Below are 57,671 nucleotides of genomic sequence, written 5' to 3'. Positions count from 1 at the left end.
ATTGTTGCCGTCCGATTTGACGGCAATTCAAGTATCTGCTCACCAGTAACCAGTTTGATTTCTGTTCCTACAGACTCAACAAGGTTGCGCGCTTCTAAAATTGCCTGTGCTTTAACAGACGATCTATTTTGAACGTTCGCAGATACCTGAGAAAACCTAATCAAAGCCACCACGGCCAGTGAACAAATTGCCAGTGCAATCAACGCCTCAATTAACAAGAAGCCATCATCGCCAGCAATCAGGTCGTCACCACAATCTCTGTTCTGAGAGCGATCAGAAAACATGTTATCGATACCAAATATCTTGGTCATCACCTGACCCTTCCAACTGGTTATCGGCGCCCAAGCTCAAAAGGTCGAATTCACCTGTTTCGCCCGGCACTCGGTATTGATAGGAGTTGCCCCAAGGGTCCAGCAATGCCGAAGGTCTTTCTAAATAAGGTCCGTTCCAACGCCTGCGGTTGGCAGGCCGAACCAACAAAGCCTGTAAGCCTGCTTCTGTTGAGGGCAAAGACCCAACCTCCAACCGGTATAGCTCCAGAGCCTGCGCGATTGAAGCCATCTGCGCAGAAGCAGTACTGGACTTGGCACCGGATAAATATTTGGTAACCTTTGGTGCCACCAATGTGGCCAAAAGACCCACGATGGTTAAAACAACAAGAATTTCCAGTAATGTAAAACCAGCATCTGTTTCGCCAGACTGTGAATTTACGTTTCTCTTTTTCATTGACTCAGTCCTAAATTGCCAGGTCATTTATATCCAAAATGGCACCAAAGATTGACGACACGAGAAGACCAATAATCCCACCCAATAGGCATATTAAGACGGCTGGTAAATAAGCGGTTAGTCGTTCAATTTTTTCTTCTAGGTCACTACGTAAAATGTCCGCGGATCGGTGCAGCATTGGCGACAAGTTACCTTTTGCTTCTCCAATACGTACCATTTGAACAAAGACAGCTGGTATATTGTCTATTTTAAGAACGGCAACGGAGAGGTTTCGTCCATTTTCAACCTCTTTTGAAACTTGCTCCAGGCTTTTCCCAATGATTTTATTGGTGACACCATCACGAGCTAATCTCAGTGCAGTCACAATCTCCACACCGCCCTTCAACAGGTTGGCTAGAAGGAAAGAGAAGTTCGCAATTTCGTTATACATTATCGCGCTGGAAATCATGGGAATCTTCAAAAGAAGACCGCTAAACCAATCTTTCAATTTAAGTACCAGAGAACTTTGAATGTGCCCGGCCAAGACTGCTGCCAATAAAGCGGCCAGAAACAATGGCACAAGATCAACAAAGGAAATGAGAAGACTAAGCGTTCCTGGCAATTCTTTACCGAGATCCTGAAACAAATCCCGAAAGGCTGGAGCGATGACGGCACCCATAAAAATAAGCGTGAAAAAGGCAACAAATAATACCACCAAAGGATAAGATAAAGCAGATTGCAATTTCTTATTGGCATCCATGCTGTTCTGAAGCAGCGTCGTTGCCTGCGTTAGGTTGTTTGCTAGTTGACCGCTTTTCTCTCCGGCTTTGATTAAAGATATCAACGGCCCAGTACTGCGGTCTGGCAACATTTTTGAGCTTACAAAAGCCGACGAAAGGCTCTTGCCGCCCCTCACTTCAGTGATTATATGCTGCACAAGTCGCAATTGGTTTTTTGAGCCCTCGGTTTCCTTAGATAAAATTGTCAGAGCCTCATCAACAGAGACACCACTTTCCAAAAGATCGGAAAGTCCAGAAACTACAGACAAAGTTTCTTTGGGATTCAGAGCCGCGTTTTTGGTACGAACGAAATTCCACCGGGATTGCGACTTGGACTTTATGGTGACAGGTAAATGTCCTTTCGCACGCAGAACGCTAACAACTTCTTCTTGGTTGGGCTTTTCCATCTCCCCAGTGATTACCTGCCCTGAATCAGAAATAGATTTATAGTAAAATCTGGTCACAGCGAAATTTCATCACGCAGCGCACTGGCATCAGGGTTTGGCACCGTAGGATCACTCATTGTTAGCCGGAGCACCTCTTCACTGCTGGTTATACCAGCATGAACCTTTTCCATACCATCTGTCATGAAGTCCTGCATCCCTTCGGCCTTCGCGACTTGTTCAATCGATGAAGTATCAGCGCCCGACAATATAAGTTTCTGAACGCTGGAACTAAGAGAGAGCACTTCAGCCACCGCACACCTACCTTGATACTGCAGTACGCCATTCTGGGGTACATCAGACAGCTTTCTAACCAACCGCTGGGCAACAGCACCGCGAACGGCCGCCGTGATCAGATAATCATCAACCCCCATATCGAGGAGCCGGTGTACAGCGCCTGCCGCAGTATTCGTGTGCAAGGTTGCCAAAACCAAGTGACCCGTAAGCGAAGCCTGAATAGCAATTTCGGCAGTCTCACGATCGCGAATTTCACCAATTAAAATAATGTCAGGATCATGTCTCAATACGGATCGCAAAACAGATGGAAATGTAAGACCGATGGCTGGGTTGATAGAGACCTGGGTTACGCCATTCAACTCGTACTCTACAGGGTCCTCGATGGACATAATCTTTGTTGTTCCATCAATTTTTTCCTGAAGGGCTGCATATAATGTTGTTGTCTTTCCACTGCCTGTAGGGCCGGTCACAAGAATAAGACCATTGGGATTGTCCAAAAGCCGCCTAACCCTGATCAAATTGCCTTCCGAATACCCAAGGTTTTCAAGGTTAAGTGGTATATTACTACGGTTTAATAGCCGAACCGTAAGACTTTCGCCTTCCAAAACTGGCATGCTAGCCACCCGTAAATCAACCTCACGTCCGTTACTTATAATACGTGCGCGCCCATCCTGTGGCAGCCGCTTTTCGGCAATATCCATACCTGCGAGAATTTTAATACGAGACATCAGCGCACTCGGACTAGCAACAGGACCAACAGCCTGCTGTTTCAAGATACCGTCAGTTCTAAACCGAACTTCGAATATTCCTTTTTGACGATGCAAATGTATATCCGACGCATTTAAAAGCACTGCCTGATCAAAGATCTTCTCGACCGCACGAACTGTCGGTTCATCCTCAAAACGTGATCGCAAAGCCGCCATATTTTGATTTACATTATCAGCCTCTTCTTCACTATCAGATGGTGACGTGTACGGCTCTGGTATGACTAAGTCCATTAGGGCATTTAACTGGGACTGTGCAATGGCACAGGGAATCACTTGCATCTGCATGAAGTCTTGTAACGTTTTCGCTGTTTTTCTATCCATCGGATCGAGCATGGCAACCTTAACGCCAATATCCGTGATTTCAATTGGTAAAACATGCTGGTGTCGCAGATACCGGGCACTGATTTTTTCGTTGAAAAGAAGTTCGCTCAGCTGAAATTCAGGCCGAACTTTCTCAATATCAAGATAGGACGACAGTTGATCAGCCAACGTCTGATCGTTAATTAAGCCAAGCCCCAGAACGGTCTGTGAAAGGTTGATTTTCTCGAGCACCATTGTGTCCAAGACCAACAGGACATCTTTCATAACAATTTGTTTTTGGGATTCCAGAAATGCCAAAAAACCCTCGTAACTTTTATCTGTAAACATACTACCATCTCTTTGCCATGAGGCTTCAATGACCTCAATTCGCACTGACCAAGACTACGAGGTGAGTAGTGACTGAGGTGCACCTACTTCACATGAATGTGATTGTATCCCTGGGTTTGCACCCCCCTTTCAAGTTTTACCGTAACCCTCACTAACCGTCGGGATATCCCGTTGGTACACTAAAACTTGTTCAACATGATCAATTGGTTCGGTCATTCCATCCAGCTGATTTTTTTATGAAAACGAAAGCAAATAATATGAGATTCCCCGCCTTGAAAATGGCCCTCGCTACCGGGCTGATGGCAACCAGTGCAATGGGCCTTGTTGTTCACGCATCAAGCCACAATGAAGCGCCTGCGATTTCTCAGTTGCGTCAAGTAGATGGCACAGACTTCTACATGTTCCGCAGCTATGAGCCTGGCCGTGAAGATTACATGACCATTATGGGCAACTACTACCCATTACAGCAGCCATATGGCGCCGTCGTGTTTTTCGCAATGGACGAAGATGCTGTGTACGAATTGCACCTCGACAACGATGGTGACAATGTTGAAGATCTGACATTCCAGTTTGATTTCAACATTGAGCTTGGCGGCATTACGGTTGACGCAGGTGGTCAGCAAACAGAAGTAGCTCTCTACAGTGCCGGCGTCATCGGTCCAAACAGGGAAGACAACGCAGCCCTCAACCTTCGTGAAACATATACATTGACACTAATTGAAGGTGATCGTCGTAGAGGCAAGAAAACTGTTCTCCGTGATCGCGAAACTGGTTCACACATCTTCCAAAAACCAGCAGATTACGTTGGCACCGATACGTTTGGCGGGCCTGGCAACTATGAAACATATGCACGTGATCACGTGTATGAATTCGACATGCCTGATTGCGACATGCCTGGTAAGGTTTTTGTTGGCCAGCGTAAAGACCCATTCAATGTAAACCTTGGCCAAGCTTTTGATTTGCTAAATTTCCAAACACTGAACGAAGATGGAAGCGTTACTCCTTTCTTGCCAGTTGGCGAAGCAAACTCTGACATCGGCCCTGATGTAACAGATGATGACAATGTAACAACTTTGTCTGTTGAGCTGCCGATCGCTTGTACAACAGCTGACGGCGACCCGGTTGTAGGTGGCTGGACTACAGCTAGCCTGCCTAAAGCACGCCTGCTTCGTAACCTTAGCGAAAAACGAAAAGACCCTGATTTCGAAGCTGGACGTTTGGTTCAGGTTTCTCGTCTTGGTTCACCTCTCGTGAACGAGCTGGTTATCGGTCTTTCTGACAAAGATCGCTTCAACAATAGCGAACCGAAAGACGACGGGCAGTTTGCAAACTATGTCACTAACCCTGCATTCCCAGAAATCATTGAAAGCGTATTCGGTGGCGCTGGTGTTGTAGTTCCTGCGCCGAACTTGTTTCCGCGAACGGACCTTATCGCAACATTCCTGACTGGCCTGACCGTTCCAAATACATTCAACACTGCTCCACAAAGTGGTACTGCATTGAGTGAAATGATGCGTCTGGACACGTCTGTTGCTGCCACGCCGTTTGGCATGCAGAACCCACTGGGTGTTCTTGACTTTGAAGACCTTGGTGAAGGCGTTGAGCGCCCATACCTTGCTGCAGATCCTGCTGGTTACCCTAATGGTCGCCGCCCAGGTGATGACGTAATCGACATCACGCTTCGCGCTGCAATGGGTACTCTGATCTCTGTTGGTTTCTTCGGTGAAGCTGAAGATGCACCTGCAGGTTTGGTACCTTTCGTAGATGGTGCACGACGCACGTCGCTCGAATTCTTAAATGAATTCCCTTACTTTGAGACGCCACTTCCTGGCGACCGCGACGATTAATATGCGCATACCTTGCGACACAGAAACTCAGAAGTGGGGAGGGAGGTTTCTCTCCCCACTCTTCATATTGGTGTTATTGAGTTCGTTCGTTTCATTGCCAATGAAAGCGATGCAATCAGAAAACACGGACGATCAAGTCATTGCGCGCCTACCGGATAGTAACGATCCAGAGACAGTTTTATTGACGCGCATGCGACGCTACACGCAAGAGCACCCAGACGACTTGGGAACTGCGGTTAACCTAGCGCATCGTTATATTGCAAAAGGCAAAAATGAAAGTGACACACGGTATTTGGGGTATGCTGCAGCAGTGTTGAAAAGATGGTTAGATATGGAACAAACTCCGACACAGATAACGCTACTTGATGCCGAGATTAAACAATATAATCATGATTTCAGCGGTGCGCTCAATTCTCTAGGCGATATACCTCAGTCAACCCAACAATATCCAACAGCTGCGCTCATGAGCGCAAATATACATCAGATTCAAGGTCGGTTCGTCGAGGCCCACACCAACTGCAATACGCTAGGTACAAGGATGTCCCATATATCTGAAATTTGTACCCTTTCGCTTGCTTCATTGACCGGCGATTTGGATGTTGCACGCCAGAAGCTGCAGGAATTATTGACCACAAATTCATATCAGCCAGAAATTACAACATGGGCGCTGGGAAAGCTTATGGACATGTCGGTAAGAAGTAATAGAGTCCAGGAGGCCTTATATTATGCCGGTTTCATGGATAAAACGTTGGCGAGAGCTGCTTTTCACAGAGCACAACTCGCAGATGTGCTGTTTATGCTAAATCGACCTTCGGATGTATTGTCTCTTATCTCAGAAGACGAACAGTCAGATGCACTTATTGTTCGAAGGTTGAGGGCTCAGAAAATTTTAGGCCAAAACTGGCGATCAACGGCATCCAAGAGGCTAGAACGTTTATTTCTAGCTTTAAGCAAACGCGGTAAAAATCCGCACGCACGCGAAGCTGCCTATTACTATCTTTATCTGAGTGAAGAGCCGCAAAAAGCTCTGTCGGCTGCGCTTGAAAACTGGAACGATCAAAAAGAGCCAATTGACATACGACTGCTGATGGAAACAGCAAAGCAATCCGGGAATATGAATACCGTTGACTATGTCGTGGATTGGATCATCAAAAATAGATATCAAGACGCAACTATAGCAAAGTTCCTGATGCCAGTATCTGATACAGGTGCAACAGAATGATGAAAAGACTTGCGGCATTACTGTTGACAACACTAGTCGCTACAAATACTGCGTTTGCGCATCAAGCAAGTGATAGCTACCTTGTTTTGACTACTGAAGGCCAAAGGGTTTTCGCACAATGGGATATTGCATTTCGAGACCTCAATGTTTTGCTAGAAATGGATACCAATGGGGATGGGTCGATCACCCGAGGAGAGTTGAAGTCTCATCGTAGTCAAATTCTGGATGTCGCTTCACGCAACCTGATTTTAACACAGGGTGATAGTAAGTGTGGGTTCGAAAACACCACTCAAAACCCAACTTTTTTGAATAATGACCCTTATCTATCCCTCAATTTTTCGGTAGCCTGCCCTAATCCCGGCGAACCAGTTCGGCTGCAATATAAATTTTTATTTGAGACTGATCTATCTCATCAAAGTTTATTTAAACTTGTTAATAACGGCAAAGAAACAGCCGGCATAATTAATGCTGATAACCGGACATTGACATTAAACCAACTATCAACATCGGTTTCTTTCACAGATTTTTTTGTTTCAGGCTTTGTCCATATTATGGATGGCCCTGATCATATTCTATTTCTGCTCGTATTAGTCATTGCCGTAACTCTTTCCGCCGAGCGAAAACATATTGCCAAGAAGCAAATCTGTTTCAACACTGTAAAATTATTAACTGCTTTCACCGTAGCACATGCAATCACTCTCGGCTTGGCACAAACAGGTATTTTGTTCTTACCCGCATGGCTGGTTGAAAGCGCGATAGGATTGAGTGTAGCAATTGCTGCAGCAGATCTTTTTTATCCGTTTTTAGGGGCAAAAAAGTGGCCTGCGGCCTTTACTTTTGGCTTGATTCACGGTCTGGGTTTTGCAAGCGCACTTGGACCGCTTCATATTATGGGTACAGATTTAGTCATTGCCCTAACTGCATTCAACTTAGGAATTGAATTCGGGCAATTGGTTTTAGCAACTACAGCATTGATCATATTACTATCTCTAAAACCCCAAAACAAAATACACTTTTTTGTCACTAGAGTTTTCGCCACTATCGCCTTCATAACCGGACTGTGTTGGTTCATGCAGAGAGCATTCGGTTTTTAATTTTATTGTTGGACATACTCAAAATGAGCTGAAAAAATATTTTTAAAGCAGTGCATCTAAACGCAATCCCCCCGTCGTAATTGGCCGTAACCACACCAATATTAGGGGATGAATCTTGCCGTTAGGCTCTGTACAGAAGGTAGAGACCGTTGGAAATAAACCGTTCAATACGGTAAAACCAGTGGACTCACTGTCGATTCCAGCGCGCACACGTGACGTTCGGGAGGCGACAGTAAATTACCTGACCTTAATCGGTAAAGAACAGAGCAAGCCTGCATTCGCGGCCCTATTTGCTTATTACGCGCCCAAAATAAATCAATATATGCTCAAAATGGGTGCTTCCAGTGCATGTGCCGATGAATTGACACAAGAGGCATTCCTCGCGGTATGGAACAAAGCCCGACTTTATTGTCCTCAAAAAGCTTCCCCAAGTACGTGGCTTTATACCATTGCACGCAATAAATTTTTCGACCTTATGCGTAGAGAAAGGCGAGTACAGCTCACCTCAATTCTATATCCTCCTGAAAATAGAGAGAATGAAAACGCAGACGAACAACTATCACAAATTCAAGTTCAAAAAGAAGTGCGAGACGCCCTAAATGAACTACCGCAGAATCAATATGAAATAGTCTTCAAAATGTATATGGAGGGCAAAACCCAAGACCGCATCGCGATAGAACTGGATGTACCTGTCGGAACTGTCAAATCGAGAGCACGGCTAGCTTATGCGAAGTTAAAGCGAGAATTAGATGTCGACGCTTGAGCAGTTTTCAAGGTAAACTGTAGCATGACATTTCAAACTAAAGGCACAAGTTGCAGGCAATTTAATGGCATATGAACAATTGTTAGCATCCGTTTCTCAAGGCGACGAGAAAGCATTTTCAGAGCTTTATGGTGAAGTTAGTGGGAAATTATATGCGATTGCCTTGCTTATTCTAAAACGAGCAGATCAAGCAGAGGACATAACCCAAGAAGCATTTTTGAGAATTTGGCAACAGGCTCCGACTTATGCATCTGAAAAGGGCACACCAATGGCATGGATGGCAACAATATTGAGACGGCTTGCAATAGATCGCATTCGCTCCATTCAACGGCAATTACGCACAGGCAAAGCTTATGAGGAAGAGATATTAATTGATACCGCCAATATCATTACACCCCAAAGCGAAGATAACGATCAGATTTGGGAATGCCTGCAACAATTGGACAAAGAGCGTGCCAATCTGATTTCATTATCCTTTGTTGGTGGTTACACGCACGAGGAACTCGCTGAAAATTGCCAGAAACCTCTTGGTACCGTTAAAAGTTCAATCAGACGCGGCCTGCAATCCTTAAAAAAATGTTTGGAAGCAAGAGGTGAATGAGAAACTCAATAATTGGGCTTCCGATCTCGTTCCAAAATACTTATGGGGCGTGATAGATCGCAAAATTGCAAAGAATAATAAGGTGTTTCCAAATGGCATTGAAGCGGTATATCGGGAAAAGGGCGATTGGTGGCCGCTAACTGCTGGCGTTATGGTCAAATCGCTCTATATCGACAATGATACGCAAACGGAATCCTTTTTGATGAAATTTACACCAGGAAGTAGTGTGGAAACACACTCTCATGATGGCTTTACGGAAGAATGTATGGTAATGGAGGGGGATATCATTCTGGGAGATATTCGGTTTGCTCCAGGTGATTTTCATGTCGCCAAACCTGATTCTACTCATCCATCACTTTGGTCTGAAAAAGGTGGAGTTTTATTTGTCAGGTCCAAACGTGTTACTGGAATGACTGAACCATACTCTTGTGAAGGTAAGACTTAAAACAGTGACTAACGAAAAAGACATTTTAGCCTCTGAATATGCACTTGGCACGCTAGACGCAGATCAGCGTTTAGAAGCAGAACAACTTATGAACAATGACCCCGACTTTGCCTCATTGGTAACCGCATGGGACAGTCGGCTGGCACCACTGGCTGACGCCATCGAGGATGTACAGCCGCCAAAGTCTTTATGGGAAAATATTCATAAGCGTATGGGGCGCAACAATACAGCACTGCCCCCAGGGGTTCTGGCGGTTAATAAAGACCAAGGGCGTTGGTACAAGCATTCCAATAATGTTGAGGTTAAATCTCTATATATCGATGAAGAATTAGGGAGCGAATCTTACTTGCTAAAGTTTGGCCCAGACAGTGTCGTGGAAGAACACGAGCATGGTGACTGGAACGATGAATGCATTGTTATGGAAGGCACCATATTTGTTGGTGGCGTTAAATTTGGCCCGGGCGATTTTCACGTTGCGACAAGAGGGGCCGTACATCCGAAACTGTGCTCAGATAGCGGTGGTGTTTTGTTCGTAAGGTCACGCCGTATCACCGGCGTTGCTGCTTAAAAAATTATTTCAGTTTATTGTCACCCTCGCGTTGATTCTACACGTATCCAATAATATTGGACCGATACACATCGGATAGGTTTCGTTTTTGGGATACGAAAAATTGTTTTCAATCAAGAATTATATTGATGAGACCTCATTAGCAGCATACGCAGCAGGCCAACTTTCAACTGGTCAGTCTTTAATGACTGCAGCACATATCGATATGTGTCCTGAGCTCCAATCAGAAGTTACAAGGCTTGAGGCTTTGGGTGGTCAAATGCTGGAAGACTTGCAGCCAAGCAAAGATATTGGCTATGCGATGCTAGGTAACATTTTAAACCGGATCGAGGAGCAGGAAGAGAACTTTCCCAGACACGCTCATCCGGAAGTATCTATTGTTCTTGACGAAGCTAAAGGCTTGTTTCCCAAAACCATCAAGCGGTTTTTAGGGTTTGATTATTCGCAAGCTCGCTGGCGATTTGCCGGTCCTGGATCCATGATCAGTCATCTTTGGCAAGATGGCATGGGCGGTCGGATGTGGATGTTTAAAAGTCGTGCTGGTGCCATTACACCTATTCATACACACAGCGGTATCGAATGGACTCTGATTTTAAAAGGAGGCTATTCCACGAAAGAAGGACATTTTCTGCGAGGTGATTTGCATCAAGTCGATGAAAACGACGAACATCAGCCTATCATGGACAAAAAAGAAGACTGCGTCTGTCTTGTTTTCACGGAAGGCCCAACCATCTACTCAAGTTTTTTGCCAAAGGTCATGCAAAAGTTCACCAAAATCTAGCGTAATGAAAAACAAATTTTTAGGCATTTAAGCGGGACGGTAATAAACAAACTTTATTGCCAGGAACTGCCTACATTATTACGAAAAACTCGTAGGAAGCCTAAAGTGTTTTTATTAAGAGGGTATCGTGAAAAACAATAAAATAGGTGTCGTAGTTTGGCCTCTCTATGCTTCGGCTTTATTTATCGCGCAATCATGCCTGGCAGATGATTCCGCATACGAAAATGAAACGGGCGCGGATATTGAAACTATCGTGGTCTATGGTCGAGAATTAAACTTACTTGGCATTGCTAAGGCGGCGTCCGAAGGAACGGTTGGGTACGATGACTTTAAGGATCGTCCAATCTCCCGGGTTGGTGAACTGGTTGAGGTAATCCCGGGTGCAATTGCAACGCAGCACTCAGGTGAAGGTAAGGCAAACCAGTATTTTTTGAGAGGCTTCAACCTTGACCATGGCACTGATTTTTCAGCCCATGTAGACGGCGTGCCCGTAAACCTGCGAACTCACGGACATGGTCAAGGATATCTGGACCTGAATTTTGTTATCCCAGAAGTTGTGGAGCGTGTTGATTATACTAAAGGCCCCTATTCCGTTAATAACGGCGACTTTTCTTCTGCTGGTGCAGCGCGATACAAGTTCTACGAAACCCTAGAAAATCCATTTGTTCAATTCACGGCCGGTGAATTCGACTATTACCGCTCGGTAATGGCTGGAAGCTTTGAACTTGGGCCAGATACAAACATCTTATTAGCAGTAGAAGGGGCTCTTCAAGATGGCCCGTGGATCCTTGAACAAGACCTTGAAAAAATCAACAGTCTGGCCAAAATCACGCATCGATCAACAGAATGGGAAACCAGTCTAAATCTGGGTGCATATAGCAGCAGCTATATTGCCACAGACCAAATTCCACAACGCGTAGTAGATAGCGGCTTAATTGATCGGTTTGGCTTCATAGATGATGACTTGGGTGGTTCAACCAATCGTTTCAGTGCCAGTATCACCTCACAGCATGAAGCTGCAGATTTCACAACCACGAATTTATCTGCATACATTGTTAATTATGATTTTTCCCTTTTTTCAAATTTCACCTATTTTCTGGACGACCCAGTCAATGGGGATGAATTTGAACAACTGGACGAACGTACATATTTTGGCGGGGCAATTACTCAGGAACGCTTTCTCAGTGAGCGCGCTACTTTAGCTTACGGGATCGAAGGGCGTTATGATAATATCTCAGATCTCGGCCTGTTTAGAACGCAGGGGAGACAGCGCCTGGCAACGCTTCGCCGCGATCAGGTTAAACAGTCCAGTGTTGGCCTTTGGGCTTCTGGTGAGTATTCCATCACTCCAGACATCCGATTATCACTCGGGCTTCGAGGCGACTATTATCATGGGTCTGTTGATGCGATAAGTCTGCCAGCCAATAGTGGCAAAGCCGATGATACCCTTATTTCACCAACTTTGGGCCTCGCTTGGCGAGCTACGGATGAACTAGAGTTGTATGCAAACTACGGACATGGTTTTCATTCAAACGACGTGCGCGGTGCAACAATCAGCATTGACCCCGCCAGCAATGAACAGGCAACGCAAATACCAATTCTTGTTCAATCCAAAGGAGCAGAAGTAGGTGCCCGATACAGCGATGATAATTTCGTCGCAACGGTTTCTCTGTTTTCTTTATCTCTGGATTCAGAACTTGTGTTTGTCGGTGATGCCGGCACAACAGAAGCAAACGATGGCTCCGATAGATACGGCGTAGAGGCAAGTGTTTTCTGGCGGCCCGTTGACTGGCTTGCACTGGATATGAGCGGGGCATTAACAGACGTACGCTTTGACATCAATGGTGTAGACGATGAAATACCGGGTGCGGTAAGTCGCGTTTTTGGTGGTGGGGTTGTTGTGCGTTTTGACACGTTAACAGTCAGTGCTCGCATCCGTCACTTCGGAGGTGCCCCCCTTACAGAGGATGGCACGATAAAAGCACCATCAACGACCCTTTTAAACGGTAGTGTGAATCATAAGTGGCATGGCCTCACTCTTGGGTTTGAACTACTAAACCTGCTTGATACAAAAGATAATGACATCAGTTATTTTTTTGCGTCTCAACTGCAGGGAGAAAGCTCACCTGTAGAAGATATCCACTTCCACCCCGTTGAACCTCGTCAAATTCGTTTCTCTGTACGATATGATTTTTAGGCAATTACAGGCGCCTTGATAAAATTCATTTCATGAGATGAGTATCCAGCTAAAACACAATCCATGAAACATGCGCTGTAGTGCTTTTTGACAGAACACCCATAATGCATCATTGATGGATTAACATGCTCTATAAACATTGAATATTGACCGTCCATTAACTGTTGCGGACCTGAAACTTCAATTAGGTACATAGTGACATATCAATCTACAGCCCTTAATGCGCTTGGACAACCAAAACCAAGTGCAACAAGCATTTATATTGAGTTTTATTGCATCAATATTGAAAGGCGGCTCGTATATATTGGGTAGAATAAAAAAGAACGACGACAAGGATATAAAGTTATGAGCATTAAGACCTTCATCGTTGGGACTCTATTGGTTCTGAGCTCCTCCATTTCTTTCAATGCTATGGCCTTTGTAGAATATTCTACAGAGGAATTTTCGTTTAAGTCCGCTGGTTCCAATCTAAATGGCATTATCAGCCGCCCTAAAAACGGCGAAGCTACATCCATAGTTATAGTTGTTCATAGTTATGGTAGAACAAATGTGGTTGAAGGAAATGCATTTCGCGAGATTCGCTCTAAATTTACCGCCAAAGGAATTTCGGTTCTAGTATGGGACAAACCCGGCTGTGGTAAAAGTGAGGGTGAGTTCGATATAAATCAACCAATTGAAAGCAGCGCTGACGAGGTTTTGGCCGCAATTAACGCACTGAAAGCAATAAAGGAACCTGGATCCGACCGTATTGGGTTATGGGGCGGCAGTCGTGCTGGTTGGATTTCTCCACTTGCAATAAGTCGCGACCCGAGCATCAAATTCTGGGTTTCCATTAGCGGCACAGATGCTTTTGAGAATTGGGGTTATTTGCTTCGATCAAACCTGGAGTTAGCTGGCTATTCCACTTCAGAAATAGACTTAGTTTACAACGGGTGGCTTGAGGGAAATCTAGTCTTCAATTCGGGTGGAACTTATGAACAATACTTGAGTGTTAGCCGCAAGTTTTCGAAGAACGAGTTTGTACAGATGTTAACCGGACAGCAATATATCGAGCATAAACCGGGTTCTAGCGAGTATGAAGCTGACCAAAAATTATATTTGAAAAACCAAAAAAAATTCATGTCTGAAGAACATGTCTTTGATAGCGAGAACGGGTTAGAAATTATTGTTCCCAGCTTTGATCAAATTCTTAAATCTATATCCATCCCAGTACTTGCTATTTTCGGCGATAATGACCGGAACATCGACTGGCGAAAAACCAAAAAGCTTTATGAGAGTACAATAGGCTCGAACGACGCTTCAAATTTGTCGGTGAAGATATTTAAAAACGCAGATCATGCTTTAAGAATGAGCAAAACCGGCGGTTACCTTGAAACGCAAAAGGAAGATTATTGGAAGACGCCGCGCGCCAGCGGATATTATGAAGTGATGATTGAGTGGTTGTGCTCAAATGATTTCTGTTCAAAATCTCTGAGGTAAGATTTCTACCCCCACTTAAATAAGCTTCATTTACCATTAACCAGATTGCTACACTGATTAGGCTTGAATTCTCAAACTATAACATTAAAAGCTTGGTAACAACAGCAAGCTCGATAGCTTCTGTAGAGTATCTACACAATCATAGTCTTTAATCTTTTCGACACAGAAAACTCGCTCCGCAGTGCATGAAATAGGCATGACACTCTCAGAGCCAATGTCTATTTCCTCATGACAAAAATCTTATAACGCATTGATATATAATGAATTAATTTCGAATACTTTTTGAGAGAAAAGCTCGCAAAAAGTAAGTGGCGGTGGAGGTAGTCTGGCGAGAACTAATCTCTGCCTATTTCGCTGTTAAACAGGGAAACTACTGGGAAATTTTAGGTATTTAAAGCTGCATAAAACCTTCAATCCCTGCCAAGCCCTTAAAATACGCCTATTCAGCCTCAGGAATTACAATATCAGAACAGGGAATTTATTTCTCTGAACTGGGAACTATAGTCATGTATCACCGCACCAAGTGACGATAGAGCGCCTAGATTTATTATTACTTGCGTGCTTATTAAGTATGGATAATGATCAGTCTTCCTGATCTTGGTATTACAAAGCTAAACCGTAACTATGAAATTCTTGATATACTCATTGCTAGCATTATCACCCTTGCCACTTGCAAGTGTGCGCCCTTCTTGGCAATGGTTATGGGTTTTGACCGTCGGCGTAATAACGATCGCTTTTTTAATTAAATCGATACGCGGTCACGAGATCCAATGGCCTAAAGCCATCACATTACCAGCGGCATTGGTATTTTTGTGTGTAATTTGGGGTTTTATTCAGGCCTATGTTCCCATCGATCAAAGTATAATTGTCTCTAGCCTGCCAGCGTTCGAAACCATATCAGTCAACCCAGCACTTACGATCAACAACGTGCTCTATTTTCTGACGCATTTACTCCTTTTTTTCGGTGTTTATGCGTTTTGCTCTCGCAGGGACAAAGCTGTTAACCTGGTTAAGGTTATAGGCGTTACTGTTGGTTTCTAAGCGGCTTATGGTTTCACTGTTTATGTCTCTGGCAACGATACACTCCTATGGTTTGAAAAGTGGACCAACCAAAATTCCCTTACAAGCACATTTGTTAATCGCAACAACTTCGCAGCCTACGTAGGTATTGGCCTGCAATGCCTAATCGCTTACGCTTTTTTCTGGGCACAGGACGAGCTTGCAGAAGGACGTAGCGGCCGCGAACTATACCGTCATACCCTTGAAACGATGATTTCAAAGGCATGGTGGCTGCCTCTCGCTATCTTTTTAACAATTAGTGCGCTTTTGTTAACCAACTCAAGAGCTGGGTTTGGGTCGGTAGCAATCAGCGTGTTTCTGTTACTAGTCCTCAGCGCAAACAGGTATCGAAGCAATAGAGGCTCTACCATAAAATCTATTATGATGGTTTCTGCTGTTATTGCTGTCGCGGCCGGCTTGTTTGCGCTTAGCGGCGACGCACTAGATCAACGCCTGCAAGGAGGTGCAACGCTTGATGCACGCTTCACGGCATATCCTCATATGGTGCAGGCAATCATGGATCAACCACTGACAGGTTTCGGTCTCGGTACCTTCGATGAAGTTTTCCGGGTATACCGCGGACCGGACGTTACGATTTATTTCGACCGGGCTCACAGTGACTACCTTGAGATTGCAATGAACGCAGGCATCCCAGCCGCAACTATCCTTGTCATTGCATGCGGATTACCGCTGATAACACTATTTAGTGCCCTCAAGCACGGGGCGCAGTACCGCAGCTTTATTGCGCTTGGCATAACTGTAACAATGCAACTAGGCTTGCATTCGTTAGTAGACTTCTCCCTACAAATGCCTGCCGTATCTTATACATGGGTCGCCGTTGTTGCAGCAAGTATGGCAATTGCTATCCATTGCAAGAAGGAAACAATATCCACTCGTACATTTTAATCACCTCATTAAGAGCTAAAAAGCATACACACTCACTTCAGGCGTACAATTGGTCGAGTACTGCAAAACAAATAAACTGACGAAAAAAAAGAAACTACTCTCCTCACTGCCCGTAGCTCTTCAGAAGGTTTGCGAAAACCACGTAAACTGTCATATAAGAATTATGCAGACCAAACTAAATTAATAAGTTGATCAGCAACTTTGGAGACAAGTAAATGAGTTTAATTATTGCCTATCTTGGTATTATGTCGGTGCTCGTTATTGCGCTCAATGCCCGTTTTTTGGGCGAAATGTTAGGTGTTATGGATGACCCTTCCAAGGAAGCTCACAAGAAGCACATTATATCGACGCCTCTTGTTGGTGCCTTAATGGTAAGCTCCCTCGCGATCTTTATTCTCCTCAACCATTATTTTTTTCAAGCCAGCACACGCATGGTTGGAATTTCAGTTTGCACAATCCTAGTTGGAATTTTAGGTCTGTTTGACGACCGATTGCGGCTTAGTTGGCAAGTACGGTTAATACTAATTGGGGCTATTTCGTCTCTGTTAGTTTTTTGGGTCCCCGAACTTCGCCTTGATAATCTGATGTGGTCGTTTGGTTACACAACAGAGCTCGGGCGATGGCCTGGCGCGGCCTTCACCGTTTTATGCCTTATGACGCTTGTAATTTCCTTCAATATGATGGACGGATTCAATGGAGGCGTAATAGGCATTAGCCTTGTTTTGATGGTACTCATGGCTCTAGTAGCCACTAATCCACACCGTCAAGCGATCTGCCTATTCCTCACTTTCGCACTCGGCGTAATGTTTGTTTACAACATAAAAGGCGAATTTTTCTTAGGCGACGGCGGGGCCTACGCTCTGGGCCTTCTGGTTGGGTCTATTGCGCTTCTTACCTACAACGTGGGTGCCAATATTACTATCTATGCGGATACGATCTTTCTATGGCTCGCCATTCCCACGCTTGATTGCCTAAGAGTTGTAATTAAACGACGCCTTGGCAAAGAAAATCCATTCTATGCAGGGCGTGATCATTTACACCATTTGTTGATGGCAATATCCGGTCCCAAACGCACACTGCTTTTCTACCTAAGTAACGCTGCTCTTTTTGGATCAATGTCGCTCATTAGCGATACAGCAACATATATTCTGTTCCTAACTGAAGTAGCTGTTCTATTAGGCTCAGCAAAATACGCTGATCAACGCCTAGCTATAAAGCCTGCAGAATAAACAGATTTCAAGCTTTGCTAAAATGACCAAGTGGACGGAGTCGTCAAATCTAGTTAAGCTGGCTTGGCAGACGTTAAAGCACGAACCTAGATAGTGAACTCATTAGACACCACTTTGTTTAATTGAATCAGAATTTCTGCCTCATGATCCGTCAAGAACTGCTTGACTGTTTCGTTATGCAATAACTTCTTAATGTAGCCTCGCGCCGCGGTAAGTTGGAGTAAATCACTACCGTAGCTTTCTTCTGCAGATTGATATTGTGCTTGCACCTTGTCCATCTCCTTCTCTAACTTAACAATTCGCTCTAGCGGCACTTGTTCCTTTTTAGGCTTCTTAGCCATATAGTCTGACCTTTGCTCTGGCTTTGTGGCTTTTAAGAGAGCACTAGCGTGCGCCTCCGTAAAACTATTACCTGCAATCATCAACTCAACCGCTTCAACTTGCCGGGCCGCCTTCATCTTCCTCAAAAATCTGGAAAGCCCGGGTGTGAACTGTCGATCTTTCAGGAGTTCAACTGCTTTCGGACATATCCCCTCCAAAAGGCTTACACATCGGTTGATAGAGCTCAGGTTAACGTCGAATGCTTTGGCAAGTCGCTCTTTACTCACACCGCGATCAATTGCCCTTCGGATCATATAGTGCTCCTGCACAGTTGAGAGCCTGTTGATACGGTGGTTATATGTATAAGTCTCATCATCTTTTGATATCAAGCAAGGCGCCACATCACGCTCAAGCTGTTTCAGGGCAAGGCTCATGATCAATGCATCCTCTTCATTCACATCAATCACAAGTGCAGGAATTTCAGCTTCCCCCAAAGCCCTGAAAGCGTTTAGTCGGCCCTCCCCGCATACTAATATGTATGGTGAGGTCGCGTCACTATCACGCCCCTTTGACACAGTAATAGGCTTCTTCAATCCAATCGTCTTGATGTTCTCCACGATCTCCTCAAAAACTGTCAGGTTTCTGTCTCTAGAGTTTAATATCTCTATTTGGTCCACAGCGATCATCTCAGCCGCCTCAGGCATGTCATCCAACATATCTTTTCTCCTGTTGTTGGGATAGTTCATTGAACACCTGCTTTCAGATCGCCTAGTGGCAGCGTTTTTCGTCCCGCAAGGGGGCGCAAAAAACCCAAGTCGGCATAACGCCAACACGCATAAGATCGCTCATTCGCGGGTGTAATAGTTGTGCTAATTTGACGGTTAATTTCAAATGGCAGCGCTATGAAATCCATAATTTCCAGGTTCATGGAATCCATTCGTGTAAGGATAGTGATATCTGCCGTAGAGATTTTGGTTAGAGGAGTCCAAGTTAGCCCGTAAGGACTATATGCACTTTCCATCAATATCAGCGAAATGCGCAGCTCATCATTCAATGATAAAAGAAAAGGGACAGAGTGCTTCTCCACTCTGCCCCCACATTCGATCAGGGTCTGTTCTATGCGCTCAATAAGACTGAGCGCAACGTCGAGTAGTCGCTTTCTTACTCGCCAACGTTCATGCCCTAGTCTTCCCGTATATCCAACTTTCTCGTACGCGCCGAACAAACCTCCAAATCTATTCGCAAACGTAATTGCTGACGGCACATCTGGATCAGCATTAATCAACTGAGCGGTCAAACGCCCTTTGCGCTTCAGTAGTTGAGCAAGACCAACCAGCATTTCTTCTTTGGAAAAGTGTTTGCCGCGCTGCTTAAGTTTACTTTGAGCTCTACAGAATAAGTCTTTAGAAACAATTGCTTCAAACGCACCATCTTTTCTGATCCACATATCAGGTGAGTTAACAACATGAAGTCGTTTCAACTTAAAAGATCGGCGATTAAAAACGTTGTTGCCGATATACTTTTCATTACTGAGAATTTGGCGCACAATTGGTAGTGTCCACTTTCTACCTTCTTCTGCCCTGACGCCTTGCGTCGTCAAACGACTAACAATCTCACCTAATGAGCAATCCTGATCCACATACCAACGGTAAATAGCATTAACCCAGTCAACCTCTTCTGACGGTCCTGGGACAAGAATAACACGGTCTGTCTGCAAACTCTTCTGTTCACCAGACTTCAAGATTCCCTTTTTACTACCATTCTGGTCAATCAATATTCGCCGCAAACCGTACCCCGCAGGTCCACCTTGACGGAATCCCATCTCAATTAATCTACATTGACCGGCAAAAACCTTAGCTGAAAGCTCGCGACTATACTCTCCAGCCATAGCGCGCTTGACACCTTTAACAATTGTCGAAACTGGAGAGCCATCATTTTCAAATTGCTCTGCACAATAGACAATCTTTAAACCTGCCTGCTTACAAAGGTACTCATAGTAAGCTGACTCATCAGCATCTTGAAACCTACCCCAACGACTTACATCATAAACTAAAACGTATTTAAATACCGCCGCTCCAGATTTTGCATCAGATATAAGCTGTTTCAAAGCTGGCCTGCCATCAAGTGACAGGCCGTTTTTTCCTTTATCTTCATACGATTGTATGATTTCCAGATTATGCCTGTCCGCGTATTCCCTAATTTTAGCGGCCTGGTTTTGAGTAGAGTATTTTTGATGTTCAGTAGACATCCTCACATATTCTGCAGCGAATACCTTTTGTTTTGTGTCTATAGGCATACATATCCTTACCTGTTTTCGAATCTGTCTGGACACTTGCTCTGCGCCTGCAAGCAGTCAAGCCTCTATTTTGACTGGCTTTTCAATAATTCTATTAAGCACATCTATGAATATTGAATTGTTAATGTAGGCTTCGAAGCCTATTGCAGAAGCCCGCAAGGTACTGTGTTAAAACACCACAAGAATTGAGTTCAATTGCTAGGCAATTCTTCTCAACAGATACTGCTCATAATGGGAATTATGCGCAAAACTCTCTCATTGAAGATAAAAGCGGGAGAAAATTCGATGAAAATAGTTTGAAAGCATCAATACTTTTACATTCAAAGCGTTGCTTACCTCTCAAGGGTTGCTATATGTGTAAACTCATAATAGGAAAGCGCACACATGAAAGTTCTTCAGGTTTTTGGTGCGCGCCCAGAAGCTATTAAAATGGCACCGGTTGTTCATGCTTTCGAGGCGACTGAAGGTATCGACAACCGCGTCTGCATAACCGCGCAGCACCGTGATATGCTTGATCAGGTTCTCGGCTTTTTTGATGTACGCGTTGATCATGACCTGCACATCATGCAAAATGCGCAAGGTTTAGCAGAGGTGACGGCACGCATCCTCACGGGTTTGACTGCCGTTTTTGAGGAGGAAAAACCCGACCTTGTATTAGTTCACGGAGATACGAACACGACGATGTCAGCGTCACTTGCTGCCTATTACCAACAAATCCCTATTGGGCATGTGGAAGCCGGCCTGCGTACGCACAATATTTATTCACCGGTGGCCTGAAGAAGCTAACCGGTTAATTACTGACAATTTGTCAGCATATTGCTTTGCTCCCACCGCTGGTTCACGCGATAATTTACTCAAAGAAAGCATATCTGCAAGCAAAGTACATATTACAGGCAATACAGTTATTGATGCGCTGTTTATGGCAAAAAGCCGAATACTGAATGACAAGAAATTAGTAAACACTTACGATACGCAATTTTCTTTCCTTGATGATGACAAGAAACTTGTTCTTGTAACAGGCCATCGCCGCGAAAGCTTTGGCGGCGGATTTGAAAATATATGCACCGCACTGACAAAAATTGCTGAACGCAGTGACGTCGAAATTTTATACCCAGTTCACCTCAACCCTAATGTTAAGGGGCCTGTGTATCAGCATTTATCTGGAAACGAGAATATTCATTTGATTGCGCCGCAGGATTACCCTGCCTTTATTTACTTGATGAACCGTAGCCATCTTATTTTAACCGATTCCGGAGGCGTTCAAGAAGAAGCGCCCTCGCTTGGCAAGCCTGTTCTTGTCATGCGTGACACAACAGAACGCCCAGAAGCAGTTGATGCCGGAACGGCAAAGCTTGTTGGTACAAACGCAGACATTATAGTGTACGAAACAACAAAGCTTCTGGATGATCAAGGTCACTATAAGAATGTGGCAGAAGCTCACAATCCATAGGGTGACGGCACAGCCGCACAACAAATTCTGAAAGTTATATGTGATGCATACCTTTAATAGTGTCTGTGTAATTGGCCTCGGTTATATCGGCCTACCAACTGCAGCTGTATTTGCAAAATCCGGATTACAAGTAACAGGCGTCGACGTTAATGAACATGCCGTTAAAACTAGTAATGAAGGCAAGGCGCATATTGTTGAAGTTGATCTTGACGGCCTTCTTCAAGGGGTCGTTTCCGCTGGCACACTAAAGGCGCAGACAACACCGACAGAGGCTGATGCTTTTATCATTGCAGTACCAACTCCCTTCAAAGAAAATCATGCCGCAGACTTAAGTTTTGTAGAGGCAGCAACCAAGTCAATCGCGCCATATGTTAAAGAAGATGATTTGATTGTACTCGAATCTACCGTTCCTCCTGGTGCAACAGATAAAATAACAGCATGGCTTGAGGAAGCCCGCCCTGACCTGAAAGAGGTTGGCGGCGCGGGCAGCGTCTATTATGCTGCACATTGCCCTGAGCGTGTTTTGCCTGGTCGCGTTTTAATCGAACTCGTGCAGAACGATCGGATCATTGGCGGCGTTACCGATGAATGTGCTGAGCGGGCGCAAGCATTGTATGAAACATTCCTGAACGGCGAATGCTTTCTCACAAATGCACGCACAGCCGAAATGGCCAAATTGAGCGAAAATGCATTTCGCGATGTTAATATCGCGTTTGCCAATGAACTATCTCTCATATCGGATAATCTTGATATTGATGTTTGGGAGCTTATTAAGCTTGCTAACAAGCACCCACGCGTGAACATTCTGCAACCTGGACCTGGTGTCGGCGGACACTGTATCGCAGTTGACCCTTGGTTCATTGTTGATGCTGCGCCAAACACAAGTAAGCTTATCCGCACGGCACGGGATGTGAACGATAGCAAACCCTCGGCAGTAGTGGATAAAGTGAAGCGTGCGGTAGAGCGCTTTAAGAACCCGACAGTTGCCTGTCTTGGCCTTGCCTTCAAAGCAGACATCGACGACTTACGATCGAGCCCTGCGCTTGAAATCACTAAAAGACTTACCAATGAGCTAGATTGCATTTTACTTGTTGTGGAACCCAACATTGATGCCCTGCCAGAAGACCTTGCTGCAAGTGGCCTCAAACTTACTGGCTTGACGGATGCGGTTGAGGCGGCTGATATATTAGTGCTACTTGTTGATCATCGTGAATTTAAGCGCTTACCTGCCAGCAAACGCGCTGAGAAAATTATCGTCGACACACGAGGGATCTGGAGTTAACAAAATGATTTTCCTCCTCATTTTTTATTTTGGGCAACACATTTAGTTACATGTAAATTGACTACAATTTCGATCATTCTATTTGCCAAGGCTTTTCTATCAAACGCTTTAGCTAGATTCTGGCCGCCTTTTCTTAGCTGCTCATCAAGTTGTTCATCACTTTGCAAGCGATATATCGCCTTAATAAACGATTCCTCATTCTCTGGTTCAAAGTAAATACCTGCGTTATAAGTTTCCACCATTTCACGCGCCTGCCCATCAACACCAAGCACAATAGGCTTTTGCATAGCAGCTGCCTCAAAAATCTTTGAAGGAATAACCGTTTTAAACGTGTCTGATTTCCTTAAGGGAACGAGCACCGCATCCATAATACTCAAATAACGCTGTACTGAGGCTTTAGGAATAGAGTCTAAAAAAGTAACATTGGTAATTGCCAACTCTGCAGCCAATGCAACAACAGTATTCTTTTGGGCGCCATCGCCAATAAAAAGGAAATGAATATCTGTATCATCAATTTTACTAGCTGTACGAACCACAAAATCAAGACTGTGGGCCATACCGTGGGTGCCCACATAACCAATCACAGTTTTACCAGTCAACTTATGCTTTTCAAACAATTCGAAGTCTTTTGGGATAGGATAAAATTGTTTCGAGTTTACACCGTTGGGAATTACATGAATTTTGCTTTCATCCTGTCCGTACTCAATAAGCCGTTTTTTAAAAGCATCCGTGACTGGAATAATAAGATCAGCTTTTCGATACATAGATTGTTCAAGTTTCTCCAACGTGCTTATGGCAAAGCCTTTTTCCATGGCGCCTACGGTAACGATTGATTCTGGCCAAAGATCCCGCAATTCAAAAATCCACGGTTTCCGTTTCAATATCGATAGAAAAAAACCAGTGAAAGTCGTGAAAAACTGCGGAGATGTAGCAATAATCACATCAGTTTTTTGGAACAACCCTGCCCAAAAGGCCATAAAAGCGAAACTGACATAGTCTAATATTCGCTTCAAAAAACCGGCGTTGGCAACAATATAACTCCAAACCCTGATAATTTTAATGCCGTCTTTAACTTCAGAACTATAGAAGCGGTTCCTATAGCCTTCATATACCTTCCCTCGCGGGAAATTGGGCGCGCATGTAATAACCGTTACCTCTATGCCCTGCGCCACCCACTCCAAGCAGTGCTCATAGGTACGCGAGGCTGGCGCATTCACTTCCGGTGGAAAATTATCAGTGACAAATAGTATTTTCATATGGAGATAATAGTTTCCAATGTGCGTTCAAAATGAACTTCAATGCAGGTAGCCGGCACAAGCTTATTAAATTCCGGCGCATAATTAAATGGCACCAGTTGTATTTTTACTGCGTCAGTAAAACTCAAGGAACACAAACCGACGGTAACTTCAGAGCCGACTATTTTAACATCAATATCTGGGTGTACATGAAACCTCGCTATGGCACCGTCTTGCTCATTTCTACTAACAATTTCGTCCCGTAAGGTAATTCTGTTTTGCTCCGATACAAATTTTCGTGCGTGCTGATAACTTCGATCAAAATTCTCATAAGTTGTAGAAACGCTGCTTTCATCCACCTCCCGGTTGGTTATTCGGGCGCGGCGGGCAACGCGAAAGGCGCTCCACATTTCACTTTGCTCACGGTTGCCCACCTGAACAACGTTATGTGCCGCTGTTGAACGCTCATACATTCGCCGGTCCGATACTTCATATGTAGATGTACCTACATCAACGAAAATGGGTTTACCGTGCGCGAAAAGCTCGAAGTTTAGCATGTCGCAGTGGGCATGGCCGGGAATATAATCAGGGCCAATCTTTCCGGCATCACCCAACAAACTATAGTGTTCGCCGTTCATGCGAAAATAACCAGAATCAGGAAGGTCGACAACGCTCACAGTCTCACTTTTCAAACTCTTTCGCTCAAGACCCAGCCGAGCAGCATAAGCCTCTATTTCATCTAACGACGGAGAATTACCATATGCAGCATCATTGAATAGCGGAGGCAACCCATCAGGTCTCGTCATAACCCGTTGCCATTCAAGCGCTCTTTCCGATGCGCACTCCCACGCAGCGGGAATGCCATGGCCATAAGTGCGAGTGATGTTAATTATATCCAAAAGGTCCTCTGTGAGCGTCGCGTGATATGTTGTGCTAAGCTCGAAATGACCGCCATCCGCGAGGAACTGCTCCGGAACTTCCAACTTTAGTATCGAAAGCCCTTTTCCCAACCACTTTTGAGCCTCTGGCCCTTCAAAAAAGCAGCCTGCAAAAACCAAGGCCTTTGCATTGGCAAAAAGATGATTGCCGAGCAAATGATATTCGAGTTGGCCTCGCAAGCTAGATACCTGCTGGGCCAAGCTTTCTATCATGCCCGCTACCGGTTCGTTTGACGCACAAAGCCACTTGATCCAGTTTACGATACGAAGTGAAAGAGTGTACGGCTCCCAGCCGTTGCCTTCCCCGACAGGGTTTTCCTCGATCCAGCGCTGAATGAGGTCTCTTTTTTCATCACCTGGCGTTTCTGAGCAAACCAGGCCATCATGGTAATGAAGGTTATATAGCCATAGCTTTTGTGTGTTAGGGTTGTTCCAATCGGAAGGAGAGGCAACAACGCGTTCTACGTTCAAAAAAACAAACTTGCCGTGTCCTAAAATAGAACGATTTCGAGCAGTGAATTTAGAACAAAGGCTAAAATTCTCCCGAGGAACTGGGAAAGTACCTGATGCTATATTAGTTAACTGAAACCGTCGTATCGCGCGGCAAACAATCTGCGTAAGCCTCAAATTGCGAACGGTACGCCAATATAAAACACTCTTTGCAATCCTCGACATTTAGTTGACCTTAGGCTTTTCCAGATCAACAATGAGTAAGATAGAAAACCTTTTCAAAAACCCAAAACGGTTGATAAGGCGCTCGTAAACAATTCCAAACAAGTAAAGCGGGGCAAAAATTCGCATATATTCTGGTCGACCTTCAACCAACTCCACCCCTAAAACATCAAGCCCCGCCAAAGCCGTCAACTTATATACATCCTTTACAGAATTAACTTTATACTGCGTCGGAAATGTGTCTTCCGCCTCACGGCCTCTCATGCGATTGTAAAAACGATGAAACCAATGCGGCGTTAATCGTGCGATCAAAGGCATATAGTGATACTTATTTGGTGTCTTACCCAAGAAGCGCCCCCCTGGCTTCAAAAGCCTGGTCACTTCCTTAAAAAAAGCCCCCGCTTCTGTAATATGCTCCAAAACATTGTCACATATGATGAAATCAAATTGATTGTCGGGCAGCGGTGTAGTCGCCACATCACACACGATGCCTTCGTTCAGAAAAGGGTTCTCAACTACTCGTGGGTCTAAATCAATTCCAGTAACATGCTTAGCAACGCCCTTAAAGTTCATGTGCGAAACAATACCCGCACCTGCCCCCATATCAAGCAAGTCATGATCTGCCTGAAGCAAATTCAATATTTTAGCGCGAAATAATTGATCATCCCAGTTCGATGAAAAACTTGGGTAAAACCTCTTATCAAGATATGTAATTAGATCGCTAGCCACTATTTTAAGCTTCTCTGATCATGGTGTGGACATCGATGCTGGCTTTGGCCACTTCAAATATTTCACCGACTGCAATAGGAGGCAAATCACCTGAGCGTAAAGAATTGCAAAATGCTTTGCAGCAGCCTACTTGTCCCTTGTCTTGTCCTAGCGTACGCGAAGAGAAAGAGGGGCCGTACCCTTTTAAGGAGCGGTAATTATCGAGAAAAAATGTCTTCCCGTTTTGAAACACTGTTAGTTGCTCTTTCGGGAAATTATTGTGTCCATTTGCGAAGTAATTAATGGCCGCGATCGAGCCGCTCTCAAATTCAATGGTTATAGTGGCAGTATCAAAACAGTGGTCTGAGGCAAGCAACATTCTGACCGCTTGTATTTTCGCAATTGGCGAGCCTGCTAGAAACCTTGCTAGGTCAATGAAATGACATGCCTCTCCAATAATACGCCCTCCACCGCGCTCCAGATCCTGCACCCAACTATCAGTGGGAATGGAGCCCGCGTTGCATGTATAAATCATACTCATGGGTTCTTGAGATTTGACCAAGGTAGCCTTTAACTTTTGAACCATCGGAGCAAACCGGCGGTTAAAACCCACCATCAAGATAGGCGAGGCCCCAGCTTCACTGGCGGCTTCATAAGCCTTCTCAATTTTATCAAGTTCCTCAATGGTAAGCCCGAGCGGTTTTTCAACAAAAACACTTTTTCCATTTTCCAATGCCTTCACCGCAAAGCCGGCATGGCTATTATGCTGCGTACCAATAATGACACCATCAACCTCTGGGTCGCTAAAAATAACGTCGGTGTCCGTAGTGGTTTGTTGAAAGCCGAGCTTTTTCCCATAATGAGAGCCTGAAACGCCACCAGACGATGCAATCACCTTAAGTTCAGCGTCACATTTACTGAAACAAGGCAAAAGCCTTCGACCAGCGTAGTTGCCCGCTCCAATGGCCGCGAGAATTGGCCATTCCTTTCCTTTCCGAGGAGTAGGGTCATTTAATCGAATGGTGCGCGACGAAATAGTGTCGTCAGCATTTTCTACTTCTGGGTAGGTAAGCAGAACGCCCAACGCGCCTTTATCTTCTAGCAATAGATCATAGGCTTTCGGTGCAGCCTCAATTTCAAACTTTTTGGTTTTCAACGCATCAAGCGATAAACCGCCGGCGGCCATTACATCCAGCACCGCCTCAAAGTTGCGCTGCTCAGTCCAACGAACAAAGCCGAACGGATAATCCGCACCGCCTTCCTCGTAAGCATGGTCATACCGACCGGGGCCATAAGAGCATGACACCTGAAAACTGAGCTCTTTCTCATAAAAATCTGCACGATTCAGCTCAAGACCAGTCACGCCAACAAGTACAATGCGACCCCGTTGGCGGCACATGGTCGCACCCTGGTGAACAGGGTCACTGCTTTTGGTGGAAGCCGTCAAAATCACGCCATCAACACCGCGGCCGCGGGAAAAGCACTCAGCTGCAGAGATAGGATCTTCGCCTGCTGACAAGTCCACTACATCTGCGCCATATTGTTGCGCTAGCGCGAGTTTATTCTCATCAAAATCAACACCTAAAACTCGGCACCCTTGCGCTCGGAGCAGTTGCACTGTCATCAGACCAATCAGGCCGAGGCCTGTTACAACAAAGTTTTCCCCCATAGTCGGCGCGGCAATACGAATGCCCTGAAGAGCGATGGCACCAACAACACCAAACACTGCATCGGAGGTTGAGATACCTTCAGGCACTTTTGCACACAGGTTTTGAGGTACGCTCACATATTCGGCATGACTGCCGTTGGAAAGCACCAAGTTCCCGACTTTAAAGCCTGAAACACCGCTGCCGACTTCAACAACTCTGCCAACGTTCGAGTAACCCATAGGAATTGGCTGGTCTAGTTTTGAGCGTACTGCATTAATTGTTGGCACCAAACCATCGGTTTTTACCTTATTCAACACCATCTTCACTTTTTCAGGCTGTTGCCGCGCTTTTTCCAGATATCCAGAACGACCAAAGTCCACCAACATCCGCTCTGTTCCAGCAGATATTAAGGATGTGATAGACTGAACAAGCAAGTGTCCCCCTTTGCATTGAGGAATCGGTACTTCAGCTATCTCAGTTCGACCGGAAGCAAGGTTTTGCAGAACTTGTTTCAATGATTGATACCCAAACTAATTAACATCGGTTAACCTATTTCTCGAACTGATAATATATTGAATTTATTACCAATATCCACATCAGCTAGCATATTGACACTGCTTAAAGTAAAGAATGCAAGTTGAGAAAATCTCTAATATCTCTTTATTCAAGTTTCTATTTTATAACCATATGCCGTTACTGTTTCCCCTCTTTCAATAGCATCTTTTGTCCGCAGCATAAGGTTTGCTGATTCCCAAACATTCCGAACATTAGATTCGCGCGCTTTACTATCTAGGCTCTGCGCTCGCATTTCATAAGATCGTGTGATAGCCCCCTCATGCCCATGGTCTCTATAAAAATTGGAATACCGTCGAGAATGATGATCAATTTTTATCGTTAATGTCTCAAAGTCAGACATGGACAGAAGTACATTTCCTCTGTGTAGATTAAGTTTTTCCGCAACCCCCTCAAATGTATGTCCTTTGGATGACATCGTAATTACGGCTAGGGAACCATCGGCAAACTCGTATGAAACAACGAAATCGCTTTGAAATTTTCTTGAACTTGCTGGTGTAATTTTTATTGGAAATCTTGATTTTTCTGGTATCAAGTTCAGAGTGTAATCAATCCAATGGCAGAGATTTCCCAGTACACGGCCACCTTCAGTGGGGCTGAAATACCAATGGTCATCTTCTAGAGCATGCGCCGCGATAAACCAGTTAATCATCATAGGCCCGATCTCGCGATCGACAGCAGCTTTCACTTTCATACCAAGGGGGCTTTGAGGGCGATTGTAACCAAGCCCCACATTGCCTTTGGAATTTTGCATTGCGAAACAAAGGCGCCCCAATTGATCATCATTTACCACTGGAGGTTTCTCTATATGGACACTTTTTCCCGCATTAAGCGCTTGAATCGCATATTCCGCATGGGTGGCATGATTTGATGCAATATATATGAGATCAATGTTCTCATCATCAATTAACTCATTGATATTATCGGTAAAATAATTGGCACTGTAGTTTTCACACAATGACGCAGCTCTATTTTTATCTACATCCATTGCCCCTTGAATCACCCGACCATAGTTTTTCTGAATGTAGTAAGCAATTGTACTGAAAGCAAAATTCCCACTACCAGCAATGCCAACATGTGCTCGAGTGTTCCCACTTTTTACATTGGGCAAGGTCGAGTATTTTTTTTGCATATGGTAAGCTGCGCGTACCTTATTTAAGGTTCTCATTAACCCAAAGAGACGAAGGTATTTAAGAACTTTAAGCACACGAAATTTCAGAGGGTATTTTGTATAATCAGCCATATAAATCCAGTAATAATTTATTATTCATAAACGGCTCCTACTGGCCGGTCTATCGTTTTAATAACCAGGCCTAGCTTCAAGGCTTTGTAATAATTTTGCTACCTTTAATTCAAGTACCCTGTAACTTATGTAGGATACAATAATGGAAAACATGACGCTAATAATTACAAACAACGCAAATGACATGTAACTTCCGAGTTGATGAACTGTACTCTCAAAAACTCTCTTGGTTCCAAACATTATTATGGTATGCCAAATATATAGACTATAACTTATTGTGCCCAAGAACTGCATCGTCCTTGACGATAGAAGCAATCTAGGAAAATAGGATTGCATAACAATTTCGCTAAATACCAAATAGCCAAAGAAAACGGACATCAAATATCCGATGAACATTGCTAATGGAACAATCTCCATACCCACGTCACGAGAGTACTGCATTAGGAATAGTAAGGCGAAAAATATAAGAAGATTAACATTGAAGCCACAAGGCAAACGAAACGGTAATTCAGATCCACGTCTCAATAGAAAATATATCCCCGCACCGACAACAAAAAAAACCATGCGCGGGTATATGACTATCAATGGCAACACCATTGCTGAGGAAAAGATAACTACTTTTACAGTACTATTTGACAAATAACGATATATACAAACAGAAAGATAAAATACAGCCTCATAACTTAAAGACCATGCAACAACTAGAGCAGCCTCTATCGGAACAACCCCAGGCAAGAACAATAAATTAGAAATCAGGTTAGCTATCCAGTCAAACCAAGAAAATCCAGCAAAATAGCGATACCCAATAAAAGGCCCCAACACAAATATGGACATCAACGCCGGAATGAAAACTGGATACAATCGGATACACCGATCTATAAGGAACGACTTAATTGTACCGCGGCGGTTTATACTTTTAGTAATTAAATAACCACTGATCATAAAAAAAATTTCTACGCCATATTGCCCCGCAATTAATATAAACTTAAGTATTTCTAACGAAGGTGAAAGCTGGTAAAAAAAAGCTTCAGTGATACCACCTACACCAATATGGCTGACAAGCACCAACATTGCAGCTAAACCACGTGCTCCATGAATACATGTATTTTTAGTCTTTGAGATAGGATGAGTACTCATTTTAATCTCGCGACATAGTTTGCTTAATACGTCGCGGCGTAAAAAGTGGAACAAGTGGCAACAAGGATAAAAGTGAAGGAAAAACTCCAGTACCAATTAAGCCAACTATTGGAGAAAAAATAATAAGAGTCAAAAATAGTATGCTTATATACAAATCAAAAAAGTGATTTCTCTGTACATACCTTACCCAATACTTTGAGCCCAAAGTAAAAGTTACGAATGCCACAATAAATGCACCTACTGGCCCAAAGTCGAGAAAAAATGCCCCAGACAGCCCCAAATACACTCCTGAAATAGGCAGCTCATCTAATATTTCTTGTATAGGCATAAAGGATAAGCCCAACTTATTTAATGCTAAAAATTGCAAATAAAATTGATATTGGAAAAGGTAAGGAGCGTTTAAAGGGTACTGACTATTAATCAAATTATCGAATTGATACAAACCATGGCCAATATAATACTGCATGAGAGCTAGTACAAAATAAATTGGAGTAAAAATCTCATTTTCCGCCAAAAACTCGATATGAGAAACAGGTGCGAAAGCTCCTTGCAGATTCTCCGTCAATACAAAGAGCAAAAGTCCTATATTCCCCGACGTGCCAATGGCCTTATATATGAATATAGCGGAAAACACATATACGACTGACAATAAAACTAACACTCTAGAAAAAACAACATAGTATTTATTTTTTGTTTTTTTAGCACTAGCGATGTTACTGTCATTAGCTCTCGTAAGCAAACCATATCTTGAGTTTATATATTTTATCAAAATAATTATTGTCAGAGCAATAGCTGATGCAAATCGACCGCCAGATAAAAAAGATGTGAGCATACCTGATATAACAGCCAAATTCAGATGGTTTCTTTTTCTCTTACTAAGCTGGCTAAAAAAATACTCTTTATAAAGGTAACAAATTACAAAAAAACCAGAAGTGACCATCCCGATGACACCAGATAATAATTGGCCTTTCTCTTCATATATATTGCGCCCTCTCTCCAGTCTCAAATCAACTATATCTGAGATTGACAATCCCAAACCACCTCCAAGGATTATGTACTTATACAGAAGTAAAATACAGGATATGAGCGTAAATACTATCAGCCAATTAGCTTTAGACTCAACGCTACGTGAGGCATACCTCGGATATACAAATCTGACTGATTTTGCTTCAAGAGTTGATCCCAAAAAAGACCCAATTAAACATGTTAGAAAGAAAAGGAATAAATAACTTGCGCCTTCAAAGCTAATATCCAAAAATTCTAATAGCGGAAAGTTTCTTACCGCAAGAACCGCTGACCATGATAAGACTAGTAGCAGAGATGGCAGATGGTACATTCGCTGCCTGCTATATTTATTCAACGACTATGCTCCCTCGCAAAATTTCTGCTATGAAGAGTTTGGCATCGTTTACTTTAATGGCTTCTCCCGAATGCTCAACAATATGAGGATGGTGCTGCAAAGCTTGCATGTAATATTGCTCCTTTACAAACAGTTCAACACTCTTCCCATTTACTAAAGCCTCAATACCAGATGTACCCGTCCAACAACCAACAACATCTACGTACTCCAATAGTAAACTAGTAGAAATAAATGGATCAACAAGCACCACTTTAGGATTGCTAATCAATTCCTTATAAAAGGAACTAGGGTTATCAAACATTGTTGCGGGGTGCTCTTTCAGTATAATTTGGTCGTAGCGTTTTGATAACTCATCAATCTTGCAGCGAAGCATATCCTCAAATTCCACTTTTGTAGGATCCCCACACCAATACTCAATTGTCGCTTCGGGAAAATAATGCATAGGCACAAAAATGGTAGACTTACTAAAATTAATCTTCTCTAACCCAACAAAGTGCCGCTCAACAAAGAAATTAGCCAATCGACGCACAGTTGTATTATATGGTGTAGCTAAGAAATCATACTCGCGACGTCCCAAAAGTTTAGCGGCAAACAGATAAAATATCGGATACCGCCCTTTATTTTTCACATAACGTACGAAAGCGGCTTTAAGAGCTTTATTTCTACTGGGTGCCATATGAGATCGGAAGTTATGTTGTAGCCCGTGCAATACTGCATCGACCTCGGCTTCATCTGGAACTCTGTAACGATTATGTTCGCCATAAACTGTTATACGTTTATAACCAGCATAGAAAAAACTACTCACTCCGTAACAGGGAATACCCTTTTTCTTCGCCACCTGAATCAGTATATCCATAATATAATTATCAATCGGATAGGTCACTAAAGCATCGAAACTGCTGCCTTTCAATATACTCAAAATATTCCCGGTGGCTCGCCGGATCAGAAGCAAACATTCCTTGAAAGGTGTGTTGCGCAAAACCCTGTCACGAAAAATCAAATTTGGTAAGTAGAAATTTTCATCCACATAAGCTTGTATGTCCGCATCATAATCCCACGCTGAGGCATTCATATCGATTCTATCGGTACCATTGAAATATTCGGACACGGTAGTTACACTAGTAGCACCTAAACAATCTTTGGCAAAGGCAAGGACAGACGCATTAAAACCCTTGTGTCGCCTGATATAAACGAGTGTATTCATACTGCTACAGCCTTCCTTCCGATGGACTAACGTTTGTACGAAGCAACCTAAGCCAAACTAGCAACGCTGATATCACTGAAAACCCTAAATACAAGCCATACGTTTTAATTAGTAGTATATAATAAGCCCAATCGTTTTCGAAGGGTATCAGAGTATTTAGGAACACAGATATACTGAAAAAAACGGCCATGAGCAGCGTCAAGGGTTTGTAGCCCCCTAGATATAGATGTGCAGCACTAATCGAGTTTAGCACATTGGCTAAACCAAGAATCGACACCATAATAATAGTAGTTTCGAAAACACGTTCATAGCCATAAATGCGTTCGGCATAATAAGAAAATACCAGAGTGACAAAACCAATTACAGCATACAACCACAGAACACGCACTAGAGACAGCTTAATAGATTGCTTTAATCTTTTGTGATTATCGGAGTTCGAACCATACTCGACAATATTAACGTAAGAAAATGTTGTAATGGCCACCATTGTTAGTTGAGCTATTGAAAATGATAGCGAATAATCTGCCAAAGAGTTGTTAAAGTGGTTTCGAATCATAGTACGGTCTATGAAAAAAAACAGAAAAATCATAGCAGTGGAAACATTGATCAAAATGCCAGCTCTTACATTTTCAAGGTATGCACTAATTGAAATTTTTCGCAAAGACGAAAAACGAAAAAAAAATGCTAGATTGGGACGATCGAGGCTCAAGTAAGCCACACTTGCATAGGCTAGCGTTGCAATCAGAAAAGCAACGGATACAATAGTATCTGCCTCCAAATCGGAGTTCAGCATCCAAGGTAAACTAGCCACTACTGCTATTGAAAGGATTGGCTTGTAGGACATAGCTAACAGATAGCGCTTCCGCACTTTCAGTAATGACTCAATCACCAAAGCGAATGCTGTCATAGCTCCTATCACGGCCAGAAATAGGTAATCCAACACAAACAGCAGCAAACTGAGCAGCATAATATGCACAAATGCTCCCGTCATAAAGTGACGCGTAATTAGTTGGTCTGATTCAGCCTTTTTATTTAGAAATAAGGTTATGTAGCCTGTACCTGCGCCAAAAAGCGCGAACTGCAGAAAAAAACCCGTAAATTTATAATATTCAATTTCACCATAAACTTTCGCGGATAAGAAATAAGGTAACAATAAGGCCTCAATTCCCAAAATGCCGTATAGAATATATCGACCTATAACTGTTCTTAGCACTCTTGCTGGCCTGCCAACCGTCTACAAATTTCCAGCTCATCGGGTGTATCAATATCCAACGCTTCTAACCAGCTCAGTTCATGTAATCGAAACCGAGGGCCATAAAAACTCTTGTGTTCCTTGAGATACGACCATGTTGCTCCCCATATAGCTCCTGAAGGGAAAAAAGCCGGAGGCAGATCTTGTGATCGTTCTCCAATAAACTGCCCTAAAAGAAAATGCCCATCACCTTCATCATCGCGCTCTAAAGCCCAATGTACTGGCCCAAATTTTGGTTGGAAACAACTAATCATACTTCTTGATGGATCGACTTCAAATTCAGTAACAAAATCAGCAATAGCCTGAGCCCCCCTTAGCGGAATGTTGGCCATTAACTGAACAACCAAATCAGGTTCAATCGACAAAACCTCAATCAAACGTTCTACAGTCCAATTGGTAGCATCACTGCTAGAGCTGTGATCGTCAGCATACTTTCTTCGCAAAAACGGAACAGACGCACCATACGCTTTAGCAACCTCAGCAATTTCAGGGCAGTCCGTCGACACTACGATATGGGCAAAATTTCCATATTCAATTGCTGCTTCTATAGTCCAAGCAATCAATGGCTTACCTCGAAATTCTGTAATGTTCTTTTTCGGTATTCGTTTAGACTTCCCTCGAGCTGGAATGATTGCAATTGGTCTCACCTGTTCTTGCCTTCAAACCAAATCAGACCAGCAAACTAACTGATCATAGCCCAAATCGTTTTTCAAAGTTCTGCCGACCAAGAACTCAGCCAAATTGGGGGAAATATGAGTACCCGGTCGCTTATAATCCATATCATCTTCGGTCAGAACGTGGCCAGCTTTAAGTGGGCGTTTGGATACGATACTGCGTCGGAATTTTTTGCGCTTCTCAATTTCTGCGTCCGTAACAACACGGGCTGTACCACCCATTACTGTATGGATAATGTTCGCGCCGGCACAAATTTCTTTCAATTCCGCAGGGTCAGCTGAAATCTCATGATCCCACCCCTCCATGCCCTTATCGAGAGTAAAGTGTTTCTCTATTACGACAGCCCCCACAGCCATAGCTGCCAATGGCACTACTGACCCGATCGAATGGTCTGAAAATCCTACAGGGTAGTTAAAACTTTGCGCCAGCATTGGAATATTATTGAGATGAATATCCTCATTTTTCGGTGGATATATAGCAATACAATGCAACAAAATAATCTGATGAGCTCCTGCTTCCTCCAATATGCGCACAGCATCGGAAACCTCGGCTAAATCGGACATTCCTGTAGATACAATAATAGGCTTTTTCTTGCTGGCCACATATCGTAAAAGCGACCAATTGTTAATGTCACACGACGCTATTTTATAAAAAGGTACTCCCACATGCTCCAGCAAATCAACTTCTTCATTTGAGAAAGGAGATGAACAGAAGTCAACACCGATCTCATCACAATAAGCCTTCAGTTCATAGTGCTGTTCGCTTGTAAGGCAATATTTCTCCACCATCTCTTCCAATGAACCAAAATGCTTCTTTTTGCTATCAGTATACACTGTGTTTTGGTCATACTCGTGCTGACTGAAAAGAGAAGTCTTACTCCAAGACTGAAACTTAACAGCATCTGCGCCACAGTTTTTAGCAGATAGAATCAATTCTCGAGCTAGTTTCATATTGCCATTATGATTAGCGCCGATCTCAGCAATCACGTATGTTTTTCGTTTGTTAGCGATTGTATCGAAGTCGAACATGGTTTCACCTCTTTAAATGAGGGTCTAATACCCCGCCCACCAGTAATTAGTGGTATCTGCTTTCATGCCGTAAAAATGGTCCTTCAGCAAAGAGTGTGGACCATTCATTAGCGCCTTTAATCTAGTGAGTTCAGACGCACATGCATCTTTAAATCTTTGATCTTCTATCAGACCTTCAATAGCCTCATAATGAGCAATTTTAACTTTAAGTATGTGCACTGATTTGTCGAATGAAACCTTAGATGTCTCTCCAGCTAGATTGTCTCCATATATTCGATAGTAGGTAGTTCCAAAAGTCTTTCGACCATAAAACCCTTCTAGAAGCATGGATACAGCCAAATACCAGTCCAATGCAATGATTTTGTCCGGAAAACTAAACGGATCAGCATACTGCCTCAAAAATTTCAAATTCAAACTCATGTGAGACAAACCTACATAATTGCGGTAGAATATCTCTCCCACATCATCCAAGCGAACAGGTAGATCAAAAAATGCTTTGCCAGGCTCCGCCATGTAATTCAGCGAAGAGTAATAAAAAGCAGCCTCGGGGTATCCTTTGTACGCTTTTTTTGTCTTCTCTACTCGATCAACAGACATCGTGTCATCAGGGTCGAGCGAAATCAATAAATCATAGCCGCTATCCATCAACAAATTAAACACATGCTGACGTAGCAGAATAGGTGATAAAGATAGGTCATTATCAATGATAAGTTTAATACCCGTTGGATCAACGGTACCATAGCCATCATTTACAACAATCATATCAAAAGCCTTATCGGTTTGTTGGGTGATAGATTGAAATGCATCCGGCCAGTACGGCCTTGCTTTAGGATAGAGAAAGCTTACCAAGGCTGTTTTCATCAATCTTTCCTTGGCTTGTAACAGGAAACATAGCTTTTTAAATATTCCAAAGGGTCTGAACGATAATCGCCTCGTTTCAACTCACGCTCTATGCGTTTCAGGTCAACCACCTCCATATCACTGCTAGGCACTAGCAATAGTTTGGTGGATTCCACACGCATCACACCACTTTCATCGTAGAACAGCTGTTCATGCAGCTTTTCCCCGGGTCGCAAGCCTGATATTTCAATTTTGACATCGTGGACACCTGACAATAGAATAAGCCGTTTGGCTATATCCATAATTTTGATTGGAGCACCCATCTCCAAAACAAACATATCACGATTTTCCCCTCTTGAAGCAGCTTCAATCACTAAAAGAGCGGCTTCTGGTATAGTCATAAAGTATCTAGTGGCATCAGGATCGGTTATAGTTAGGTTGTGGCCTTCTCGAATCAGTGTTTGAAAGATGGGAATTACACTGCCATTACTGCCTAGAACATTACCAAACCTGACAATCATAAATTTGGTCACACTCTCGACACCAAACGTGTAAGTAAGCATTTCCGCGAGACGTTTGGTAGCCCCCATAACACTCTCAGGATTAACCGCCTTGTCAGTGGAGACAAGTATGAATCTACCAACCTTAAAATCCTTCGCAAGATGAAGAACATTCAGTGTACCAATCACATTATTCTTAATTGCCTCTATAGGCGCTCGTTCCATAAGAGGTACATGCTTGTGGGCTGCCGCGTGGAACACTATATCTGGCTTCTCATCAAAAGCGGCTCGCAAGCTTTCTTGATCCCGAATATCACATATGTAAGGCTTAAAAATAACATGTGGAAAGTGCCGACTAGCGGCCAATTCTAGAAAATATAGCTCATTCTCATTGATATCCACTGCAACAATTTTCAGCGGTTTGAATTTAGCTATCTGACGGATTACTTCGCTGCCGATTGAACCCGAAGCGCCAGTCACCATAACCACCTTATTGAAGATCATAGATGCAGCAATGGTTTCGTCTATTTTTGCAGCCGCTCGCCCCAATAAATCTGCAGCATTAACTTCTCGAACTTGATTAAACAGGTTGGTATTGGCAGCAATCTCCATAACATTTGGAATAATACGAAGTTCGACACCCAATTTATTGGTCTCATCTACTAGAAAATACAGAGCTTTTTTGTCGATATCAGAGATTGCGACAATCACCTCGTCAACAGCAGACTCTGCAATGACTTCAGCGAGCATGCCCTGCCCACCAAGAACTTGTGCGCCGGCGATAAACTCTCCATGTTTGCTCTCTGCAGCATCCAAAAAGCCAACCAATTGATACCAGTCGCTTTGTTTCAACAATGTGTCAGCAACAAGCCGACCTCCTGTTGAAGCGCCAATAATAAGCACATTTTTCATGAATTACTTTCAATTTCAGCCAATACACTATCCAGCCGTGAACTGAGGCTTTTCACCTCATCATCCGTTAGACTTGGGTGCGTAAGCAACATCACACTTTCTTCTCCAATTAAACGAGCGACTGGTAGCCGCGAGCTAGGGCCAAAAGATTGTGCTTCACAGGCTTTTTCAAGGTATACTTCAGGACAGGAGCCCTGAAAAGCTGGCAATTCGATCTCTACGCAGCGGGAGACAAAATCATCCCTAGTTATAAACTGATGCTTCCAACGAGCATAAAACCGATAATGCGAGTGATAACTAGAATTAGGAGGCTGTCCGTAGTCAATAAAATCATACCTATCAATAACCTGAGCATATGCTGCGGCAATCATGCGTCGCCTTTCGACCCAAGAGTTAACCTGTTTGAGTTGATACAAACCTACGACAGCCTGAATTTCGGTCATTCGATAATTACTACCAAAACTGTCATGTAGCCAACGAAAACCGGCGTCTAGTGCCTTCGCACTGACCTTATCATAAGATTTTCCATGGTCTTTGTACTCCCACATGGCTTTATAAAGTTTTTCATCATTGGTTGTAACCATTCCGCCTTCTCCAGCTGTCGTCATGATTTTATCCTGGCAGAATGACCAAGCCGCTATATCACCCAATCCACCAACAGGTTGATTCTTGTATTTTGCGCCATGCGCTTGAGCGCAATCTTCAATAATTCTCACTCCAGTCGGTTGACAGATAGCTTTAATGGCGTCCATATCACAAGGCCATCCAGCAAGATGCACACATACAACAGCTTTAGTATTAGATGTGAGACGGGTTTCAATAGATTTCGGAGAAATATTTTGAGAAATAGCATCTATATCCGCAAAAACAGGTTTTGCGCCCGTCATCACCACTGCACTTACTGTCGCAAAAAAAGTGCGAGGCGGCACAATAACCTCATCACCTGGGCCAATTTCCAATGCCTTCAACGCTACTTCCAGCGCAACTGTGCCATTTGCTAAGGCTACCGCATAATTAGTTTGCGTCCACTTCGCAAACTCTTGCTCAAATTTTCTCCCAATATTACCCGTCCAATAATTGACTTTATTCGACAATAATACTTTTTTGACTAACTCAGCTTCTTCTTCCGAGTAGCAAGGCCAAGAGGACATTGTTGTGTTCACAGTTATTTATCCACGAAATTTACTACTTTAGTAAACAATGAGCTAGAAGTGGGGTCAGCAAGAGTTTCCAGAATATCATCGTTAACTAATGTGTACTTTTTTCCTGCAATCTTAACATATGCTCCATGATAAGGAGGAAACCAAAAAGCTCGCACTTTCCTATCTAAATCATTAGCGTCTACATCTATCTCTTTAAGAGCTTCTAATTGCTGCCTTGATAGATAAGTGCCTCCTTCGTTAGGCCTTGTTTGGATGTTATCTGGATCCTCTAGAACAACTTTCAAGGTATCTTCAAATAAGCGTCGCAATGCCTTTTGAGACTTTTGCTCAAGAGACAATGCAGTTTCATTACATTTATCTACAGGAAAGCTGATAGCGCCAATAATCTGCCCGGTATCAATCTTTTCATCAACAAAATGAGACGTGACAGACCATTCAGATTCATCATTTAATATTGCCAAATTATACCCCCCTACGCCCTTATACTGAGGCAAAGGAGCAGGGTGAAAATTAATAGTACCTAGAGCAGGGTGATTTAAATATGACCCTTTTAAGTACCGCCAATAAAGCATAGAAAGACCCAAATCATAACTTAACGAATGGTTATTAATAGCCTCATACGCCGATTCATACGAATAAAGCGGAATTTCAAGAGATCGCGCGACATTGGCGGTAACAGAATTTTCTAAATGGTTATCTGTTATGACTCCAACGACTCTAACCTGCGGGATTTGAAGCAGCCACGCTAAGCAATCTGCGGCCACTCGCTTTCTCCCCATAAAAAGAACCCTAATCACTCTCGTCCCCTTGTGCTTCATTGTTTTCATTATATTTTAAGCTAAATCTGTACTGATAATTCGGTCACTTGAGAAGCTTATCTTCTCTTTAAATTAATGTTAAGCTGCTTTACTCTAGTATTGTAGGCGTTGTTTTTGAGGCCGCCTCAACAAGCAACTATTGTAGGATACTATCCTTTACTCATCATCTTGTTTTTTTCAGTTACATTCTGCTATATTATTCTAGCTACTCATCAAGAGTCGAGACCAACCTTACAAAGGTGCATTCGTGCTTATGTAATGTGAGTTAAATTATCTACCCACCTTACTCCTCGCTTCCCCTACTGCTTGCCTGAACTCCATAGGGTCATCAATCGAGTGGGTTAGTATATAACTACCACCCGTACCGCGTATACGGAGTTGTCCGTATCCAAGCAGCCGCCCGAATATACTCTGCTCCAGGTTCATCTCTTCAATATTGGTGAGTGATATTTCCTCTGTCTTCCGCGCAATCCAACCCGTTTTGAACACCACACGCTGGCTTGTCACACCAAGTTCCGTTGTAAGCTTACGAATGAACATACGCAGGAAAATGACTACGCCAATCAACAATGGCCCCAGCACCATAAGCGACAACCACATAGCCAGAGAATAAAGCCAATGAAACCTGGTCTTGAAAGTGATTTCTTCCGAACCGCTTAAACTATCTTTGATGTATCCCATCAGCTCAACCCAACCTTGGAAGTGAACTGGATACAAATGAGTATTGAGATGAAAACTTGTAACGCCTGAGACATAAACGCCCCTCACTAATGCTAATTGAGGGGCGACCTGGCGAACCGGGTGTTCAAAACACGACAAAAGCATGCGTGCGCGCTATTTTGGGCTACTCAGACGGATCCGAGCGGCCTTGGACATTTTGCGCCACCCGGTCCATAGAGGACTGGGTGCTTTTGTTGGAGTTTTGAAGCCCCACAGCTGTCCACATGACAGCTGCCTGGTCACATTAACTCGGTGAGCACGGGAAGTAAAATTCTATGTATCGTAAATGATGCCCAAGGAGCCGTTGAAGGTGAAGTCCAAGATTAGTATGGGGCTACTATCCGAAATAAAGTTATTTTTTAGCATATCTTGTGTTTCCAGCTTTGACACATGTAACAATCACAATCATATTGTAAGGGCTTAGGGCGATTAAAGATTCACCATGGAGTGCATTCGCAATCGTCACGATGATCAGGCAAAGACCATGGGGAAACTGGTCTGATCTATAAGCTGGTCGCGGCCATGGGGTCGTGAGTATTCCATTTAATACGCAAGAAGGCTGATTAGTTCAGACTTCATCTCTTTGTGAGAAAGAACCTGTCGGTTTATCTCAGCGCTACAGCTTTGCCTGTTGCTCACAGTGAACCTGCCAGCACAGAGGACGTATGTCTATATGGATAACTCTCCATCTGGAGAGGAAAGGAGACAGTCATGTTTAAATTGTAAAAGAGGAAGCGTTATGACGCAGCTAAATAGCCATATTGAGTACATAGAACCCAAAAACCTAAACCCTTACAAGAAAGGCTTAAGAAAACAGCCTAAGAACAAGATCGATATGCTGGCCAAATCAATCGATGGTTTCGGCTTTGTAATCCCAATCGTGGTCGACAAGGACGGCCAGATAGTAGCCGGACACGCACGCTGGTTGGCAGCGAAACAGCTAGGTCTCACCAAAATCCCCATCATTCGGGTAGAGCACCTGTCTCCTGCACAGACACGTGCTTATCGCATTGCTGATAACAAGCTTGCTGAGGGCGGCAAGTGGGACCTCGACGTACTTCGGGTAGAGCTTTCAGAAATTATGCTCGAAATCCCCGACGTCAAAGTTGAGGCTATTGGTTTTGAGCAACCCGAATTCGAAATCCTGATGGACGGTGACAAAAAGAAAGGCCCAACAGAACCTGACCTGGTTGAGCGCAACGATGATTTTGCGGTCACGGAACCCGGCGGAATGTGGCAGCTTGGCAAGCATTTCCTCTACTGCGGCGACGCCCGTAATAGCGGCAGTTTTGAGAAACCGCTACAAGGCGACAAGGCTCATATTGTCTTCGCCGACCCTCCATACAACGTCCCAGTAAATAATTTTGTTTGCGGCAAAGGTGCCATCAAACACCGCGAGTTCGCCTGTGCAGCCGGTGAGATGAGCGAAGAGGAATTCACCACCTTCTTAAAGCTCATATTCCAAAATATGATTGCCTATAGCACTGATGGTAGTGTGCACTACATCTGTATGGATTGGCGTCACTTGAACGAGATCCTTGGGGCTGCAGGCGCCACCTACAGTCAACTGCTCAATATGATTGTCTGGAATAAGACAAACTCGGGAATGGGTAGCTTATATAGGTCAAAACATGAGCTTATCTTCGCCTACAAGAACGGCAAAGCGGGACACATCAACAATGTCCAGCTTGGCAAGCATGGACGCAACCGTACCAATGTGTGGGACTATGCCGGTGTAAACAGTATCAACTCAGAACACCGGGATGATCTGGCTCTTCACCCAACCGTTAAGCCAACAGCCTTGATCGCCGATGCCTTAAAAGATTGCTCGCATCAAGGTCATATCGTTCTTGATCCCTTTGGTGGCTCAGGCAGTACGTTGCTCGCGGCTGAGCAGACTGGTCGTTGTGCCCGGCTTATCGAGATTGATCCTGTTTACTGCGACGTCACCATCCGCCGCTGGCAGGCCATGACCGGCAAATCAGCAGTCAATACCGCCACTGGCATGAGTTTTGACGATCATGCCGCGATCAGCGAGTGCAGTTGGAGGCTTTCCAATGTCGCGTAAAATCATGCTTCAGATACCGGGCGGCTCACGCTGCCCGGCTTCCGCTAGTTACCAGGATCAATTGCGCAATATGCTCAATAACCTCTCTGCTCATCCACTTCTGAAACTTGAGGAATCTCCATCCATCAGCTCTACCCGAAGCGGGCCCATTTACTGCGTTATCGTCCCTACTGAGGTCGGCCAGAACTGGCAGATATCTGAATACTTCCCCGGTGACAGCACCAAAGAGCTCACTCACTATGACTTCCCATGCATATCGGAGACTCTGCAATGACTGGCAAACCCTATGACGTGGGCCGCGGCAAACCACCTAAGCAACATCGGTTCAAAAAGGGGCAGTCCGGAAACCCCAAGGGCCGCCCCAAGGACAAGAAAGCTGATGAGGTAGATGTCGTCAGCCTTCTGAACAAAGAGTTTACCGTCAGTGAGAAAGGCAAAAAGCGCAAAGTGTCAGCCTTCGAAGCCGGGCTTCAGGCACAAGTGAACCGTGCCCTCGGCTCAGGCAAGCTCGCAGACATTGTCGATGCCATTCGAACATTCGAGAAACACGGCCTGCTACAAGCCTTACAACCAGAGATCAAAACTGGTGTTGCACGCCTGCGGTCACACCCCATCCTGGAGGACTATCGGTTGCTCCGCGATCACTATGAGAAGACCGGCGAAGTCCTCCCGCCAGAAGCCCTTGGTGGCCCCAATCAACCGCCGCCAGATGATCCTTTCATCTATAATTCCGACATATTGCAAGGAAGCGAAAGTGACTTATAAACATCCACCTAAATCTGGCCAGATTAAACCCGGTGAAGTACGAAACGCTGGAGGCCGCCCCAAAGGCTCAAAGAACCGGAAGACCATCGTGCGGGATATTGCGTCAAAACATCATTATGTCACCATTGACGGGGAGCGCTGCCGCGTGACTGTCCTTGAAGCTCTGTTGCTGCGGTTACAGTATCTCGCGATTGAGAAAGGCGGTAAGGCGCTCAAAGAACACCAGCGCCTAGTTGAAACTTATGACATAGCAACTGATGATGCCGATAAGGGGCACGGCGTACTCATAGCACCACCAAAAATGACGATGGAAGAGTATATAGATCTCTATAACGCCGGTGACCCTATGGAGCCACCAAAACCCTTTATGGAAGTTCTCTGGAAGGTACACGGAAGTAAAGACACAGAGGTATCCGCAACTGACCAAAATTAGGACTGGACTGTCGAAGCAAACGGAGCGTCAGTGTCGCCGAACCATATGAGGAGGTGACACTGATGGAACCGGATATCAATAAACTAAACCTGTCTGAGTTGGACAAGCTCAAGAATAAAGCCGCTAAAACACTGTGGCACAGCATATACGGCCATGACACACTTGACGGCCCACCATGCAAGCTAACCCGCAACATCCTCGCCTGGGACCTGCAAGCAGCACAGCAAGGCGGACTTGATCGCACAACCATGCGGCAGATCAAACATCTGGCGAGATGTTTTGATGCCAATCCTAACTACAGGCTGGAAGACACACCCATCTATGCACCAGGCACACAGTATGTGCGCGACTGGAAGGGCAAACGCTATACGGTGGTACAACGATTGAACGGTGTTGAATACAGCGGCACCCTCTATCGCAGTCTCAGTGAAGTGGCGCGGTTGATCACCGGCACCCGCTGGTCTGGCCCAGCCTTCTTTGGTCTCAAGAGGGCACGCTGATGGATGGCAGCAGTAAAGTAGAGATCAAAACTTGCGCCGTTTATTGCCGCAAGTCATCGGAAGAAGGCCTTGAGCAAGAGTTCAACAGCTTGGACGCACAACATGAGGCCTGCGCAGCCTTTATCGGTTCGCAGCGGTTCGAAGGATGGAAGCTTTCACCTACACGCTACGAGGACGGCGGCAAGTCTGGCGGCAACCTTGAACGTCCTGCCCTCAAGCAGTTAATAGCTGACATTGAAGCCGGTCATATACAGATAGTGGTGGTCTATAAAGTGGACCGGCTCACTCGTTCCCTCGCCGACTTTGCAAAGCTGGTTGATGTCTTCGACAAGCACGGCGTCTCTTTCGTCTCTGTGACCCAGCAGTTCAACACTACCTCCTCTATGGGGCGGCTAACACTGAACGTGTTGCTGTCCTTTGCCCAGTATGAACGTGAGGTCACAGCGGAGCGCATTCGAGACAAGATTGCAGCCTCCAAGAAGAAGGGAATGTGGATGGGCGGTGTGCCACCATTAGGGTATGAACCTAACGGCCGCAGTCTCAAGATCATCAATCGGGAAGCTGAACAGGTACGCTGCATCTTCAATCTATATCTGGAGCTCGGGTGTGTAAGAGCACTGAAGGCCGAACTGGAACAGCGCGGCATCCGATCCAAACGGTGGTTAACAAAAAAAGGCAATCATATAGGCGGCAACACCATCAGCCGCGGCAGCTTGTACAAACTCCTCAAAAACCCGATTTACATCGGGCATATCAGGCACGGCGATCAGCTACATGAAGGCCAGCATGAAGCCATCATTGATCAGAAGTTATGGCAACAAGTGCAGGACCAACTTAACAAGCAGACAGTAACCCGCAAGAAAAGGCGGCAAGTTCAAAGCCCACTATCAGGTCTGTTGTTTGACGAGAACGGTAACGGCTTTACACCCAGTCACGCTAACAAGAAAGGCAGGCGTTACCGCTATTATGTCAATCAAGCCATATTGCAGGATCGCCCACAAACTGCAGGCAGCATCCACCGCATCAGTGCACCTAAAATAGAGGGCATAGTGTCCAACTGGCTTGCGGGCCTATTAATGGACCCGCAATCCATAAAAGCATGGACGATTGAGGCCGGCTCCAGCATCAGCACTTCTGATCTATCGAAGTATTTAACCAAGGCAAAAGACATGAGCGCACAAATGATAGACGGCAACACCGCCAACTTTATCTCATCCATCATTCAAAAGGTTACAGTGACAACTGATGGATTATCTGTCCGTTATGACAGAGGCCAACTGCTAAATATTATCGGCCTAACAGAAGCTAACAGTGCCATTCATGAGGTTGGTATCAAGGTAAATCTGAAGAAGAAACATTCAGAAGACAAGCTGGTGATCGCATCCGACTTTACGCGAAAAGACCTACCACTGATCAAGATGCTCGTACAAGCACATGGTTGGGTTGAGATGGTGCGCAGCGGTGATGCACGAACAATCAAGGATGTTGCTCGTTTTAACAATCTAAACGAAGCTTATGTGCACAAGCACATCAAGATGGCCCTACTCGCACCGGATATACAGAAAGCAATCATTGAAGGGACACAGCTTGCACCATTATCCCTCGAGAGCCTGAAGACAAGAGGTCACGATAGATGCTGGGATACACAGAGGAAGGTTTTAAGGTTTTAAGATATGTGTTTAGTCAGCATGTGGCAAAACGAGACATTGGACGATTTATTACCCACGTCAGCTTTGTAAAAGGAAAGGAGTCCATACATCTCACCGCTCGATATCGGGAGCTAATTGCTAACTAGTCAGGCGCCAGATCAACTCACACAGCATCACTTTTGCGCGGATTATATCAACATAACATCCAATATAGACAAAAAGTAGGCCCTCGAGTTCGCGAGCCTACATAAGGTCTCAGTAGTATAAAACTACTTCTACCTTGGGAAGATTCCTTTTGATCAACTTGCTATCTTTACAAAGGTCAATCGAACAAAGGTTCGAACATTGTATATAGCTTAGTGACCAAATATGAATTCTCTAAAAATTCAGCTGAAAACCAACACCGTAGGTGGCTGGGTCACCAAACGTCTCAGCAAATCCGACACTTGAAGTGATAACCTGCGTCCGATATCGCTCATCAAGTATATTCCTCCCCCAAAGATAGACGGACCAATCACCCTCGGCATCAGACACACCGATACGAGCATTTACCAGCCAATAACCATCTTCCAATGTTTCCTGCGGTTGACGAACGATGTCATAGCTCACATCACCTTTGTAAGACGTTGCAAACGAAACATCACCAACCAAACTATCGCTAATATTCCACTGATAATTGGTCTGCAGATTAAAGTTTACATTTGGAGAGTTAGGCAGTTCGCTACCCGCAGCAACACCCGGGAGAACCGAATTGTCAATTTCAGTATCAAGCAAGCCAAGACCAGCTTGAATGTCCCAGCTTTCTGTTATCAACCAGTTCAACTCGATTTCACCACCAAAAATTGAGGCATTACCGGCATTATCAATCCCAAACAATGGGCCAAATGGTGAGTCAAATAGAGGGCCATAAAATTGCAAGTCGGTGTAATCATAGTAGAAGGCAGCACCGTTCAATTGCAGCCTGTTTGAGGCTAACTGAGTTTTGAAACCAACTTCATAAGCAACAAGGTTTTCTTCAACGAACGGATTAAGGTCGGCAGGATTGAAAGTCAATTGGCCTTGGAAGCCACCTGACTTAAAGCCCGTTCCCACACTGGCATAGATCAATGTATCTTCAAGTCCAGAGTAATCGATACCAAACTTCCACGCGAGATCGTTCACAGAGAAATCCGCTGCAAAAGGGTCAAAGCAGCCGATTTGAACGCCATCATCAACATTGACAGCACCAGGATCACCAGCGGGAAGCAATGGGCAAAGGCCGCCACCACCAGTACTCAAGTCTGGCGTAACGATAAAGGTAAATGCGTTACTCAAGTCCTTCTGATCATTCGTATACCGAAGTCCACCTGTCAATTTGATGGTTTCAGTGGCTTGCCACTCCGCATGTACAAATAGCGCCGAGGAATCGGTTTCCTGACTATAGAAGTTTCCGACACCAGTCGACCCGCCCAAACCAAATAATGGCAAAAGATCAACAGCATCAAATTGGTCGCGAGTATCAACAGTGTCGGTTCCATAGAAACCACCAAATGTCAGAAAGAATTCCTCACTAGTGAAAGTCGCTCTCAGCTCTTGCGAGAATTGTTCAATTTCATTTTCGAAGAAGCCATCCAGATGCACTAACGTAGAGCCGTCACGATCTTCCTGATAGAATCTAGAATAATCTTCATACCCGGTAATCGACACAACTGACCATTGGTCTGAGAGGTCCCAATTTGCCGTCACCGAAAATCCAAAGTTTTCAATTTCAGATCCAATTGGCCCGCCTCCAGACACATTGAATGGTTCATCGAAAAATTCATCATCACTAGGGTCAAGGATATTGTTTACGTTGAACAAGATAGAGTCAGATGTATCTCTGCCACCATGAACGTTCAAGAAAACCGAGAAATTCTCTGTCGCCTGCCAGTCAGCCAGCAATCGCAAGGAGGTTCGATGTATATCACCAACGTCTTCGCCTGTTACACGATTGGTTTGGAAGCCTTCAAACTGCTGAGTTGTCTGTCCAGAAAGCCTTACGTTGAATCCTTCCGCAACTTGACCGCCAATCGCACCATCGACTGTCAATTTATCAAACCGGCCATATTCCGCTCGGATGTATCCTTCCGTTTCGTCAGTTGGCTTGCGGCTGATGAATTTGACTGCACCCGCAGTCGTGTTCTTACCGTAGAGGGTACCTTGTGGCCCTTTAAGTACCTCCACACGTTCCAAGTCAAACAATTGGAAGCTGAGCATCGCTGGTGAGACAAGATACACGTCGTCGATGTAAATCCCTGCAGCTGGGTTATTGTTCACAGCGTAGTCGTTGAGGCCAATGCCGCGTACGCTGACATTGATGATACCGCGCCCAAATGTTTCATTGATGTTCACATTTGGGGTATAGGCTGCCAGATCAACCGGCTCTTCCAGTCCCAGCCGCTGAATGGCATCTCCCGTAAAGGCCGTGACGGCAATGCCAACATCGTTCAAACTCTGCTCACGCTTTTGAGCAGTTACAATAATTTCTTCAAGCGCAAAATCACCATCCTGACCGTTCTGTGCCCAAGTAGTGTTTGATGTAGCAAATAGCGACCCAATGCAGGTCGAATATGCCAGTATTCTCTTTATTGAAACCTTAGACATAACATTCCTCCAAATTTCCTCCCCGCAATTGGGTAGTTCCAATTAACGTTGCCTCAGTTGAGCGCTTCCAGCCTTTTAGAAGCAAGTGAGGAAACTGATAGGTCGCTGATAAAAAAGGTAGGTCTAGTTTGGCGCAGGCGCAAAACATTCCCTATTAATATTAGTAGTTTTTGGCACATATTCAAAGCAACCACTCTGCTAGCCGCTGTAGTAAAAGATAGCATATCATTGACACGATGAGGTCGCCCAATGACGGCAAAACCCCTATATTCTACGAGCTCGCAAGGACGCCGAACAGATTGCCGACAATTCAGGCAATGAAAGCGATCCATTCGATAGATTTATGCCTGGGGGCGCATTTGAATCTGGCCGATGCACCAGCGAAGAAATTATCAACAATATAAATGCCTGCGATCGGAGGTATTGCTACTCCCAGAGCCAACAAAAACACTGATAGATTATCGGCAACCCCAGAGAGCAAGCGCAGCCCCAACAGTAGCTCCCAACAGCGTCAATTTCCATTTGTCGACCTTTGGCAACCAGCTCCTTTAAACCAAGGGCCTCAGAATATAGATTACTTGCGTTGATGGTCCACGTGGCAAACACTAACAGGAAGAAAGCCGGCGCTCCTAAACCCAAAACACAATATCTCAACGATGTCTATGTGACGTACGGCATGCGCTGGGATAGACGCCAGAAGCTGGACCACAAAGATCCTGATTCCCATGCTGAAAAGTGCAGCAATGCCGTGCGCGTTCACACGACATTGAGCCCCTTACGCCATAGAGTTTTATCATTGACGGAAGCCTCTCTACTGCCTTCAGCCTAAGCGTCAATCAGTACCCCACGACAACCTTGTCTCGCGGCGGTGCGTAGGTTTTCTTGCTATGCGTCAACCCAACATCAATAAGCGCAGACGCGGTCATGACGGTAAGAGGAATTGGATCGATAACCGGTACGTCGTAGCCTTCGAACTTCAACCGCTCAATGATCTTTTCTGCGCAGCCGAGAAAGCCTGTACAGCCAAGGACAATGACATCAGCACCATCATCTCTGATTGCCTCAAGCGATGCTTCTGCGAGCTTCTCCTGAGTTTTTTCGATGTCCTGTTCAATATTCAAAACAGGCATATCGATCACACGGGACGACACCATTTTCTCTGCGAGGCCATAGATTTTCGCCAGATTGTTGATCATGGGAATAACGCCGTCGACTACGGTTACGAATGAGAACTTTTGCCCTAGCATTGCGGCCATATGCATACTTGTCTCACCGGGCCCGAGCACAGGGATTGAAACCACTTCACGGCATGGTTTCATGCCAGGGTCCCCCATACAATCGATTACGATCGCGTCGGCGCCCGCTTGCTCCGCCTCGATACATTTAGCAATGGTGTCAGGTACAGCGATTGCTTCATCATATTCGCATTCAATCGAAGACGGCCCTCTATCAAGGAGAGAATGGCGGAACTCGAGATTTTCACTTGCAAAAGGCGCAACATCTTCGAGCGAGCGAATACCCTCAGTAATGATCGGCGTGATGATATGAATGATCTTCGACATAAAAACTCCTTTTAGCGTCCATTGGATTGAGACTATCGTTCCATCAACAGTGCACAAAGACAATCAGCTTGACCGGTAGGGCAGCGTTAATTTGGGGAGTGACAGGCAAACAATGTGTTTTTACGCCTACCTATTTTGATAGCTTTGGAACCAGTCGTCAGGATCGCGGTTCAAACCCCATCGTCCGCGCCTTGTTGACTGCCTGCATACGATTGTTGGCATTCGTCTTCGCATAAATGTTTTTCAAATGATACCGGACCGCATGTGGCGTAACACCAAGGCGCCGCGCAATCATTTTGTCCTGCAGACCCGTATGAAGTCCTTGTAGAATATCAATCTCGCGCGGACTAAAAACAGCGACATTCCCGTTCGTCTCAGATGCTTCGACTGAGAAAGAAAACAAACGCTCAATTTGGTGCTTGTCGGCTTTCCGGACTGTTGCCTTCTGATACTGTTTGAGTAGGCCCTTCAAGTCACCAATACGCCGCACAAAGGGGCGAATATAGTCTGTATGCCGGGCATATTTAAGTGCTTCCGCGATAGATGTTGTTGCTTTGTCCTTGTCGTCGCTCCGCTCATGTAAGAGTGCTGACAAGATTAAGCAACGGATGAGCGGCCGCATTAGGTTGCGCTTGGTTGTAAAGCGGTAAAGCGCGTCTGCAACCGCTTTACCCTCTTCATAGGCTTCTTCAATCGTCTTGATGTTGATCAGCGCGCAGGCAAATACTTCCATTTCGCGCCAGGTATGTATTTGCTGATTGAAAATCGTCTCAACATTATCAGGAAGCCCCGATCGATCGTAGGACAGGCGGGCCTGATCATGTCGACCCGCGTTGATCAACGCCATGACCTTAAGCGCCATCAAGTAATTGTTTAGCTTTGCCAATCCCTGCTCTTCAGTATGTTCGAGGGCGGCATGAAGGAAATCGAGTGCATTATCAAGGCTTTCTTCATAGAGCGTTGCTTCTGTTACGACGCTGTACGCTGCAGCGTATATATCAAACCAGGCTTCGCTGCCATGGAGCCGATCGATAATATTCGAGAGCTTGCTACGTATTCGGTTGATGCGGTTGCGCTCCAAATCGAGTTCGGCGGTCAGGATTTCGTTGATCAAACGCAGACCGTTGTCCCGAGGGAAAAACTGTCGAATTGCCTTCTGTGACTGAACATAATAATTGTCGGCATCTTCCACTTCGCCGCGCACCATGGCGATCGAGCCAAAGTGAAAATCGATAAAAAGTTCACCGTAACGCGATCCCGCTGCTCTAAAATGCTCAGCGGCTTCCTTACCAAACCGCCAAGCATTGGCAAACTCGGCGCGTTGATGGCTGGCGAGGCACAAAAGTGTTTTATGATGACCAAGGGTTGTCGCTTCCTCGTTAGACGTATCCATATCACCTGGCAATAAATCGGAAATAAGTTCCTTACTGAGCGGAACACAGCCATAGGCAGCAAGCATTGAACGGACAAAAATATGATCCTTATAGAGCTCTCGGTCGTCACCTTTCGCCCGGTCTTTTTGGAAACCTTCTGTCGTCTCGGCTAGGCGATTAAACAGGTCTTGCGCGCCCTTTAGATGTCCCTGTTTAATAAGTACGATACAACGAAGAAAACCGAGGCGAGGAAACTTTTCGATAATCTCATCGTTCAACATATCGTTTGCCGGAATGACCCGTGTCATGCCTTCCCTGAGCCATAGCCTTATGCCGCCAGCTTTTTCTAGCAGATGCCCAATTAGATCCGTATCATTGGCGTAGCTCGCGTGCCGCAGTGCCGTCAACAACCGACCGCGTTCCGAAAGGGCATTGGCTGCTCGCTGGTGTAGCAATGTATAACGATCACTATTCTCTCGCTGTAATGTTTCCTTCAGATACTGGCGGAACAAGCCGTGGAGTCGATAAGTTTTCTCACGGTTATCAAGTGGAACAATAATCCCTTCAAGATGCGCAAGGCCACCAAGCACCGCTTCAGCGTCATTCTTCTGTCTTAAATTGTCGAGGAGCGGCGGTTCGATCCATTCAAGAACGGAAGCATCCAAAAGAAAGGTCTTCTCGGACTTTGACAGGCGACTATAGAACTGATCTTCAAGATAATCTGCAGCCAACCCATGCTCGCTAGTGAAAAACTGTAATTTATCAATCGCAGCCCCTGTTCCGCCAATCGCATTTTTCATCAACCTGAGAGCAACAGGCCAGCCCTCGGTTTTTTCATACATAGCTTTTGTTTCACGTTTGGAGAGGAGTCCATCAAAAAAACTCGCCGCCTCGTCAAAAGAGAAACGCAAGTCATCAACCGACAGCATGACTGCCATGCCGTCCAGCACCAATTTGCTCAAGGCAAGACCGGGGTTTTGCCGGTAAGCCAGTGCGATATGCAGGTTTTCCGGCGCATGGCGGATAAAATTATTCAGGAGCCGCTGTGCCTGTTCATCAATCAGGTTTTCGACATCATCCAAAATCAACACAAGCTTTTTGCCGCTTGCCTGAATCTGGGTCGATAGAATATTAGCCTGATGAGCTGGATCGAGGTCCGGCGTCGATAATTGGCTAGTTGATAGGGCGTCTCCACCCACGCCGACGGTATCGAAGGCAAAAGCGAGATAGGCCGATAACGTGCTCGCCGTTTCTTCTTCCTCGAGGGTCAACCAAGCAACTTCGTACCCACATTCAGACAAATGGGTACGCCACAATGCAAGCAGAGTACTTTTTCCGAAGCCACCCGGCGCCTCCAAAATCGACACAGCAAATTGGCTAGGAGCTGAAAGTTTTTCCATGGCAATATCACGTGTCTCCAAAGCCACGTGATATTTGGGAGCTGTTACCTTGGCTTTAATCAGCCAAGGTGTAGAATTCATATTCTTTGGATTGCCTTCATTTATCATTCTATAGATCTATCAGATAGATACTCTTCAATAAAGGCAGCGAAACTGCCGTCACCACAATTCATGATTTCAGTAGCTCTCGGATTGGAACATAATCCTGCTCAAGCCCAAAAGCCCGCGGCCCAAATGTTGCGATCGCTTCTGGCGTCCGCATAATCGGTGGCACGCTCGCACCAACCACTTTGATCCGCTGGCCATACCGCAGCGCTTCGACCGGGATTGGTTCTGCCGTCTCGCGATCGATAACACAGATCAAATCAGGCACCATTGCGACTGCCTTACCGTCCACATGAGCGATGAGATGCTCATTCTGGAACGTAATCTCCATCCGAGCTCCCTTACCTGTCAAGGGCTCCACATGACAATGACCAACGGAGAAACCGCCTTCAGTAGTTCGTTTGAGGTCAACAACCTTGCCATCGAACAACACGCCGCAATCCTGATAATATTCTGTGCTCTTGAGGTAACTTATCAAAGCTTCCACCGGCTTGCCGTCCCGGCGGCCTTTTGCAATTGCCCGACCGATCTCAAGCGCAAGTGTCAGCGTATATTTGACGCCGTAATCCTTCACCACTTTACCGGTAATCGGGTAATTGGCAGTCATAACACTCAATCCCATCTGGATTGCCACCGATCGGACTAGGTCCTCTGCCGTTTTCGCGTCCGTCGCATCAACAACAACTGAGTTCAGGTGTTCATCAACAACCGACAATGGGGTCGGCCCATGGCCATACACATTGAAAGTCACCATCTGGATTTCTGGGAAGGCGCGGCCCATTCCGTCCGCATTCACGAGCGGAATGCCAGTCCGCGCAGCTGCCACTAGTGGGATTGTCGAGTTGATACCTCCGATCTCAATCGGAATCAATGCATCTGGCATACGACCTAACCGGTCAGCAAGCTTTTTGATCGCTAAATCTATATCATCACCATTTGCAGCTTTTTCAACCAACACCGTTGGCGCCCCGAGCATGGCGATACAGAATACCAGCGCGTCATCTGCCAAGTCTTCCGGATCAAGAATTATCGGGTCGCCAAACTCGGTGATCGCGTGCCGCGCGAGCAATTTACCGATATAGGGGTCACCGCCACCGCCGGTACCAAGGAACGCTGCACCACGCGCAAAATCTTCTAAATCATCTAACTTAATTTTCATCATACGCTCCTCGTCAAACCATTGAGATCAAGCTCTCCAGCAACCTTCACTCGCAACTTCACAGAACCGCCAGGAATGTAAGCAACTGGGACCTCCTCAACATCGACAACTTGAATAGTGTCTACGATGGCACCGGCCTTAACCGCAGCCTCTTTTGCATCATTGGTCGCCTGTTCGATAGCAGCATCTCTGCCAATATCATCATAAGAATAGACACGATCTATCTCACCGCCGACCTGAGCGATTGATGCGCCAATCGCGTTCGCCACACCGGCATTCTCTGGCACGATTACTTCGGACGTGCCAGCAATGTCACGCTTGATAAGAATGGAGCCACCGCCAACAAGGATAAGCGGCAGCGGATCAGCGCTGGTTTTCATTCTGTCGATGCCATCAGCGACGATCGCATGGATTTCAACCACTGCATTTTCGACCAGATCATCGTCAAGTGAACTCACAGCCGCACTGTCGCCAAACTCGGCAAAGCCAGCTGCCACAGCGATATCGCTCGCCGTCAACATGTCGCCTCCGAACACCTTTGCCTCTTCGAGGAGACGATATCCAACCGACTGTGGGCCAATTTTCAAACTCTCACTGTTATTAACGATAGAGCCGCCACCGAGGCCAATGGCGAACACGTCTGGCATCCGGAAGTTGGTTTTGACGCCACCGATATCAACGGTGACTGACGATTCCCTTGGAAAACCATTGACCAACATGCCGACATCGGTCGTTGTACCGCCGATGTCCGCCACCAATGCGTCCTTGAAGCCGGATAGATAGGCTGCACCACGCATGCTATTAGTTGGTCCTGACGCAAAGGTCAGCACTGGGTATTTTTCGACAAAGTCGGCCTGCATCAACGTGCCGTCATTCTGGCTGATGAAAAATGGTGCCTGTATACCCAGATTCTTGAGTGCAGTCCGGAACGATGACACAACTTTCGCCGATAGATGTGCAAGACTGGCATTCATGATCGCGGCATTTTCGCGCTCAATCAGACCGATACGGCCGATCCGCGACGACAGCGTCAACTTTGCATCAGGTATTTCTTGCAGAATGATATATTCCGCACGGGATTCCATTTCCGTATTAACAGGCGAAAACAGACCAGATACGGCAATTGCCTTAATGCCGCGCTCTTTGATACGCCTCACGGCAGCAATTAATCCGGCTTCATCAAGTTCACTGTTCAGGCGGCCATCATATTGATAACCACCGCGCACCATCTCAAAATGGCCACCGACCACTGCACGAATATCTTCAGGCCAGTCAGTGAGTGGTGGGATGCCACGCGATGCTGGCAGGCTAATACGAATGATACCGACTTCAACCAAATTCCGTCTCTCGACAAAGGCATTGGTAAACTGTGTCGTACCAATCATGACACATTGGATATCGCCAGCAGCGACGTCGGATTGTTGTAAAACAGATGATATAGCTCTTACAATGCCATCACTGACATTGGGTGTGGTAGGTGATTTTTGGACAGCAATAACCTTTTTACCATCCATCAGGACAGCATCGGTATTTGTTCCCCCCACATCAATACCTATTCTCATGTAGAATCTCCCGCGATGTATCACTTAAGCCATCATGGGTTAAAAGAACGACGTCAACAAAAGGTCAAGTTAGTAGGACAGCATTAATATTTGGAGGAGAGAGCAATTTTCGACTAACTATGGCACTACTAATATTGATAGTGTTCACTTGATCAATCGCCGCAAGATTTTGTCATCTTTCACATATGATATATGTCGATACTCACAGTAAATGAGGACAGCTTTAAATTGGTGAAATTCACCACATTTAATTTGCCAAGTTTGATGTGACGACTGATGAAACTGTAACGTGGAGAATTGTTCGCTTTCGGCCAAAAGCGGACACCTGCAACCTCTAACGATTAGGTCACCAATCCAGTCAAAAGAAAAATTGATAGGAGATCGAACATCAATGTAGCTTGCATATTTTGTAAGGGACCGCCAGGTCATACCAACTAGAATTTGGTCAAGAAGAGACAAACATTGTGAAAAGCAACTTTCGACGCAAGGCGGCAGAATATTCTGCCTATGCAAAACAACATCTATCATCGAGCAATGATAATGACCTCCGTTCTGCGGCCCTTTTTCTTCGATTGGCGATGGAAGCCCTTACCTATGAGCGCGCCAACCTTTTCAATGAGGACCTATCGCCTGAAGATTTTAAGACCTGGCAAGTTCGGAAACTGATGCGACGGCTCGTTGACATCGACCCACATGCAGATCAGTCGTCCAGCGTTCGGTACCGCCC

46 protein-coding genes and 1 pseudogene (2 of these 47 only partly in view) are annotated in these 57,671 nt (G+C 45.0%); 20 read left to right on the top strand and 27 right to left on the bottom strand.

The window, feature by feature from the left end; all coding sequences use genetic code 11:
* The 4 genes in view from OEU88_RS05685 to OEU88_RS05670 are tightly spaced (at most 53 nt apart) and all read right to left on the bottom strand, a layout consistent with a single transcriptional unit that may run on beyond the window.
* Window positions 1-311, bottom strand: the 5' portion of a protein-coding gene (locus OEU88_RS05685) for a type IV pilus modification PilV family protein (protein WP_262694150.1). 148 nt of this gene lie to the left of the window's left edge; 311 of the gene's 459 nt are visible here — the first part of the coding sequence; its start codon is at window positions 309-311; its stop codon lies beyond the left edge, outside the window.
* Window positions 286-726 carry a type II secretion system major pseudopilin GspG gene (gspG, locus tag OEU88_RS05680; RefSeq protein ID WP_262694149.1) on the bottom strand — a complete coding sequence of 147 codons (441 nt, stop codon included), beginning with the start codon at window positions 724-726 and terminating at the stop codon, window positions 286-288. Before gspG ends, OEU88_RS05685 begins: the two co-directional genes overlap by 26 nt.
* A 10-nt stretch (window positions 727-736) precedes the next feature.
* Complete coding sequence (locus OEU88_RS05675; RefSeq protein WP_262694148.1) at window positions 737-1,891, bottom strand: type II secretion system F family protein; 1,155 nt, start codon at window positions 1,889-1,891, stop codon at window positions 737-739.
* A gap of 53 nt (window positions 1,892-1,944) precedes the next feature.
* Complete coding sequence (locus tag OEU88_RS05670) at window positions 1,945-3,579, bottom strand: GspE/PulE family protein (protein WP_262694147.1); 1,635 nt, start codon at window positions 3,577-3,579, stop codon at window positions 1,945-1,947.
* Between the two features lie 257 nt (window positions 3,580-3,836).
* On the opposite strand from OEU88_RS05670, the gene OEU88_RS05665 reads away from it, so the two are divergent.
* From OEU88_RS05665 to OEU88_RS05610, 12 genes are all read left to right on the top strand, one after another.
* Window positions 3,837-5,426, top strand: coding sequence for a DUF4331 domain-containing protein (locus tag OEU88_RS05665; RefSeq protein WP_262694146.1), 1,590 nt, complete (start codon window positions 3,837-3,839; stop codon window positions 5,424-5,426).
* Between the two features lie 109 nt (window positions 5,427-5,535).
* On the top strand, window positions 5,536-6,648 hold the full coding sequence (locus tag OEU88_RS05660) for a hypothetical protein (protein WP_262694145.1): 1,113 nt from the start codon (window positions 5,536-5,538) through the stop codon (window positions 6,646-6,648).
* Entirely contained in the window at window positions 6,645-7,742 is a 1,098-nt protein-coding gene (locus OEU88_RS05655) for a HupE/UreJ family protein (RefSeq protein ID WP_262694144.1), read from the top strand. Before OEU88_RS05660 ends, OEU88_RS05655 begins: the two co-directional genes overlap by 4 nt.
* A 115-nt stretch (window positions 7,743-7,857) precedes the next feature.
* Window positions 7,858-8,505: an RNA polymerase sigma factor gene (locus OEU88_RS05650; RefSeq protein ID WP_262694143.1), complete on the top strand. Its 648-nt coding sequence runs from the start codon at window positions 7,858-7,860 to the stop codon at window positions 8,503-8,505.
* Window positions 8,506-8,569: 64 nt separating this feature from the next.
* Window positions 8,570-9,106, top strand: coding sequence for an RNA polymerase sigma factor (locus OEU88_RS05645; RefSeq protein WP_262694142.1), 537 nt, complete (start codon window positions 8,570-8,572; stop codon window positions 9,104-9,106).
* Complete coding sequence (locus tag OEU88_RS05640) at window positions 9,099-9,551, top strand: cupin domain-containing protein (RefSeq protein WP_262694141.1); 453 nt, start codon at window positions 9,099-9,101, stop codon at window positions 9,549-9,551. The genes OEU88_RS05645 and OEU88_RS05640 overlap by 8 nt, the downstream gene beginning before the upstream one ends.
* A 4-nt stretch (window positions 9,552-9,555) precedes the next feature.
* Window positions 9,556-10,119, top strand: coding sequence for a cupin domain-containing protein (locus OEU88_RS05635; RefSeq protein ID WP_262694140.1), 564 nt, complete (start codon window positions 9,556-9,558; stop codon window positions 10,117-10,119).
* 88 nt (window positions 10,120-10,207) lie between these two features.
* On the top strand, window positions 10,208-10,900 hold the full coding sequence (locus tag OEU88_RS05630; RefSeq protein ID WP_262694139.1) for a ChrR family anti-sigma-E factor: 693 nt from the start codon (window positions 10,208-10,210) through the stop codon (window positions 10,898-10,900).
* Window positions 10,901-11,027: 127 nt separating this feature from the next.
* Window positions 11,028-13,097: a TonB-dependent receptor gene (locus OEU88_RS05625; protein WP_262694138.1), complete on the top strand. Its 2,070-nt coding sequence runs from the start codon at window positions 11,028-11,030 to the stop codon at window positions 13,095-13,097.
* A gap of 345 nt (window positions 13,098-13,442) precedes the next feature.
* A complete protein-coding gene (locus OEU88_RS05620; RefSeq protein ID WP_262694137.1) occupies window positions 13,443-14,576 on the top strand; it encodes an alpha/beta hydrolase family protein in 1,134 nt (377 codons plus the stop codon).
* Between the two features lie 1,269 nt (window positions 14,577-15,845).
* On the top strand, window positions 15,846-16,541 hold the full coding sequence (locus OEU88_RS05615) for an O-antigen ligase family protein (RefSeq protein ID WP_262694136.1): 696 nt from the start codon (window positions 15,846-15,848) through the stop codon (window positions 16,539-16,541).
* A 215-nt stretch (window positions 16,542-16,756) separates the two neighbouring features.
* Window positions 16,757-17,770, top strand: a complete 1,014-nt coding sequence (locus tag OEU88_RS05610) for an MraY family glycosyltransferase (protein WP_262694135.1) — start codon at window positions 16,757-16,759, stop codon at window positions 17,768-17,770.
* An 86-nt stretch (window positions 17,771-17,856) separates the two neighbouring features.
* On the opposite strand, the gene OEU88_RS05605 is transcribed toward OEU88_RS05610, so the two are convergent.
* On the bottom strand, window positions 17,857-18,807 hold the full coding sequence (locus OEU88_RS05605) for a plasmid partitioning protein RepB C-terminal domain-containing protein (RefSeq protein ID WP_262694134.1): 951 nt from the start codon (window positions 18,805-18,807) through the stop codon (window positions 17,857-17,859).
* A gap of 26 nt (window positions 18,808-18,833) precedes the next feature.
* Window positions 18,834-20,387, bottom strand: a complete 1,554-nt coding sequence (locus OEU88_RS05600; RefSeq protein WP_262694133.1) for a recombinase family protein — start codon at window positions 20,385-20,387, stop codon at window positions 18,834-18,836.
* 384 nt (window positions 20,388-20,771) lie between these two features.
* On the opposite strand from OEU88_RS05600, the pseudogene wecB reads away from it, so the two are divergent.
* A pseudogene (gene wecB / locus OEU88_RS05595) lies at window positions 20,772-21,837 on the top strand (non-hydrolyzing UDP-N-acetylglucosamine 2-epimerase).
* 43 nt (window positions 21,838-21,880) lie between these two features.
* Window positions 21,881-23,119, top strand: a complete 1,239-nt coding sequence (gene wecC / locus OEU88_RS05590) for a UDP-N-acetyl-D-mannosamine dehydrogenase (protein ID WP_262694132.1) — start codon at window positions 21,881-21,883, stop codon at window positions 23,117-23,119.
* A gap of 17 nt (window positions 23,120-23,136) precedes the next feature.
* Here the strand turns inward: wecC and OEU88_RS05585 are convergent, their stop codons facing one another.
* The 16 genes from OEU88_RS05585 to OEU88_RS05510 form a co-directional block, all read right to left on the bottom strand.
* Window positions 23,137-24,375, bottom strand: a complete 1,239-nt coding sequence (locus OEU88_RS05585; RefSeq protein ID WP_262694131.1) for a glycosyltransferase family 4 protein — start codon at window positions 24,373-24,375, stop codon at window positions 23,137-23,139.
* A complete protein-coding gene (locus tag OEU88_RS05580) occupies window positions 24,372-25,763 on the bottom strand; it encodes a heparinase II/III family protein (RefSeq protein WP_262694130.1) in 1,392 nt (463 codons plus the stop codon). The genes OEU88_RS05585 and OEU88_RS05580 overlap by 4 nt, the downstream gene beginning before the upstream one ends.
* Before the next feature lie 204 nt (window positions 25,764-25,967).
* Window positions 25,968-26,693 (bottom strand): class I SAM-dependent methyltransferase, encoded by a 726-nt coding sequence (locus tag OEU88_RS05575; RefSeq protein WP_262694129.1) that lies wholly within the window; start codon window positions 26,691-26,693, stop codon window positions 25,968-25,970.
* A 4-nt stretch (window positions 26,694-26,697) separates the two neighbouring features.
* On the bottom strand, window positions 26,698-28,836 hold the full coding sequence (locus OEU88_RS05570) for a bi-domain-containing oxidoreductase (RefSeq protein ID WP_394805211.1): 2,139 nt from the start codon (window positions 28,834-28,836) through the stop codon (window positions 26,698-26,700).
* Between the two features lie 149 nt (window positions 28,837-28,985).
* Complete coding sequence (locus tag OEU88_RS05565; RefSeq protein WP_262694127.1) at window positions 28,986-30,137, bottom strand: Gfo/Idh/MocA family protein; 1,152 nt, start codon at window positions 30,135-30,137, stop codon at window positions 28,986-28,988.
* Window positions 30,138-30,194: 57 nt separating this feature from the next.
* Window positions 30,195-31,274 (bottom strand): acyltransferase family protein, encoded by a 1,080-nt coding sequence (locus OEU88_RS05560; protein ID WP_262694126.1) that lies wholly within the window; start codon window positions 31,272-31,274, stop codon window positions 30,195-30,197.
* Window position 31,275: 1 nt separating this feature from the next.
* Window positions 31,276-32,310, bottom strand: a complete 1,035-nt coding sequence (locus OEU88_RS05555) for a hypothetical protein (protein WP_262694125.1) — start codon at window positions 32,308-32,310, stop codon at window positions 31,276-31,278.
* A 316-nt stretch (window positions 32,311-32,626) separates the two neighbouring features.
* The gene (locus OEU88_RS05550) at window positions 32,627-33,838 is read right to left on the bottom strand and encodes a capsular polysaccharide export protein, LipB/KpsS family (protein WP_262694124.1); all 1,212 of its coding nucleotides are present in this window, start codon (window positions 33,836-33,838) and stop codon (window positions 32,627-32,629) included.
* Between the two features lie 4 nt (window positions 33,839-33,842).
* On the bottom strand, window positions 33,843-35,051 hold the full coding sequence (locus tag OEU88_RS05545) for a hypothetical protein (RefSeq protein ID WP_262694122.1): 1,209 nt from the start codon (window positions 35,049-35,051) through the stop codon (window positions 33,843-33,845).
* Window positions 35,045-35,737, bottom strand: a complete 693-nt coding sequence (locus tag OEU88_RS05540) for an acylneuraminate cytidylyltransferase family protein (protein WP_262694121.1) — start codon at window positions 35,735-35,737, stop codon at window positions 35,045-35,047. The genes OEU88_RS05545 and OEU88_RS05540 overlap by 7 nt, the downstream gene beginning before the upstream one ends.
* Window positions 35,738-35,749: 12 nt before the next feature.
* On the bottom strand, window positions 35,750-36,793 hold the full coding sequence (locus OEU88_RS05535) for an N-acetylneuraminate synthase family protein (RefSeq protein WP_262694120.1): 1,044 nt from the start codon (window positions 36,791-36,793) through the stop codon (window positions 35,750-35,752).
* Between the two features lie 24 nt (window positions 36,794-36,817).
* A complete protein-coding gene (locus OEU88_RS05530; protein ID WP_262694119.1) occupies window positions 36,818-37,654 on the bottom strand; it encodes a glycosyltransferase family protein in 837 nt (278 codons plus the stop codon).
* Window positions 37,654-39,045, bottom strand: a complete 1,392-nt coding sequence (locus tag OEU88_RS05525) for a nucleoside-diphosphate sugar epimerase/dehydratase (protein WP_262694118.1) — start codon at window positions 39,043-39,045, stop codon at window positions 37,654-37,656. Before OEU88_RS05525 ends, OEU88_RS05530 begins: the two co-directional genes overlap by 1 nt.
* Entirely contained in the window at window positions 39,042-40,208 is a 1,167-nt protein-coding gene (locus OEU88_RS05520) for a DegT/DnrJ/EryC1/StrS family aminotransferase (RefSeq protein WP_262694117.1), read from the bottom strand. The genes OEU88_RS05525 and OEU88_RS05520 overlap by 4 nt, the downstream gene beginning before the upstream one ends.
* A gap of 2 nt (window positions 40,209-40,210) precedes the next feature.
* Window positions 40,211-41,005 carry a formyltransferase family protein gene (locus OEU88_RS05515; RefSeq protein WP_262694116.1) on the bottom strand — a complete coding sequence of 265 codons (795 nt, stop codon included), beginning with the start codon at window positions 41,003-41,005 and terminating at the stop codon, window positions 40,211-40,213.
* 291 nt (window positions 41,006-41,296) lie between these two features.
* Window positions 41,297-41,707: a PH domain-containing protein gene (locus tag OEU88_RS05510; protein ID WP_262694115.1), complete on the bottom strand. Its 411-nt coding sequence runs from the start codon at window positions 41,705-41,707 to the stop codon at window positions 41,297-41,299.
* Between the two features lie 778 nt (window positions 41,708-42,485).
* Between OEU88_RS05510 and OEU88_RS05505 the strand changes: the two genes are divergently transcribed.
* The 5 genes from OEU88_RS05505 to OEU88_RS05485 all read left to right on the top strand — a co-directional run bounded on the left by OEU88_RS05505 (window position 42,486) and on the right by OEU88_RS05485 (window position 47,182).
* On the top strand, window positions 42,486-43,814 hold the full coding sequence (locus tag OEU88_RS05505; protein ID WP_262694114.1) for a site-specific DNA-methyltransferase: 1,329 nt from the start codon (window positions 42,486-42,488) through the stop codon (window positions 43,812-43,814).
* Window positions 43,815-44,084: 270 nt separating this feature from the next.
* Window positions 44,085-44,579, top strand: coding sequence for a DUF5681 domain-containing protein (locus OEU88_RS05500; RefSeq protein WP_262694113.1), 495 nt, complete (start codon window positions 44,085-44,087; stop codon window positions 44,577-44,579).
* Window positions 44,569-45,012, top strand: a complete 444-nt coding sequence (locus OEU88_RS05495; protein ID WP_262694112.1) for a DUF5681 domain-containing protein — start codon at window positions 44,569-44,571, stop codon at window positions 45,010-45,012. The genes OEU88_RS05500 and OEU88_RS05495 overlap by 11 nt, the downstream gene beginning before the upstream one ends.
* A gap of 62 nt (window positions 45,013-45,074) precedes the next feature.
* The gene (locus OEU88_RS05490) at window positions 45,075-45,512 is read left to right on the top strand and encodes a DUF2924 domain-containing protein (RefSeq protein ID WP_262694111.1); all 438 of its coding nucleotides are present in this window, start codon (window positions 45,075-45,077) and stop codon (window positions 45,510-45,512) included.
* A complete protein-coding gene (locus tag OEU88_RS05485) occupies window positions 45,512-47,182 on the top strand; it encodes a recombinase family protein (protein WP_262694110.1) in 1,671 nt (556 codons plus the stop codon). The genes OEU88_RS05490 and OEU88_RS05485 overlap by 1 nt, the downstream gene beginning before the upstream one ends.
* Before the next feature lie 357 nt (window positions 47,183-47,539).
* Here the strand turns inward: OEU88_RS05485 and OEU88_RS05480 are convergent, their stop codons facing one another.
* From OEU88_RS05480 to OEU88_RS05460, 5 genes are all read right to left on the bottom strand, one after another.
* Window positions 47,540-49,783, bottom strand: coding sequence for a TonB-dependent receptor (locus OEU88_RS05480; protein ID WP_262694109.1), 2,244 nt, complete (start codon window positions 49,781-49,783; stop codon window positions 47,540-47,542).
* An 836-nt stretch (window positions 49,784-50,619) separates the two neighbouring features.
* Window positions 50,620-51,345, bottom strand: coding sequence for an aspartate/glutamate racemase family protein (locus OEU88_RS05475; RefSeq protein WP_262694108.1), 726 nt, complete (start codon window positions 51,343-51,345; stop codon window positions 50,620-50,622).
* A gap of 157 nt (window positions 51,346-51,502) precedes the next feature.
* A complete protein-coding gene (locus OEU88_RS05470) occupies window positions 51,503-54,226 on the bottom strand; it encodes a LuxR C-terminal-related transcriptional regulator (protein WP_262694107.1) in 2,724 nt (907 codons plus the stop codon).
* A 61-nt stretch (window positions 54,227-54,287) separates the two neighbouring features.
* Window positions 54,288-55,382 (bottom strand): DUF917 domain-containing protein, encoded by a 1,095-nt coding sequence (locus OEU88_RS05465; protein WP_262694106.1) that lies wholly within the window; start codon window positions 55,380-55,382, stop codon window positions 54,288-54,290.
* Complete coding sequence (locus OEU88_RS05460) at window positions 55,382-56,944, bottom strand: hydantoinase/oxoprolinase family protein (RefSeq protein ID WP_262694105.1); 1,563 nt, start codon at window positions 56,942-56,944, stop codon at window positions 55,382-55,384. The genes OEU88_RS05465 and OEU88_RS05460 overlap by 1 nt, the downstream gene beginning before the upstream one ends.
* 464 nt (window positions 56,945-57,408) lie before the next feature.
* Here OEU88_RS05460 and OEU88_RS05455 point away from each other — a divergent pair, with 464 nt between their 5' ends.
* On the top strand, window positions 57,409-57,671 hold the beginning of the coding sequence (locus tag OEU88_RS05455; RefSeq protein WP_262694104.1) for a hypothetical protein. It continues 574 nt past the right edge of the window; the window shows 263 of its 837 coding nt (coding positions 1-263); it begins with the start codon at window positions 57,409-57,411; its stop codon lies beyond the right edge, outside the window.

The sequence above is a fragment of the Kordiimonas aquimaris genome, from assembly GCF_025574485.1.
Lineage (GTDB): Bacteria > Pseudomonadota > Alphaproteobacteria > Sphingomonadales > Kordiimonadaceae > Kordiimonas > Kordiimonas aquimaris.
Note: the sequence above shows the minus strand (reverse complement) of the source record. Positions and strands in the feature narration are given on the sequence as shown.

Excerpts from the sequence above, each read along its gene's own strand:
- OEU88_RS05665 (WP_262694146.1), top strand. The coding sequence starts at position 3,837 with ATGAGATTCCCCGCCTTGAAAATGGCCCTCGCTACCGGGCTGATGGCA.
- OEU88_RS05530 (WP_262694119.1), bottom strand. The coding sequence starts at position 37,654 with ATGAAAACAGCCTTGGTAAGCTTTCTCTATCCTAAAGCAAGGCCGTAC.
- OEU88_RS05620 (WP_262694137.1), top strand. The coding sequence starts at position 13,443 with ATGAGCATTAAGACCTTCATCGTTGGGACTCTATTGGTTCTGAGCTCC.
- OEU88_RS05485 (WP_262694110.1), top strand. The coding sequence starts at position 45,512 with ATGGATGGCAGCAGTAAAGTAGAGATCAAAACTTGCGCCGTTTATTGC.
- OEU88_RS05475 (WP_262694108.1), bottom strand. The coding sequence starts at position 51,345 with ATGTCGAAGATCATTCATATCATCACGCCGATCATTACTGAGGGTATT.
- OEU88_RS05660 (WP_262694145.1), top strand. The coding sequence starts at position 5,536 with ATGCAATCAGAAAACACGGACGATCAAGTCATTGCGCGCCTACCGGAT.
- OEU88_RS05655 (WP_262694144.1), top strand. The coding sequence starts at position 6,645 with ATGATGAAAAGACTTGCGGCATTACTGTTGACAACACTAGTCGCTACA.
- OEU88_RS05510 (WP_262694115.1), bottom strand. The coding sequence starts at position 41,707 with ATGGGATACATCAAAGATAGTTTAAGCGGTTCGGAAGAAATCACTTTC.
- OEU88_RS05465 (WP_262694106.1), bottom strand. The coding sequence starts at position 55,382 with ATGAAAATTAAGTTAGATGATTTAGAAGATTTTGCGCGTGGTGCAGCG.
- OEU88_RS05480 (WP_262694109.1), bottom strand. The coding sequence starts at position 49,783 with ATGTCTAAGGTTTCAATAAAGAGAATACTGGCATATTCGACCTGCATT.
- OEU88_RS05525 (WP_262694118.1), bottom strand. The coding sequence starts at position 39,045 with ATGAAAAATGTGCTTATTATTGGCGCTTCAACAGGAGGTCGGCTTGTT.
- OEU88_RS05560 (WP_262694126.1), bottom strand. The coding sequence starts at position 31,274 with ATGAGTACTCATCCTATCTCAAAGACTAAAAATACATGTATTCATGGA.
- OEU88_RS05565 (WP_262694127.1), bottom strand. The coding sequence starts at position 30,137 with ATGGCTGATTATACAAAATACCCTCTGAAATTTCGTGTGCTTAAAGTT.
- OEU88_RS05600 (WP_262694133.1), bottom strand. The coding sequence starts at position 20,387 with ATGCCTATAGACACAAAACAAAAGGTATTCGCTGCAGAATATGTGAGG.
- OEU88_RS05615 (WP_262694136.1), top strand. The coding sequence starts at position 15,846 with ATGATTTCAAAGGCATGGTGGCTGCCTCTCGCTATCTTTTTAACAATT.
- OEU88_RS05490 (WP_262694111.1), top strand. The coding sequence starts at position 45,075 with ATGGAACCGGATATCAATAAACTAAACCTGTCTGAGTTGGACAAGCTC.
- OEU88_RS05505 (WP_262694114.1), top strand. The coding sequence starts at position 42,486 with ATGACGCAGCTAAATAGCCATATTGAGTACATAGAACCCAAAAACCTA.
- OEU88_RS05585 (WP_262694131.1), bottom strand. The coding sequence starts at position 24,375 with ATGAAAATACTATTTGTCACTGATAATTTTCCACCGGAAGTGAATGCG.
- OEU88_RS05470 (WP_262694107.1), bottom strand. The coding sequence starts at position 54,226 with ATGATAAATGAAGGCAATCCAAAGAATATGAATTCTACACCTTGGCTG.
- OEU88_RS05645 (WP_262694142.1), top strand. The coding sequence starts at position 8,570 with ATGGCATATGAACAATTGTTAGCATCCGTTTCTCAAGGCGACGAGAAA.
- OEU88_RS05550 (WP_262694124.1), bottom strand. The coding sequence starts at position 33,838 with ATGAATACACTCGTTTATATCAGGCGACACAAGGGTTTTAATGCGTCT.
- OEU88_RS05500 (WP_262694113.1), top strand. The coding sequence starts at position 44,085 with ATGACTGGCAAACCCTATGACGTGGGCCGCGGCAAACCACCTAAGCAA.
- OEU88_RS05675 (WP_262694148.1), bottom strand. The coding sequence starts at position 1,891 with ATGGAAAAGCCCAACCAAGAAGAAGTTGTTAGCGTTCTGCGTGCGAAA.
- gspG (WP_262694149.1), bottom strand. The coding sequence starts at position 726 with ATGAAAAAGAGAAACGTAAATTCACAGTCTGGCGAAACAGATGCTGGT.
- OEU88_RS05535 (WP_262694120.1), bottom strand. The coding sequence starts at position 36,793 with ATGTTCGACTTCGATACAATCGCTAACAAACGAAAAACATACGTGATT.
- wecC (WP_262694132.1), top strand. The coding sequence starts at position 21,881 with ATGCATACCTTTAATAGTGTCTGTGTAATTGGCCTCGGTTATATCGGC.
- OEU88_RS05610 (WP_262694135.1), top strand. The coding sequence starts at position 16,757 with ATGAGTTTAATTATTGCCTATCTTGGTATTATGTCGGTGCTCGTTATT.
- OEU88_RS05460 (WP_262694105.1), bottom strand. The coding sequence starts at position 56,944 with ATGAGAATAGGTATTGATGTGGGGGGAACAAATACCGATGCTGTCCTG.
- OEU88_RS05605 (WP_262694134.1), bottom strand. The coding sequence starts at position 18,807 with ATGTTGGATGACATGCCTGAGGCGGCTGAGATGATCGCTGTGGACCAA.
- OEU88_RS05670 (WP_262694147.1), bottom strand. The coding sequence starts at position 3,579 with ATGTTTACAGATAAAAGTTACGAGGGTTTTTTGGCATTTCTGGAATCC.